The sequence below is a fragment of the Paracraurococcus lichenis genome (genome assembly GCF_030657435.1).
In the GTDB taxonomy this organism is placed as follows: domain Bacteria; phylum Pseudomonadota; class Alphaproteobacteria; order Acetobacterales; family Acetobacteraceae; genus Paracraurococcus; species Paracraurococcus lichenis.
In genome coordinates, this window is the sequence record NZ_JAUTWS010000022.1 from 1 (window position 1) to 55675 (window position 55675).

48 protein-coding genes and 1 pseudogene (1 of these 49 cut by a window edge) are annotated in these 55675 nt (G+C 73.7%); 21 read left to right on the forward strand and 28 right to left on the reverse strand.

Annotated elements, in window-relative coordinates; genetic code table 11:
• Positions 1 to 3: 3 nt before the first annotated feature.
• From dnaJ to Q7A36_RS21150, 6 genes are all read right to left on the reverse strand, one after another.
• Positions 4 to 1173, reverse strand: a complete 1170-nt coding sequence (dnaJ, locus tag Q7A36_RS21125) for a molecular chaperone DnaJ (protein WP_305105727.1) — start codon at positions 1171 to 1173, stop codon at positions 4 to 6.
• Positions 1174 to 1410: 237 nt separating this feature from the next.
• A complete protein-coding gene (gene dnaK / locus Q7A36_RS21130) occupies positions 1411 to 3348 on the reverse strand; it encodes a molecular chaperone DnaK (protein ID WP_305105728.1) in 1938 nt (645 codons plus the stop codon).
• Between the two features lie 231 nt (positions 3349 to 3579).
• On the reverse strand, positions 3580 to 4161 hold the full coding sequence (gene grpE / locus Q7A36_RS21135; RefSeq protein ID WP_305105729.1) for a nucleotide exchange factor GrpE: 582 nt from the start codon (positions 4159 to 4161) through the stop codon (positions 3580 to 3582).
• A gap of 103 nt (positions 4162 to 4264) precedes the next feature.
• On the reverse strand, positions 4265 to 5344 hold the full coding sequence (locus Q7A36_RS21140) for a serine hydrolase domain-containing protein (protein WP_305105730.1): 1080 nt from the start codon (positions 5342 to 5344) through the stop codon (positions 4265 to 4267).
• 147 nt (positions 5345 to 5491) lie between these two features.
• A complete protein-coding gene (locus Q7A36_RS21145; protein ID WP_305105731.1) occupies positions 5492 to 6088 on the reverse strand; it encodes a helix-turn-helix transcriptional regulator in 597 nt (198 codons plus the stop codon).
• 1 nt (position 6089) lies between these two features.
• A complete protein-coding gene (locus Q7A36_RS21150) occupies positions 6090 to 6977 on the reverse strand; it encodes a S1C family serine protease (protein ID WP_305105732.1) in 888 nt (295 codons plus the stop codon).
• A 123-nt stretch (positions 6978 to 7100) separates the two neighbouring features.
• On the opposite strand from Q7A36_RS21150, the gene Q7A36_RS21155 reads away from it, so the two are divergent.
• Complete coding sequence (locus tag Q7A36_RS21155) at positions 7101 to 7412, forward strand: WYL domain-containing protein (RefSeq protein ID WP_305105733.1); 312 nt, start codon at positions 7101 to 7103, stop codon at positions 7410 to 7412.
• A gap of 66 nt (positions 7413 to 7478) precedes the next feature.
• On the opposite strand, the gene Q7A36_RS21160 is transcribed toward Q7A36_RS21155, so the two are convergent.
• Positions 7479 to 8900 (reverse strand): ATP-binding protein, encoded by a 1422-nt coding sequence (locus Q7A36_RS21160; RefSeq protein ID WP_305105734.1) that lies wholly within the window; start codon positions 8898 to 8900, stop codon positions 7479 to 7481.
• 6 nt (positions 8901 to 8906) lie between these two features.
• Positions 8907 to 10076, reverse strand: a complete 1170-nt coding sequence (locus tag Q7A36_RS21165; protein WP_305105735.1) for a penicillin-binding protein activator — start codon at positions 10074 to 10076, stop codon at positions 8907 to 8909.
• Between the two features lie 32 nt (positions 10077 to 10108).
• Between Q7A36_RS21165 and rsmI the strand changes: the two genes are divergently transcribed.
• From rsmI to Q7A36_RS21180, 3 genes are all read left to right on the forward strand, one after another.
• Positions 10109 to 10978 carry a 16S rRNA (cytidine(1402)-2'-O)-methyltransferase gene (rsmI, locus tag Q7A36_RS21170; protein WP_305105736.1) on the forward strand — a complete coding sequence of 290 codons (870 nt, stop codon included), beginning with the start codon at positions 10109 to 10111 and terminating at the stop codon, positions 10976 to 10978.
• Positions 10975 to 11307, forward strand: a complete 333-nt coding sequence (locus Q7A36_RS21175) for a hypothetical protein (RefSeq protein ID WP_305105737.1) — start codon at positions 10975 to 10977, stop codon at positions 11305 to 11307. The genes rsmI and Q7A36_RS21175 overlap by 4 nt, the downstream gene beginning before the upstream one ends.
• 370 nt (positions 11308 to 11677) lie before the next feature.
• Positions 11678 to 14746, forward strand: coding sequence for a hybrid sensor histidine kinase/response regulator (locus Q7A36_RS21180; protein WP_305105738.1), 3069 nt, complete (start codon positions 11678 to 11680; stop codon positions 14744 to 14746).
• Positions 14747 to 15058: 312 nt separating this feature from the next.
• On the opposite strand, the gene Q7A36_RS21185 is transcribed toward Q7A36_RS21180, so the two are convergent.
• A complete protein-coding gene (locus tag Q7A36_RS21185; protein ID WP_305105739.1) occupies positions 15059 to 17047 on the reverse strand; it encodes a methyl-accepting chemotaxis protein in 1989 nt (662 codons plus the stop codon).
• A 374-nt stretch (positions 17048 to 17421) separates the two neighbouring features.
• Entirely contained in the window at positions 17422 to 17979 is a 558-nt protein-coding gene (locus Q7A36_RS21190; protein WP_305105740.1) for a RecX family transcriptional regulator, read from the reverse strand.
• 148 nt (positions 17980 to 18127) lie between these two features.
• On the opposite strand from Q7A36_RS21190, the gene Q7A36_RS21195 reads away from it, so the two are divergent.
• Positions 18128 to 18583 (forward strand): GlcG/HbpS family heme-binding protein, encoded by a 456-nt coding sequence (locus tag Q7A36_RS21195; protein ID WP_305105741.1) that lies wholly within the window; start codon positions 18128 to 18130, stop codon positions 18581 to 18583.
• Between the two features lie 186 nt (positions 18584 to 18769).
• Here Q7A36_RS21195 and Q7A36_RS21200 read toward each other — a convergent pair whose 3' ends face one another.
• Genes Q7A36_RS21200 through Q7A36_RS21210 form a run of 3 tightly spaced genes read right to left on the reverse strand, consistent with a single transcriptional unit; the run spans position 18770 to position 21826 of the window.
• Positions 18770 to 20404 carry a methyl-accepting chemotaxis protein gene (locus Q7A36_RS21200; protein ID WP_305105742.1) on the reverse strand — a complete coding sequence of 545 codons (1635 nt, stop codon included), beginning with the start codon at positions 20402 to 20404 and terminating at the stop codon, positions 18770 to 18772.
• A gap of 17 nt (positions 20405 to 20421) precedes the next feature.
• Positions 20422 to 20781 (reverse strand): cupredoxin domain-containing protein, encoded by a 360-nt coding sequence (locus tag Q7A36_RS21205; protein ID WP_305105743.1) that lies wholly within the window; start codon positions 20779 to 20781, stop codon positions 20422 to 20424.
• A gap of 19 nt (positions 20782 to 20800) precedes the next feature.
• A complete protein-coding gene (locus Q7A36_RS21210) occupies positions 20801 to 21826 on the reverse strand; it encodes a cytochrome-c peroxidase (RefSeq protein WP_305105744.1) in 1026 nt (341 codons plus the stop codon).
• A gap of 289 nt (positions 21827 to 22115) precedes the next feature.
• Here Q7A36_RS21210 and Q7A36_RS21215 point away from each other — a divergent pair, with 289 nt between their 5' ends.
• Positions 22116 to 22676, forward strand: coding sequence for a NifU family protein (locus tag Q7A36_RS21215; RefSeq protein WP_305105745.1), 561 nt, complete (start codon positions 22116 to 22118; stop codon positions 22674 to 22676).
• Here the strand turns inward: Q7A36_RS21215 and Q7A36_RS21220 are convergent.
• Positions 22634 to 23914 (reverse strand): acyltransferase family protein, encoded by a 1281-nt coding sequence (locus Q7A36_RS21220; RefSeq protein ID WP_305105746.1) that lies wholly within the window; start codon positions 23912 to 23914, stop codon positions 22634 to 22636. The genes Q7A36_RS21215 and Q7A36_RS21220 overlap by 43 nt on opposite strands.
• On the opposite strand from Q7A36_RS21220, the gene Q7A36_RS21225 reads away from it, so the two are divergent.
• Together Q7A36_RS21225 and Q7A36_RS21230 are read left to right on the forward strand one after the other, a co-directional pair.
• The gene (locus Q7A36_RS21225; protein WP_305105747.1) at positions 23913 to 24842 is read left to right on the forward strand and encodes a LytTR family DNA-binding domain-containing protein; all 930 of its coding nucleotides are present in this window, start codon (positions 23913 to 23915) and stop codon (positions 24840 to 24842) included. The genes Q7A36_RS21220 and Q7A36_RS21225 overlap by 2 nt on opposite strands.
• Positions 24843 to 24925: 83 nt before the next feature.
• Entirely contained in the window at positions 24926 to 25522 is a 597-nt protein-coding gene (locus tag Q7A36_RS21230; RefSeq protein WP_305105748.1) for a malonic semialdehyde reductase, read from the forward strand.
• A gap of 12 nt (positions 25523 to 25534) precedes the next feature.
• On the opposite strand, the gene Q7A36_RS21235 is transcribed toward Q7A36_RS21230, so the two are convergent.
• From Q7A36_RS21235 to Q7A36_RS21245, 3 genes are all read right to left on the reverse strand, one after another.
• Positions 25535 to 26497, reverse strand: coding sequence for an SMP-30/gluconolactonase/LRE family protein (locus tag Q7A36_RS21235; RefSeq protein WP_305105749.1), 963 nt, complete (start codon positions 26495 to 26497; stop codon positions 25535 to 25537).
• Positions 26498 to 26513: 16 nt separating this feature from the next.
• Complete coding sequence (locus tag Q7A36_RS21240) at positions 26514 to 27398, reverse strand: sulfurtransferase (protein WP_305105750.1); 885 nt, start codon at positions 27396 to 27398, stop codon at positions 26514 to 26516.
• Between the two features lie 115 nt (positions 27399 to 27513).
• Positions 27514 to 27939, reverse strand: coding sequence for a secondary thiamine-phosphate synthase enzyme YjbQ (locus Q7A36_RS21245; protein WP_305105751.1), 426 nt, complete (start codon positions 27937 to 27939; stop codon positions 27514 to 27516).
• Positions 27940 to 27998: 59 nt separating this feature from the next.
• Between Q7A36_RS21245 and Q7A36_RS21250 the strand changes: the two genes are divergently transcribed.
• Positions 27999 to 28841, forward strand: a complete 843-nt coding sequence (locus Q7A36_RS21250) for an amidohydrolase family protein (protein WP_305105752.1) — start codon at positions 27999 to 28001, stop codon at positions 28839 to 28841.
• 66 nt (positions 28842 to 28907) lie between these two features.
• Here the strand turns inward: Q7A36_RS21250 and Q7A36_RS21255 are convergent, their stop codons facing one another.
• Positions 28908 to 29909 (reverse strand): LacI family DNA-binding transcriptional regulator, encoded by a 1002-nt coding sequence (locus Q7A36_RS21255; RefSeq protein ID WP_305105753.1) that lies wholly within the window; start codon positions 29907 to 29909, stop codon positions 28908 to 28910.
• Between the two features lie 167 nt (positions 29910 to 30076).
• Between Q7A36_RS21255 and ptsP the strand changes: the two genes are divergently transcribed.
• The 5 genes from ptsP (at position 30077) to Q7A36_RS21280 (ending at position 38282) form a co-directional block, all read left to right on the forward strand.
• The gene (gene ptsP, locus Q7A36_RS21260; protein WP_305105754.1) at positions 30077 to 32623 is read left to right on the forward strand and encodes a phosphoenolpyruvate--protein phosphotransferase; all 2547 of its coding nucleotides are present in this window, start codon (positions 30077 to 30079) and stop codon (positions 32621 to 32623) included.
• Positions 32623 to 33570 (forward strand): 1-phosphofructokinase, encoded by a 948-nt coding sequence (pfkB, locus tag Q7A36_RS21265; protein WP_305105755.1) that lies wholly within the window; start codon positions 32623 to 32625, stop codon positions 33568 to 33570. The genes ptsP and pfkB overlap by 1 nt, the downstream gene beginning before the upstream one ends.
• A gap of 25 nt (positions 33571 to 33595) precedes the next feature.
• Positions 33596 to 35308: a PTS fructose transporter subunit IIC gene (locus Q7A36_RS21270; protein ID WP_305105756.1), complete on the forward strand. Its 1713-nt coding sequence runs from the start codon at positions 33596 to 33598 to the stop codon at positions 35306 to 35308.
• 140 nt (positions 35309 to 35448) lie between these two features.
• Positions 35449 to 37242: a class I SAM-dependent methyltransferase gene (locus tag Q7A36_RS21275; protein WP_305105757.1), complete on the forward strand. Its 1794-nt coding sequence runs from the start codon at positions 35449 to 35451 to the stop codon at positions 37240 to 37242.
• Positions 37242 to 38282, forward strand: coding sequence for a rhamnan synthesis F family protein (locus Q7A36_RS21280; protein ID WP_305105758.1), 1041 nt, complete (start codon positions 37242 to 37244; stop codon positions 38280 to 38282). The genes Q7A36_RS21275 and Q7A36_RS21280 overlap by 1 nt, the downstream gene beginning before the upstream one ends.
• A gap of 51 nt (positions 38283 to 38333) precedes the next feature.
• Here the strand turns inward: Q7A36_RS21280 and Q7A36_RS21285 are convergent, their stop codons facing one another.
• Together Q7A36_RS21285 and Q7A36_RS21290 are read right to left on the reverse strand one after the other, a co-directional pair.
• Positions 38334 to 39329: a calcium-binding protein gene (locus Q7A36_RS21285; RefSeq protein ID WP_305105759.1), complete on the reverse strand. Its 996-nt coding sequence runs from the start codon at positions 39327 to 39329 to the stop codon at positions 38334 to 38336.
• Positions 39330 to 39460: 131 nt separating this feature from the next.
• Entirely contained in the window at positions 39461 to 40351 is an 891-nt protein-coding gene (locus Q7A36_RS21290; RefSeq protein WP_305105760.1) for a LysR family transcriptional regulator, read from the reverse strand.
• Positions 40352 to 40465: 114 nt separating this feature from the next.
• Here Q7A36_RS21290 and Q7A36_RS21295 point away from each other — a divergent pair, with 114 nt between their 5' ends.
• On the forward strand, positions 40466 to 40678 hold the full coding sequence (locus Q7A36_RS21295) for a DUF1127 domain-containing protein (RefSeq protein WP_305105761.1): 213 nt from the start codon (positions 40466 to 40468) through the stop codon (positions 40676 to 40678).
• A 32-nt stretch (positions 40679 to 40710) separates the two neighbouring features.
• Entirely contained in the window at positions 40711 to 41562 is an 852-nt protein-coding gene (locus Q7A36_RS21300) for a CmcJ/NvfI family oxidoreductase (protein WP_305105762.1), read from the forward strand.
• Positions 41563 to 41666: 104 nt separating this feature from the next.
• Here Q7A36_RS21300 and Q7A36_RS21305 read toward each other — a convergent pair whose 3' ends face one another.
• The 4 genes from Q7A36_RS21305 to Q7A36_RS21320 form a co-directional block, all read right to left on the reverse strand.
• Entirely contained in the window at positions 41667 to 42806 is a 1140-nt protein-coding gene (locus tag Q7A36_RS21305) for a polysaccharide pyruvyl transferase family protein (RefSeq protein ID WP_305105763.1), read from the reverse strand.
• Positions 42807 to 43239: 433 nt separating this feature from the next.
• Positions 43240 to 43767 (reverse strand): c-type cytochrome, encoded by a 528-nt coding sequence (locus tag Q7A36_RS21310; protein ID WP_305105764.1) that lies wholly within the window; start codon positions 43765 to 43767, stop codon positions 43240 to 43242.
• Positions 43757 to 44992 (reverse strand): sulfite dehydrogenase, encoded by a 1236-nt coding sequence (gene soxC, locus Q7A36_RS21315; RefSeq protein ID WP_305105765.1) that lies wholly within the window; start codon positions 44990 to 44992, stop codon positions 43757 to 43759. Before soxC ends, Q7A36_RS21310 begins: the two co-directional genes overlap by 11 nt.
• Positions 44993 to 45255: 263 nt before the next feature.
• Entirely contained in the window at positions 45256 to 46047 is a 792-nt protein-coding gene (locus tag Q7A36_RS21320; RefSeq protein WP_305105766.1) for an IclR family transcriptional regulator, read from the reverse strand.
• Positions 46048 to 46138: 91 nt separating this feature from the next.
• Here Q7A36_RS21320 and Q7A36_RS21325 point away from each other — a divergent pair, with 91 nt between their 5' ends.
• The 4 genes and pseudogenes from Q7A36_RS21325 to Q7A36_RS42090 form a co-directional block, all read left to right on the forward strand.
• On the forward strand, positions 46139 to 46966 hold the full coding sequence (locus Q7A36_RS21325) for a phytanoyl-CoA dioxygenase family protein (RefSeq protein ID WP_305105767.1): 828 nt from the start codon (positions 46139 to 46141) through the stop codon (positions 46964 to 46966).
• A gap of 96 nt (positions 46967 to 47062) precedes the next feature.
• Positions 47063 to 48340: an MFS transporter gene (locus Q7A36_RS21330; RefSeq protein ID WP_305105768.1), complete on the forward strand. Its 1278-nt coding sequence runs from the start codon at positions 47063 to 47065 to the stop codon at positions 48338 to 48340.
• Between the two features lie 93 nt (positions 48341 to 48433).
• Positions 48434 to 49864: an acetamidase/formamidase family protein gene (locus Q7A36_RS21335; RefSeq protein ID WP_305105769.1), complete on the forward strand. Its 1431-nt coding sequence runs from the start codon at positions 48434 to 48436 to the stop codon at positions 49862 to 49864.
• A 122-nt stretch (positions 49865 to 49986) separates the two neighbouring features.
• Positions 49987 to 50463: pseudogene (locus Q7A36_RS42090) on the forward strand (hypothetical protein); the annotation flags it as partial.
• Here Q7A36_RS42090 and Q7A36_RS21345 read toward each other — a convergent pair.
• From Q7A36_RS21345 to Q7A36_RS21355, 3 genes are all read right to left on the reverse strand, one after another.
• Positions 50378 to 51130, reverse strand: a complete 753-nt coding sequence (locus tag Q7A36_RS21345) for a class I SAM-dependent methyltransferase (protein ID WP_305105770.1) — start codon at positions 51128 to 51130, stop codon at positions 50378 to 50380. The pseudogene Q7A36_RS42090 and the gene Q7A36_RS21345 overlap by 86 nt on opposite strands.
• Before the next feature lie 445 nt (positions 51131 to 51575).
• Positions 51576 to 51830 (reverse strand): DUF2783 domain-containing protein, encoded by a 255-nt coding sequence (locus Q7A36_RS21350; RefSeq protein ID WP_305105771.1) that lies wholly within the window; start codon positions 51828 to 51830, stop codon positions 51576 to 51578.
• Complete coding sequence (locus Q7A36_RS21355; protein WP_305105772.1) at positions 51827 to 53491, reverse strand: FAD-dependent oxidoreductase; 1665 nt, start codon at positions 53489 to 53491, stop codon at positions 51827 to 51829. The genes Q7A36_RS21350 and Q7A36_RS21355 overlap by 4 nt, the downstream gene beginning before the upstream one ends.
• Before the next feature lie 313 nt (positions 53492 to 53804).
• Between Q7A36_RS21355 and Q7A36_RS21360 the strand changes: the two genes are divergently transcribed.
• Positions 53805 to 54428, forward strand: a complete 624-nt coding sequence (locus Q7A36_RS21360; protein ID WP_305105773.1) for a hypothetical protein — start codon at positions 53805 to 53807, stop codon at positions 54426 to 54428.
• 43 nt (positions 54429 to 54471) lie between these two features.
• Here the strand turns inward: Q7A36_RS21360 and Q7A36_RS21365 are convergent, their stop codons facing one another.
• Positions 54472 to 55675 carry the 3' portion of a xanthine dehydrogenase family protein molybdopterin-binding subunit gene (locus Q7A36_RS21365; RefSeq protein WP_305105774.1) on the reverse strand. Its footprint extends 1151 nt past the window's final position, so 1204 of the gene's 2355 nt are visible here — the last part of the coding sequence; the start codon falls outside the window, past its right edge — the gene reads right to left on this strand; its stop codon occupies positions 54472 to 54474.

A 55675-nucleotide genomic window follows, 5' to 3' on the forward strand; every position in this document is an offset into this window, starting at 1 on the left:
GCTCTAGCGCCCGAGCCCGTCCCAGAACTCCTTGACCTTGGCGAAGAATCCCTCGGCCTCCGGGCTGTGCTTGCCGGCGCTCGCCGCCTCGGATTCGAACTGCTCCAGCAGCTCGCGCTGCTTCGGCGTCAGGTTCTGCGGCGTCTCGACCGAGACCTGCACGAACATGTCGCCGCGCACCGCGCTGCGCAGCACGGAGAAGCCCTTCGCGCGCAGGCGGAACTGGTCGCCCGCCTGGGTGCCGGCCGGGATGGTCACCCGGGCGCGGCCGCCGTCGATGCTCGGCACCTCCACCGTGCCGCCGAGGGCGGCCTGGGTCATCCGCAGCGGCACCCGGACGAAGATATTGGCGCCGTCGCGCTGGAAGATCGGATGCGCCCGGATGGAGACGTCCACATAGAGGTCGCCCGCCGGCGCGCCGCGCAGCCCCGCCTCGCCCTCGCCGGCGAGGCGGATGCGGGTGCCGTCCTCGACACCCGCGGGGATGGAGACGTTCAGCGTCCGGTCGCGCTGCACCCGCCCCGCGCCCTGGCAGACCTTGCAGGGGTTCTTGATCACCCGGCCCTGGCCGCCGCAGGTGGGGCAGGTCCGCTCGATCAGGAAGAAGCCCTGCTGCGCCCGCACCTTGCCGGCGCCCTGGCAGGTGGTGCAGGTGGTCGCGGCGGCGCTGCCGCCCTCCGCGCCGGTGCCGGAGCAGGCCTCGCAGGCGACGGAGGAGGGGACGCGGACGGTCTTCTTGGCGCCGTTGAAGGCCTCCTCGAGCGAGATCTCCACCATGGTGCGGAGATCCGCGCCGCGGCCGGAGGCCTGGCGGCGCCCGCCGCGCCCCCCGCCGCCGCCGCCGCCGAAGCGGCCGAACATCTCCTCGAAGATGTCCTCGAAGCCCGCGCCGAAGGGATTGCCGCCGGCGCCGAAGGGGTTGCCCCCGCCCGGGCCGCCGCCGCCCTGCTCGAAGGCGGCATGGCCGAAGCGGTCATAGGCCGCGCGCTTCTCGCCATCCTTCAGGACGTCATAGGCCTCGTTCAGGTCCTTGAACTTGGCCTCGGCCTCCTTGTCACCCTGGTTGCGGTCAGGGTGATACTTCATCGCCAGCTTGCGATACGCCTTCTTCAGGTCGTCCTCGGTCGCCTCGCGCGAGACGCCGAGTATCTCGTAGTAATCCCGCTTCGCCATGACCGAGCCCTGTATCACGGTCCCGCCTGCCAAGGCCCGTGCTTTTCCGCTGCAGCAGGCCGGCGGCGGTCTCCCCAGGCGGGGAGGCAAGTTTCGTACCCCGGACAGCGCGGCGCCCGGCCCCGCCACCCCGGCCCCTGCTGGGCCGGGGGGCGATCACCGGGCGCCGCCCCTCATCCGGACACCCGTCCCTGGCAGGGGCGGCACGGCGCGCAGGCACCGGACCGCCCCATCGCCTCAGGAAGGCTTCTTCTTGTTGGGGTCGACCTCCTCGAAGTCGGCGTCCACCACCTTGTCGCCGCCCGGCTGCGGCCCGGCGCCGCCAGCGGCGCCCGCGCCGCCCGCGGGACCCGCGGCCTGCTCGCTCGCCTGCTGCTGCTTGTAGAGCGACTCGCCCATCTTCATCGCGGCCTGGGAGAGCTTCTCCCCGGCGCCGCGCAGCCGCTCGGCATCCGCGCTGTCGAGCGCGCCGCGCGCCTCGGTGAGCGCCGCCTCCACCTCGGCCTTCTCGCCGGCGCCGACCTTGTCGCCGTTCTCCTTCAGCGTCTTGTCGGTGCTGTGGATCAGGGCCTCGAGCTGGTTGCGGGCCTCGACCGACTCGCGGCGCTTCCGGTCCGCCTCGGCATTCGCCTCGGCGTCCTTGACCATCCGCTCGATATCGGCGTCCGACAGGCCGGACTTGGCCTGGATGCGGATCTGCTGCTCCTTGCCCGTCGCCTTGTCCTTGGCCGACACGCTGACGATGCCGTTGGCGTCGATGTCGAAGGTCACCTCGACCTGCGGCACGCCGCGCGGCGCGGGCGGGATGCCCTGCAGGTCGAAATTGCCCAGCAGCTTGTTGTCCGCCGCCATCTCGCGCTCACCCTGGTAGACCTTGATGGTGACCGCGGTCTGGTTGTCGTCGGCGGTGCTGAAGACCTGCGACTTCTTGGTCGGGATCGTCGTGTTGCGGTCGATCAGCCGGGTGAAGACGCCGCCCAGCGTCTCGATGCCGAGGGAGAGCGGGGTGACGTCGAGCAGCAGGACGTCCTTCACCTCGCCCTTCAGCACGCCGCCCTGGATCGCGGCGCCGATGGCGACGACCTCGTCCGGGTTGACGTTGCGGGCCGGCTCCTTGCCGAAGAAGGACTTCACCGTGTCGATGACCTTCGGCATGCGGGTCATGCCGCCGACCAGGATCACCTCGTCGATCTCGCCGGCCGAGAGGCCCGCATCCTTCAGCGCCTGCTTGCAGGGCTCGAGCGTCTTCTGGATCAGGTCGTCGACCAGGCTCTCGAGCTTCGCCCGGCTCAGCGTCATCACGAGGTGCTTCGGCCCGGAGGCGTCGGCGGTGATGAAGGGCAGGTTGATCTCGGTCTGCTTGGAGCTCGACAGCTCGATCTTCGCCTTCTCGGCGGCCTCCTTCAGCCGCTGCAGGGCGAGCTTGTCGCCGCGCAGGTCGATGCCCTGCTCGCGCTTGAACTCGTCGGCCAGGTAGTCGATGACGCGGGCGTCGAAGTCCTCGCCACCCAGGAAGGTGTCGCCGTTGGTGGACTTCACCTCGAAGACGCCGTCGCCGATCTCGAGGACCGAGATGTCGAAGGTGCCGCCGCCGAGGTCATAGACCGCGATGGTGCCGCCCTTCTTCTGGTCCATGCCGTAGGCGAGCGCGGCCGCCGTCGGCTCGTTGATGATGCGCAGCACCTCGAGGCCCGCGATGGCGCCGGCTTCCTTGGTGGACTGGCGCTGGGCGTCGTTGAAGTAGGCGGGGACGGTGATGACGGCCTGCGTCACCTTCTCGCCGAGATAGGCCTCGGCCGTCTCCTTCATCTTGGTCAGGATGTTGGCGCTGATCTGCTGCGGCGCGTACTTCTGCCCGTCCACCTCGACCCAGGCATCGCCGTTGTCGGCCCGCACGATGTGGTAGGGGACGAGGCCGATGTCCTTCTTGACCATCGGGTCGTCGAAGCGGCGGCCGATCAGGCGCTTGACGGCATAAAGGGTGTTGTTCGGGTTGGTGACGGCCTGGCGCTTGGCGCTCTGGCCCACCAGCCGCTCGCCGTTCTTGGCGAAGGCGACCATGGAGGGCGTGGTGCGTGCGCCCTCGGCATTCTCGATCACCCGGGTCTCCTTGCCCTCCATGATGGCGACGCAGGAGTTGGTGGTGCCGAGATCGATGCCGATAACTTTGCTCATCCGTACTTCTCCTCTGCGGCGGTCGGGGGCGGCCCGAGACACCCGCACCGGCCGCTCACGCGCCCGGCCCGGGGCCCGTCTGAGGCACCGCGCCCTTCCCCATGGCTGTTCCCGATGGACAGGATCCTGACGGGTTCGGATGGGATCCGGGCCGCCGGAGTGGCGGCCACGCGCCCGATGTATTGGCAGGGTGCGGCCGGAACAAGGGTCGTCCGGCCGAGTGATGAAAATTTAGGCGGTCCTGGACCCGCCCGCGGCGACGACGACCATGGCCGGCTTCAGCAACCGGCCGTTGAGCGTCCAGGCCGGCGTCCAGGCCTGCAGGACGGTGCCGGGAGCGACGCCCTGCGGCGCCGGCTGCTCGGCCATGGCCTGGTGCAGTTCGGGGTCGAAGGGCTGGCCCTGGGCCTCCGTGCGGGCGATGCCGTGGCGCTCGAGGATGCCGAGGAAGCTGCGCTCCACGCCCTCGAAGCCCTCGCGCAGCTTGGTCAGCAGCTCGGGCTCGCCCTCCGCCTTCACCGGCAGGGCGTCGAGGCCGCGGCGCAGGTTCTGCGCCGCCTCCACCACGTCGCCGGCGAATTTCTGGATGGCGTATTGCCGCGCATCCGTGACCTCCCGCTGGGTGCGGCTGCGGAGGTTCTGCATCTCCGCCTCGGCCCGCAGCCAGCGGTCGCGGAACTGCGTCACCTCGGCCTCGAGCGCGGCGATGCGCGCCTCCGGCGTGTGCTCGGTGGCGGGGGCGGCGCCGTCCTGGGCCGCGTTCGTCTGCTCCGCCGCGGTGGTCTCCGGCGGTGTCTCGGCTGGGTCGCTCATAATCCGATCGGGTCTGGCAATGGGGGGCCCCGGGGGGTGGGGCCGTCAGCCGTCAGGTAGTCGCTGGACGGGCCCGGGGCAACCATTTGCAATGCCCTCGCCGCTAGGCGGGCAGGGCCGGCAGGATCGCCTCCCGCAGAACGGCCAGCGGCGGGCGCCACTGTTCGGGATGGTTGTAGTTGCCGGCGGTGACGGCCACGACTAGGGCCCGGTCCGGCAGCAGGAAGAGCCGCTGGCCGCCATTGCCGATGGCGCCGCTCCAGCGGTCGAACCCGTCGCCCTCGCGCGGCAGCCGGCCCATATACCAGTGGTAGCCGTAGCGGCGGCCGTCCTCCATGACGATGGCCGGGGCGAAGCTCTCGGCCAGCCAGGCGGCGGGGACGACCTGCCGCCCCTCCCAGGCGCCGCCGGCCAGGACCATCAGCCCGATCCGCGCCAGGTCGCGCGGCGTCATCCGCAGGCCGGAGGCGGCGGAGTGCACCCCCTCCCGCATCAGCGCCCAGTCCGTCGGGCCGAGGCCGAGCGGGTCGAAGAGCCGCGCCCGGGCATAGTCCGGCAGCGGCCGCCCGGCGCCGCGGACGATCAGTTGCCCGAGCAGCGCCGTCGCCCCGCCGCAATAGATCCAGCGCGTGCCGGGCTCGGCCACCAGCGGCCGGTCGAGGACGAAGCGCCAGGGATCGGGCGCCGCATCCATGGCGATCTCGCTGTTCGCCGTGCTGGTATAGGGCGCGCTCTCGTCCCAGGCGGTCCCGAGCGTCATGGAGAGCGCGTGCCGGACGGTCCAGCGGGCGCGGAGGGGATCGGCGGCGAGGTCCGCGCAGTCCGGGAATTGCGCCAGCAGCGGCGCCTCGGGCGGCGGGACGAGCCCCTCGGCCAGCGCGATGCCGTAGAGCAGGCCGAGGACCGACTTGGTGACGGAGCGGAGGTCGTGCGGCGTCTCCGGCCCGAAGGCGACCTCGCCCAGCGAGCGGCCGCGGGCTTCGTCGGCGCCGCTCAGGTAGCGCTCGAAGACCGGGGCGCCACGGTGGAAGGCGACCACGCCGTGCAGCCCGGGGAGCCGGCCGGCGGCGCGGAGCGCCTCGAAGCGCCCGGCGATGCCCTCCTCCGCGGCCCGGACGGCCGGGGTCGCCAGCGCGCCCGCCGCGACCAGCGTGGCGCGGCGATCGAGGTCGGGTCCTGCCATCACCCTGGCTCCTGCCGTCGGGCCGGAGCCTGGATCATTCCCGGGCCGGCCGTCCAGCGCGGGCATGCTCCAGGTCGTCACGTGCCGAGCCGATCACCGCCTCCGGGCGCTTCCGCCCCGCAGCGTTCCCCTGGCAGGGCCGGGCCGCTACAGCAGCACCAGCCCGGCCCGCGCCCCGCGCGCCACCGCATCCGCCCGGCTGCTCGCCCCGAGCTTCTGCAGGACCGAGGCGACATGCGCCTTGGCGGTGTGGAAGGAGAGGCCGAGCCGGCGCGCGATCACCTTGTTGGAGGCGCCGGCCGCCAGCAGGTCCAGCACCTCCCGCTCCCGCCGGGTCAGGCCGGTCTCGGGCGGCGCGGCCTCCCGCCCGGCCAGCGCGGTCACCGTCGCGGGGGCGAGGACGGAGAGGCCGCGGGCGGTCGCCGCCAGCGCCGCCTCGAGCTGCGCCGCCGGCGCCTCGGGCGGCAGGACCGACCGCGCCCCGGCGCGGAGCGCCGCGACCGCCGCCGCGCCCTCGGCCAGCACCAGGACCGGCGGGCCCTCGCGCTCCGGCGCCTCCGCCACGATCACGTCGGCGGCGCCGGGATCGGCGACCAGCCGCACGCCGGCGAGGTCGCCGAGCCGCGCCGCGAGCTCCGCATCCGGGCGGCGCAGCGCCACCGCCACCGGCGCGCGCGCCGGCGCCCCGCGCGGCGCGGCGGCCGCCGGGGCTGGCTTCAGGGGAATGTCCGCGAGTGCCGCCATGTCATGCCGCCGCCCGTTCGCCGATCCGCACCTGCACCCGCCGGGGAATGCCGCCGCGAACCAGCTCCAGTGTCACCGTGGTGCCGACGCTGTCGGGGTCAAGCCGCGCCAGCATCTCCCGCACGGAAACAAGCGGCGTGCCATCCCAGGTCGCCAGCACATCGCCGAGAAGGATGCCCGCCTGGCCCGCCGGGCCGCGCGGATCGACGCCGACCACGATCAGCCCCCGCTCCTCGCCCATCTGCACCGGCTGCATGGCGATGCCGAGATAGCCGCGCGCCACCCGCCCGCGGGTGCGCAGGTGCTCGACGGAGCGGGCGATGGTCTCGGCCGGGATCACCAGGGCGCGGCGCTTCGGGCCGGAGACCGCCATGCCGACCAGGCGCCCGGCATGGTCCAGCACCACCCCGCCCTCGCAGGCCGGGTCGAGCCTCAGGCCGAGCTGGATGCGCCGGTCGAGCCGGCCGCCGCGCATGGAGCGCCAGGGGCCGCCGACCAGGGCGGCGATGCCATGGGCGGCAACCGGCCCGTACTCCCCGCGGCCGACCGCCAGCACCAGATGGCCAGCGGCGAGCGCGCCGGCCGGGGCGGCGGCAAGCGGCGTGAAGCCGCCGGTCTCGGCCTTTAGCAGCGCCACGTCGGTGCCCGGGTCGCGGCCGGCCAGCGTTGCCGCCACCACGCGCCCGTCGGACAGGGTGAGGGAGAGCTCGTCGTCGCGTTCCAGCGCTTCCTCGGCGGTGACGACCAGGCCTTCGGACCAGAGCAGGCCGGAGCGGGCGCGGCCGTCCCGGCCATGGACGGCGGCGACCCGGGCCGCGGCCTCCGCCGTGAGCGCCGCGAGCCGGTCGGAGACGAGGGCGAGGGGATCCTGGGAGGGCAGGTCGGTCATGGCTGGCTCCGCTGATGCCCTGAGACTGGGTACGCCGCCGCCGCCGGACCATTGCCCGGATGGGGAGGGCCGCATGGCCCGCCGCGGGTCGATATCCGCTGCGTGAAATCCCATATGTCCTGCATGGCGGAGTCCAACGCGGCAGCCCTGCTGGCCGATGCGGTGCACCGGCGGCGGGCCGTGCAATTGCTGTATGACGGCGCCTGGCGCGTGGTGCACCCGCATGCGCTGGGCCGGACCGGGCGGGGCAAGCTGTCGCTCCTGGCCTGGCAGACCGCCGGGCTCGGCCGCTCGGCCGAGCCGGAGGGCTGGCGGATGTTCGACCTCGCCCGGGTCGGGGCGGTGGAGCTGCTGCAGGCGCAGTTCAGCCCGCGACCGCAGCCGGCGAACGGGCGCTGGACGGCGGGCATCGCGGAACCGCTCGCGGCGGTATAGGCGCGTCGGATCCCCGACAGAAGCGCCACGGCGGATTGGGGCATGTCGGACAGGCGACGCCCGGCGCTACGCCGCGACCTGCGGCGCCGCCTCCGCGATCCGCCCCGGCAGCCAGACCCGGAAGCTGGCGCCCGCCCCTTCCTCGCTCTCGATCGCCAATTGCCCGCGGTGGCGGTTCACGATGTGCTTGACGATGGCGAGGCCGAGCCCCGTGCCGCCGGCGCTGCGCGACCGGCCCTTGTCCACCCGGTAGAAGCGCTCGGTCAGGCGGGGGATGTGCTCGCGGGGGATCCCGGGGCCGTCATCCACCACCTCGAGGACGACGCCGCCGCGCCGCCCGGCGCCCTCGGCGAAGCCGACCGCGACCCGCACCTCGCCGCCCTCGCGGCCATGGCGCACGGCATTCTCCAGCAGGTTCCGCACGACCTGGCCGAGCTGCTCGGCATCCGCCGGCGTCGCCAGCACCGCCTCCTCGAGCGCGGGGAGGACGGTCACCTGGCGCGCCCGCAGCAGCGGCTCCAGCGCCTCGAGCTCCGCCCGCACCACCGCCGCCAGCCGCGCCCGGCCGGTCGGCGGCTGATGCTCCGTCAGCTCGATGCGCGAGAGGCCCAGCAGGTCGTCGATCAGCCGCCGCATGCGCTCGGACTGCTCGGCCATGATGCCGAGGAAGCGGGCGCGCGCCGCCGGGTCGTCCTCCGCCGGGCCGCGCAGCGTCTCGATGAAGCCGATCAGGCTGGCCAGCGGCGTGCGCAGCTCATGGCTGGCATTGGCGACGAAATCGGCCCGCATGCGCTCGATCGCGCGCTCGCGCGTCCGGTCGCCCAGCACGATCACGATCCGCCCGCCATCGGCCAGCGCCGGCTCCATCGGGATCACCTGCGCCGCGATCTCGCGGGCCACCGGCACCGGCAGGACCAGGTCGCAGGTCTGCGGCCGGTGCTCGGCCAGGGCGCGGTCCACCGCCGTCGCCAGCGCCGGGTGGCGCAGCAGGGCCGCGACATCCCCGCCCCGCGGGCCGCCGCGGGCGGCCTCGCCCTCCGCCCCGAACAGTGCCCGCGCCGCGGCATTGGCGCGCAGCGGCTGCCGCTCCGGCGAGAGGACCAGCAGCGGGTCGGGCAGGCTCTCGACGATCGCCTCGTCCGCCCGCCGCAGCCGGCCGACCAGCGCGCCCTGCTCGGCCAGCGTGCGGGCGAGGCGCGAGACACCCTCGACGATCTCCTCGACCGCCGGCAGCAGCGGCGTGGCGGAGGGCGGGACCAGCCGCCCGTCCTCGGCCGCGGCCCGCCGCAGCGCCTCCGCCAGCCGCGCCAGGTTGCCGATCCAGAGGCCGGCGACCAGCACCGCGGCGAGCAGGCAGGCGAGGAGGGCGAGCAGCCCCGCCCCCACCGCCAGCGCGCCGGAGAGCATCAGCGCCAGCAGCACCGCCGCCGGCACCGCGCCGATCAGCCCGGCGGCGCCGAGGATCCGTCCCGGCGGCAGGCGGAGCATGGCGCCTCAGGTGCCCGGCAGGCCGGGCACCGGCGCCGGCTCGACCAGCACCGGCTCGCCGGTCGGCTCGACGGAGAAGATCGCCAGGCCGCGCTGCGCCAGGCCGCCCGGCGCCAGCAGGATCGGCCCGTCGGCGCCCAGCATGGGCTGGCCGAGCGGCGGATTGCCGCCCGGCTCCCGCACCGCCCGGGCGGCCAGCGCGGCGGCATCGTAGGCGACGCCGGCCAGGCGCGGCGGCCGCTCGCCGAAAGCAGCCTGGTAGCGGCTGTCGAAAGCGGCGCGCGCCTGCGGATCCGGCCCGGGGAAGAGCGCGCCCTGCAGCGCCGGCTCCTGGCTCAGGGTCGCGTCCTGCGCCCAGAGCGTGGTGCCGAGGAAGCGCGGCCGGCTGGGCAGGGCGGTGGCCAGCGCCGCGGCGGCCTGCCGCGCCCGCTCCCCGCCCTGGCCGAGCAGCACGGCATCCAGCCCTTCCGGCCCGGCCTGGGCGGCAAGCTCGCGCGCCGCCTGGGCGACGTCGCCGAGGCGCGGATGCAGCAGCACGACCGGCGCCGGCAGGCCGAGGGCGCTCGCCCGCGCCCGGAAGCCGGCGGCGAGGCGGCGGCCGAACTCGTCGTCCGGCGCCAGCAGCCCGAGCCGGCGGGCGCCGGCGCCCGCGGCGGCGGCGGCCATGCGCTCCGCCTGCTCGCCGGGCGTCACGCCCATGACCCAGACGCCGCCGCCGGCCTGGGAGGCATCGCTGGTGAAGGCGAGGACCGGGGCGCCGGCGCCCTTCGCCACCGCGGCGGCGGCCGAGGTCTCGCCGAGCGTCAGCGGCCCGGCGAAGGCGCGCGCGCCCTCGGCGAGGGCCACGCGCGCCGCCTCGCCGGCGCCGGCGGCGGTGCTGGCGGTATCGCGCGGCAGGAATTCGACGCCCGGGTCGCCCTGCTCGAACAGCGCGAGTTGCGCCGCGTTCAGCATGGCCTGGCCGAGCGGGCGGTTGCTGCCGGAGAGCGGCAGCAGGAGCCCGACGCGGCTGCGCGGCGGCTCCGCCGGCAGGGCGGCGGCCGAGGGCTGGGCCGGCAGGACGACGACCGGCGACGGGGCTTGCGGGGCGCAGGCCGCCATGGGCAAGAGCAGCAGCGCGACGGCCAGCCAGTGGCGCAGGGGCCGGCGCGGCGCGGAGCATGACGGAACTGGCAAGCAATCCTCCCGACGATCGAGGTCCCCAGGCGATGCCCGAGGGGACGCCCGCCGCGGCGCCGCCCGGGCTCACCCTGGTGGCGACCCCGATCGGCAATCTCGGCGACCTGTCCCCACGCGCCCTGGCCACCCTGCGCGGCGCCGATGCCGTGCTCTGCGAGGATACCAGGGTAACCGGCGCCCTGCTGGCGAGGCATGGCGTTTCGGTGACGATGATGCCTCTGCACGAGCACAACGAGGATGAACAGACCCCGAAGGTGCTTGCACGGCTAAGTGCGGGGGCGCGGATCGCCCTCGTCTCCGATGCCGGGACGCCGCTGGTCTCCGATCCCGGCTACCGGCTGGTCCGCGCCGCGATCGCCGCGGGGCTGCCGGTGCATGCCGTGCCGGGCGCGAATGCCGCCGTCATGGCGCTGACGCTGTCCGGCCTGCCGCCGCATCCCTTCCTGTTCCATGGCTTCCTGCCGCCGCGGGCAGGGCCGCGGGCGGCGGAGATCGCCCGGCTGCGGGCGGCGGAGCGGGCCGGGCTCTCGGCCACGACCATCTTCTACGAGGCGCCGCACCGCCTGGCCGAGACGCTGGCGGCGCTGGCCGAGGGGCTGGGCGGCGAGCGCCCGGCCGCGGTCGCGCGGGAGATGACCAAGCGATTCGAGGAGGTGCGGCGCGGCAGGCTGGCCGAGCTTGCCGCGCACTACGCCGCGCACGAGGCACGGGGCGAGATCGCGGTGGTGGTCGGCCCGGCGCCGGAGGAGCGCGGGACGGCGGAGGAGCTGGAGCAGCGCCTGCGCGACGCGCTGGCGGCGGGGATGAGCGTGCGCGACGCCGCCGCCTCGGTCGCCGAGGCGACCGGGCTGCCGCGCAAGCAGGTCTATGCCCGGGCGCTGGAGCTCGGGCGCGGGTGAGCGGGGCGGCCGCGCGCGCCCGGCGGCGGGTGCTCTGGATGAACCTGCTCTTCTCGGCGGGGCTGGCGCTGGCGCTGCCCTGGTTCGTGGCGGGGGCGCTGGCGCATGCCTGGGTACCGGCGCGGGGGACGCTCTGGACCACCCATCATGCCTATGCCGTGCGGACCTTCTGGTTCGGGCTCCTCGGGATGCTGGCACCGCTGGTCGCGCCGGGGGTGGGGCTCGGCCTGCTGGCGGTGGTCTGGCTGTGGTGCGCGGCGCGGCTGGCGCGCGCCTGGCTGGCCTGGGAGCGGGAGGAGTGGATCACCGACCCGGGCCGCTTCGTGTAGCGGAACGGCCTCCGGCGGGGCGGGGGCGGCCAGCGTCCCGGGACGGGTGCCGCCGGCGCGCCGAACGAGGCGCCCCTCGCCCGGGACCTCCCGGGTCGCGCCGGCCCGGACGATGCCGGCCGGCGCTTGCGATGGCATCCGGCGGCGCGGGTCATCGGCTGCGCCGAACCGCCCGGGGTGATGCCGCGAGCGGCAACGGATGCCCCGGATCGGAGCAGCCGGGTCCCCCGGCCGGCGCCGGCACCAGGCCCGGCCTTTCTCCTTGTACTCGCCCGCCAATCGAGCGTTATTGCTTCGAAATGCCACCGATCTCCGCAGGGCCGACATGATATCAGCCGGGACGCGTGGCCGGCTCTGGTCGGACTGGCCCATGGCCTGGCACCTGTTCCTGCTCGTGCTCGGTGCCCTGCTGCCGCTCCTCGGCTTCGCGGGGCTCGCCACCTGGCGCTACGCGGAGGCCGAGCGCGGGCGGACCGAGACGGCCGCGGCCAATTCCGCCCGCGAGATCGCCGCCGGACTCGACATCTACCTCGCCGAGATGATCGCCACCGCGCGGGTGCTCGCCGGCTCGGAGGCGCTGATGGCGGGCGACCTCGCCGCCTTCCACCTGCGTGCCGTCGAGGCGGCGCGCCTGTCGCGCGGCGTCGTCTCGGTGCGCGATGCGTCGAGCCGGCAACTCCTCAACAGCGCCATCGCCTGGGGCGCGGCTTTGCCGGACCGGTCGAGCCTCGTGGCGGCCGATGCGGCGGCCGCCCGCACGCGCGGGCCCGTCGTGTCGGACGGTTTCGCCGGCCTCGTCGACCACTCCTTCCAGTTTGCCGTTGTCCTCCCGCTCTCGCCGCGGGAGGGGCCGGCGCGCTTCCTCAGCGTCTCGACCTCCGCCGCGCAGGTTCAGCAGGTGCTCGAGGGCGTGGTCACGCTGCAGCCGGGGGTCGTCAGCGGCGTGATGGACCGGGCCGGGAATTTCCTCGCCCGCAGCCCGGAGCCGGAGCGCTGGATCGGCCGCTCCGCCGGCCTCCTTCGTGGCCCGGCGGCGCGGGGTCCCGGAAGCGCGGCGGAGGGACCGGATGCCGCCGGCGTGCCGGACCGCCTGTTCACGCAGCGCTCGCCGGTCTCGGGCTGGGACGCGGTGGTGTGGGTACCGGGCGCCCTGCTACGCGCGCCCATGCTGGCGGCAGCCCGGCAGACGGCGCTCCTCGGGGCCGGGGCGCTCGCGCTCGCACTCCTCGTGGCGTGGCTCGGCGCAAGGCGGATCGGCGGCGCCGTCGCGGCCCTCACCACCGCCGCGGCGGCGCTGGAGCGCGACGGAACGGTCCCGCCCCTGGCCACGCCGGTGCGCGAGGCCAATCGGGTGGGGAAGGCGCTCGCCGCGGCGGCGCTGGAGCGCCAGGGCCGCGAGGCGGACCTGCGCCGGAGCGAGGCGCGGCTGCGCGAGATGGCCGAGCGCGTGGACCTCGCCCTCGCCGCGGGCGCCATCATCGGCACCTGGAACTGGGAATTGCCGGCCGACCACTTCACGGCCGACGAGCGTTTCGCGCGCTCCTTCGGCCTGGACCCGGAGCGTTGCCGCGCCGGCCTCGGCATCGAGGAGGTGGTGGCGGGCGTGCATCCCGACGATATCGGCCGCCTGCGCGAGGCCATCGCGGAGGCGATCGCGCGCGGCGGCTCCTATTCCTGCCAGTACCGCGTGCGTCAATGGGACGGCGCCTATCGCTGGCTCGAGGCGAATGGCCGGGTCTATCTCGCGGCGGACGGCACGCCGCGCCGCTTCCCCGGCGTCCTGCTGGACATCGAGGAGCGGCGCGCGCTGGCGGCCGAGCGCGACCGGGCGGCGGCGCTGCTGCGCGCCTTCGCCGATGCCGTGCCGGGCGTGGTCTATGCCAAGGACCGCGAGGGCCGGATGCTGGTGGCCAATCGCGGCACGACCGCGCTGATCGGCAAGCCGCCGGAGTTCTACCTCGGCCGGACGGACCTGGAATTCCTCGACGACAAGGCCCAGGCCGAGGTGGTCATGGCGAACGACCGGCGCGTCATGGAGAGCGGGACGGCGGAGGTGATCGAGGAGGCGGTCAGCCGTCCCGACGGGACGCCCGCCATATGGCTCTCCACCAAGGCACCCTTCCGCGACGCCGAGGGACGGGTCATCGGCATCATCGGCGCCTCGCTCGACATCACCCTGCGCAAGGAGGCCGAGGCCGTGCTCGCGCGCGGCAAGGAGGAGCTGGAGCGCCTGGTCGAGGACCGCACGCGCGACCTGCGGGAGGCGCAGACGCGCCTCGCGCATGCGCAGCGCATGGAAGCCCTCGGACAGCTCGCCGGCGGGATCGCGCATGACTTCAACAACGTGCTGCAGGCGGTCAGCGGCGCCGCGCGGCTGATCGAGGCGCGGCCGGAGGATGTCGGGCGCGTGCAGCGCCTCGCGGCGATGGCGGCCGAGGCCGCCGCGCGCGGCTCCTCCATCACCCGCCGGCTGCTCGCCTTCTCGCGCCGGGCCGACCTGCGGGCGGAGCCGATCGAGGCGAGCGAGCTGCTGCGCGGCACGGCGGAGGTGCTGTCGCACACGCTCGGCGCGGGCATCGCGGTGCGCGTCGGGGCGCCGCCGGGCCTGCCGCTGCTCTTCGCGGACAAGGGGCAGTTGGAGACGGTGCTCATCAACCTCGCCACCAATGCGCGCGACGCCATGGCGGGGCGGGGGAGGATCGACCTCGCCGTCGAGGCCGCCGCGGTCGGCGCCGGCGACCCCGCCGGTCCGCCCGGGCTGCTGTCCGGGGATTATCTCCGCCTGTCGGTCACGGACACCGGCACCGGCATGCCGCCCGAGGTGCTGGCGCGGGCGACGGAACCCTTCTTCACCACCAAGGAGAGCGGCAAGGGAACCGGCCTCGGGCTCGCCATGGCGCGCGGCTTCGCCGAGCAGTCGGGCGGCGCGCTCGAGATCCGGAGTGCGGCCGGGCAGGGCACGACCGTATCGGTCTGGCTGCCGGTGCTGACCGAGGCGCCTGCCCTGCCCCCTCCGCTGCCGGCCCGGGAGAGGTCCGGGGGCCGGGCGCATGTGCTGCTCGTGGACGACGAGGCGGCCGTGCGGGAGGTCACCGCCGAGAGCCTGCGGGATGCGGGCTTCACCGTCACCGCCGTGGCGGGCGCGGCGGAGGCCCTGGCGCTGCTCGACGACGGCGAGCCCCTGGACCTCCTCGTCTCCGATCTCTCCATGCCCGGCATGGACGGCCTGGCCCTGATCCGCGAGGCGCAGCGCCGCAGGCCGCGCCTGCCGGCGATCCTGCTGACGGGCTTCGCGACCGACGCGGCGGAGATCGCGGTGGGTGGCGCCCTCAGCGGCGCCTTCTCGCTGCTGCGCAAGCCGATCGAGGGGCAGGCCCTTGCCGAGCGCCTGGATGCGTTGCTGGAAGGCGCGCGCGCCGAGGCGCCCCGCTTCGGCTGACCGTGCCGGCGGCCGGCATGGATGGACCTGGCGGCGGCGAGCGCATTCCCATGGCGCGGCCGGACCTCGCCGGGTGGGCGGCAAGCGACGCCTTCCGGGCGCGCGCCGGACCTGGTTGGCCGGCACGCGCGTCGTGGCGACCGCATACCAACGCACCTCGCCGTTCCCGAGGTGTTGGCCCTCCCCGCTCGTGCCAACGAATGACGTGCATTCCGGCCCCGGGTCGGCAGCCCGGGCTTCCCGTTGCGCCCTGCCCTCGACCGCGTGCTCAGGCGGCGGGAGGAGAGCCCCGCTCCATTCGCCCGCGTTGGATCATGCCGCGACGGGCACTGCGTGTCCCAGCCTGTCGAGCACCCCATCCACCTGGGCAATCGTCTCGGCATCCTGGCGGAACGCGATGGCGAGGACGCCGCCGCTCGCCCGAACCGCGCGCGCCGGAACCGCTCCACGCCGGTCCGAAAATTCCACCTGCAAGTCGGCGCCCGACGCAAGGTTCCAATCGGTCTGCAGGGCGGCACCGCCGCGCGAGATGTCCCTCACCACGGCCCCGACCTCGCCCTGGCCTGCGGAACGCAGCGTCACGCGCATGCCCTGGCCGGAGATGCGCTCGTAGCGGCGACGGTCATCCTCCCCGTCCTTCGCCATTGCCGCCAGGAAGTGGTCGACCTCGGAGCGCAAGGTGCAGGCCACCTGGCCCACGCCATCCGCCGCCTCCTGCACCTGCTGGCTGGTTTCGCCGGCCGATTTCGCGATGGCTGAAACTTCGTTCATGGCCCGCATCGCGCGGCTGGAGGCGCCGGCCACGTCCTGCACGCGGGCGGAGATGTCGCGCGTCGCAGCGCCCTGCTCCTCGACGGCAGCGGCGATGGCGGCGGCCACGTCGTCGACGCGGGCAATCGCCTCGACGGCGCCGCGCACCGCCAGGACGGCACCGTCGGTGGCGCTGCGGATGGAATGGATCTGCTGCCCGATTTCCTCGGTCGCCTTTGCCGTCTGCTCCGCCAGCGCCTTGACCTCGCCGGCCACCACCGCGAAGCCCTTGCCGGCCTCCCCGGCGCGGGCCGCCTCGATCGTCGCGTTCAGCGCCAGCAGGTTGGTCTGCCCGGCGATGTCGGTGATCAGCCGCACGACCTCGCCGATCCGCTGCGATGCCTCGGCCAGGCCGCCCACGGTCTCGTCGGTGACCTTCGCCCGCCCGACCGCCTCCCGCGCGGAACTCGCCACCTGCGTCACCCGCCGCGAAATCTCGTCGACACTCACCGAGAGTTCCTCCGTCGCGGCCGCGACCGCCGACAGGTTGCGCGAGGATTGCTCGCCTTCATGCGCCGTCGTCGACGCGCTCTGCTCGGTGCGCTGCGACGAGGCGGTCATCTCGGCTGCCGCGTCCCGCATGGTGGCCGCGGTCTGAGTCAGCCGCTGCATCACGCCCGAGATGCTGGTGCCGAAATCCGTCGTGTTGCGGTCCATGGCCGCCTGCCGGCGATCCTTGGCGGCACGCTCTGCGAGTTGGGCTGCCGCCATGCCGTCGGCCGCGTGCAATCCGGTGCGGCACTCCTCGAGCGCCCGCGCCATGTCGCCGATCTCGTCGCCCCGGGACTTCCAGGGCAGGTCGAAGCCGTAGTCGCGCGCGGCAAGGCGACGCATGGCCGCGGCCAGCCCGGTCACCGAACGTCCGACATGGCCGCCCAGCCAGAGCGCCGCCGCCACGCCGAGGGCGACCGCGCCCGCCAGGAGCAGGCCGATGAACCAGATGGCCTTCCGGTAGGCCGCCTCGCCCCGGTTGGCCGCCGCCTTCCCGGAGTCGGCGTTGAAGTCCCGGTCGCGCGACGCGGCGTCGCGGAACGCCGTGAACCCGCGCCGCCCCTCACCGAAATAGAAGGCGATGGCGGCATCCCTGTCGCCGCCGCGGACATAGGCCATGTTGCGGTCGGTGAGCGCGAGGTATTCGCGGAGGGTACGGTCGACCGTGTCGGCCAGCCGCTGCTCCTCGCCGGGCGAGATCAGTCCCTTGTAGTCGCGCCACGACGTCTCCAGGGCGTCCTGGGCGGCGACGAGCCGCTTCTCCTCCGCCGCCCTGACCTCCGCATTGGGCGCCAGCATGACCGTCGCCTGCAACTGGCGGTGCCTCGTCGCGATCTCGGTCATCCGTCCGAGCGCTGCGACGCTCGGCAGCCAGTTGTCGCGAATCTCGGCCGCTTCGCTGTTCAGGCCACGGAGCTCGATGACGGAGAAGCCGCCGACCGCGAGGATGAGGGCTATGAGCGTTCCGAAGGCCGCGAGCAGCTTGCTTCGGATGGACATGTGGTCGAACATCGGACCCCCGGGGGCGCAGGCGCTGTCACGCAGGCAGCGTCCGACGCGACGGATCGCCATCCTGCCCGGTTCTCGCGCAAGTTGCTTGCCCGAAACTTGCCCGAGGGCGCGCTCCGCTGGTCCTTCGGGCATTCGCCTGGGAACCAGGGATCTCCTCCGGCCGGGCGCCGCCGGCAGGAGCACGGCCGCCCTTGCTGGCTCATTCTTCTGTGATTTCGCGGTGCGGATTGCGTCCGTCCTGGCCGCGGTGCAACGCGCCCCTGCCCTGTCACGCGCGCGCCGCACCGCGACGGCCGCATGGGCCCCCGATGGCGCGCGCGGCAGGCCATCGCCTCCGGTCGCTACATGCCAGGGACGCAGACCTACCCCTGCCGGAGCGCGAGCAGCCGGTCCTCGGCCTCCGCCGGGTCCATCGAGAGCGCCTGCTCGGCAATCTCCCGCCCGAACCCGGCGCGCGCCAGCGCCGCCAGTGCCTTGAGACGCGCGGCGCGCGCGGCCTGCGGATCCTGGGGCGGCGGCTCCGGGGCGAAGGGCCCGATCCGCCGCCGGCGGCATTGCGCCAGCGCGGCGTCCAACTCGGCCTCCGCCGCCGGCAGCGCCGCGGCAGCCGTCCCGGCCGCCACGCCCTTCGCGCCGAGATGCGCCGCGATCGCCCGCCGGGAGCGGCCGGCGCGGGCCAGCCGCCGCGCCCGGCTTTCGGCGAAGGCGGCGTCGTCCACCGCCCCGGCCGCGACCATCGCCTTCGCCACCATGACCGCTGCCGCACGCGCCGCCGCGGCCTGCGGCGCAATCGCTTCGGGCGCGGCGCCCTCCATCTCCGCGCGGCGCGCCCAGCGGTCCACCCGGCGCTGCAACACGCGGCGCAGCCCTGCCTCGGTCGCCGCGAAGCGCGCGAGATGCGCCAGCGCCGCTTCGCGCAACGCGGCCTCTCCCGGCGCCGGACCGGCGGGGCGGGGCGGGCGGCGGGGCTTGCGGCTCGGTCTCGACTCCTCGGCCATGGCCGCAGATTGCCACGCCCGGCCCCGCGGGGCACAAGCCCGCGCTCGCACCACCAGCCGGAGACCCGCCATGGCCAGCTACCCGATCAACGGCCTCACCCTCGACCAGGCCAACACGATCATCGCCGCCGCCCGCGCCAGGGGGCGGGAGCTGGGCCTCCTGCCGCTGACGGTCGTGGTGCTCGACGCCGGCGGGCAGGTGAAGGCGATGCAGCGGGAGGATGGGTCCTCGCTGCTGCGTGAGGACGTGGCGCGGGGCAAGGCCTTCGGCGCCCTGGCGCTGGGCCTCGGCGGGCGGGAGCTGGCGCGCCGCGCGCAGGCCATGCCGGGCTTCATGAACGCGCTGTCGGACCTTGCCGGCGGCCGGGCCGTGCCGGTGCCGGGCGGCGTGCTGGCCTGCGATGCCAAGGGGGTGATCCTGGGTGCGGTCGGGATCAGTGGCGATGTCTCGGCGCAGGACGAGGTCTGCGCGGTTGCCGGCATCGAGGCGGCCGGTCTCAGGCCCGATACCGGCGACGCGGCCTGATCTTACCTGTCTGGACCTCCCCGCAGATGGTGGGCACCGCTGCTGAGGTGTTCGCCTTCGGGGAGGTCCGGCACGACCCTCGGCGCCTCCATCCGGCGCCCGGCTGCATCACCCCGGAGCAGATGGAGATCGCCGCAGCCTGACCATCCCCGACCCGGTGTCCGCACAAGCCGGGGATGTCCAGTCCTATGCGGCCCGCACCTCCGCGAGGAAGCCGTCCACCTGCGTCCGCAGCGCGGCCGAGCGGCGGGCGAGCGCGCCCGAGGCCTCCCGCACCTCCGCCGCGACCGCGCCCGTGCGGCCCGCGCCCTCGGCCATGCCCGCGGCGCGCCGCGCCGCCTCATCGCTGTTGGAGGCCGCGCCCGACACCGCCCGGCCGATCTCCCGCGTCGTCGCCGCCTGTTCCTCGGCCGCCGCGGCGACCGCCGCCGTCACGCCGGCAAGCTGCTCGACCGAGCTGCCGATGCCGCGGATCGCCTCCACGGCCTGCTCGGTCGCGCGCTGCATCTCGGTGATCTGCTGGCCGATCTCCTCGGTGGCGCGGGAGGTCTGGGCAGCGAGCTGCTTGACCTCGCTCGCCACCACCGCGAAGCCCTTGCCGTGCTCGCCGGCCCGCGCCGCCTCGATGGTCGCGTTCAGCGCCAGCAGGTTGGTCTGCGCCGCGACATCGGCGATCATCTGCACCACGTCGCCGATGCGCCTTGCCCCTTCGGACAGCGCGCCCATCGCCTCGTTCGTCGCATGGGAAGCAGCAGAGGCGTCGTTCGCCCGCCCGGCCGCCTCGGTGACGCGGGCGGCAACCCCCGCGACGCTGGCGGCGAGCTGCTCGGCCGCCGCGGCGAGCGCCTGCACCTCGGTCGAGGCAGTGCCGGCGGCGCCCGCCGTGGCCGTTGCCTGGGTGGTGCCGTCCGCGGCGAGGCCGGTCATCCGTTCCGCCGTGCTGTCGAGCTCGGCGGCTGCCGCCGCGACGGCCTGCAGCGCCTCCGTCACGGCGCCCTCGAAGTCGCGGGCCAGCGCATCCAGCCGCGCCGCCCGCGCCTCGAGCAGTCGGCGCTGCTCGACCTCGGCGTCGCGCCGGGTGGCCAGCTCGTCCCGCATGCGCGCCAGCGCCCGCATCAGCGTCGCGCGCTCGTCCACGCCCTCGACCGGGATGGCGGCGGCGAGGTCGCCGCCGGCGACGCGGTCGGCCGCGGTCACGGCGTCCCGGAAGCCTTCCGCCACCCGCCGTCCGACCCGGCGCGCGACCAGGGTGCCGCCGGCCAGCGCCGCCAGCAGCACCGCCAGCAGCAGGGCCTGCACCAGCGTGCCGGTGCTGCTCGACAGCGCGCTCTGCCGCTCCGCCGCGGCGCGGCGGGCGGCGACCGCGTCCTCCACGTCGCGCCGGATGGCGTCGCGCTGGTCGGCCAGCAGCTCGTCCCGCAGCAGCGCCTCCCGCGCGCGGGTGCCGAGGCCTGGGATGCGCGCCGCCGTCTGCTCCGCCCAGCCGGAGACGCGCTGCGCCAGCGCGGCGAATTCCGGCGCATGCGCCGCGGCGGCGGCCAGCGACGCCTGCAGCGCCGCGAGCTCGGCCCGGAAGGCCTGGCCCTGGCGGGCGGCGGCCGCGGGCTCGGCGGTGCGCTGCGCCGCCTGCGCCGCGCGGTCGGCGCGCTCGAAGGCCAGCAGCGCGGTCTGCGCCGCCTGCACCGTGGCGAATTCCAGGTCGTGCATGTCCCGCGCGGCTGAGGCCATGACGCGCACCCCGATCGTGGCGACGCCCCCCTCCAGGGCGCAGAGCGCGACGAGCAGGCCGAAGCCGATGGTCAGCCGGCGGCCGAAGGTCATGGCGGCGCTCCGGCGGTTCAGGGTTCGACGGTCAGGGTCAGGCGCATGCGCGGATGCACCGCGCAGCGGATATCGACGGTGCCGGGCGTGGCGAAGGCGCGCTCCACGCTCTCCCCGGGCTTCGCCATGCCGAGGTTGAAGGCCTGGCCTTCCGTCCGGCTGTAGACGTTGTGGGCGAGCTGGTCGTCGTTGCGGAAGACCACCTGCGTGCCGGCGCGCAGCGTCAGCGTGCCGGGGGCGAAGCTGCTGTTGGCCTGCCGCACCTCGACCCGCGCCGGGGCGGCGGTGGCGAGGCTCCAGGCCGAGAGGCCGGCGAGGGCCAGCGCCGCCGCATGCAGGGCGGGCCAGGCGAGGCGGCGGGAGAGGGTGCGGATCATGCGCGTCATCCTGTGCGGGTCACCGGGGCAGGGCGGGCGCCGCGAAATCCTGCGGCGGGGAGGTGAGCGTCTGCAGGAAGGCGACGAGGTCGGCGCGCTCGTCCGCGGTCAGCGAGAAGGGCTTCATCTCGTTGGAGAGGCTCGGGCGCTGGAGGCGGCGGTGCTCGTAATGCTCCGTCACGGCCTCGAGCGTCGGGAGCGAGCCGTCATGCATGTAGGGGGCGCGGCGGGCGATGTCGCGCAGGCCGGGCGTCTTGAAGGCGTGGCGCAGCGCCTCGAAGCCCTCGAGGAAGCCCTCCCGCCCGCGGTCCTCGCCCGGCAGGCCGATGTCGTGGAAACTGTCGTCGGTGAAGTTCCAGCCCTTGTGGCAACGGGCGCAATGGGCGCGGTCGTTGAACACCATCAGGCCGCGCTTCGCGGCATCCGGGATCGCCGCGTCATCGCCCTCCACCCAGCGGTCGAAGGGCGAGCGGCCGGAGACCACGGCGCGCTCGAAGGTGGCGATCGCCGCGGCGATGCCGTCGAGGGCGATGCCGCGGCCGGGGAAGGCGGCCTCGAAGAGCGGGCGGTAGCCCGGGATGGCGGCGAGCTTGGCCGGGAGCCGGTCGAGCGGCTGGTTCATCTCGCCGGCCGCGGCGATGGGGCCGAGCGCCTGCTGCTCCAGCGTGTCCGCCCTGCCGTCCCAGAAGAAGGAGGCGCCCCAGGCGGCGTTCAGCACCGAGGGAGTCCGCCGCCCGAGCTGCAGCATGCCATGGCCATGCGCCAGCGCCTGGCCGTCCCCCCAGCCGAAGGAGGGATTGTGGCAGGAGGCGCAGGAGAGGAGGTTGGAGCCCGACAGCCGCGGGTCGAAGAACAGGATGCGCCCGAGCAGCGCCTTCTCCGGCGTGAAGGGGTTGGCGGCGGGATAGGGGATCTCGGCCGGGCGGCGATAGCTCTGGCGCAGTTCCTCGATCCGGGAGGCAGGAGCGGCCGGGCCGCCGGCACGCTGCGATTGCGCGCTGCCGCCCTGGGCGAGCAGCAGGGCGGCGAGGCCTGCGACGAGCATCCGTCTCATGGCAGTTTGGGGGTCGTCTTGGGCATCCGCGTCAGGCTAGCGGTAGCGCCTTGCCGGTAGATTAAACCGCCACCCTGCCGCTCCGGCGAGCGCGGCGGCCTGCCGCAAGCGGGATCGCCCGACGCGTGCCGATGACCGAAGGGCCGGAGGTCTGAATCGGCTCGCCCAACATAGAAGGCGTGCCCCGGCGCCGCAGGCGCCATGCGCGTCTCGCGGGTTGCATGGGACGTGATAACCGACCAATTTGGTCCGGAAAGACGAACGCCAGGATATCGCAGCCATGTTCATCGAGACCGAAGGCACGCCCAATCCCGCGACGCTGAAATTCCTCCCCGGCCGGGAGGTCCTGGGCGAGCGCGGCACCGCCGACTTCGCCAGCGCCGAGAGCGCCGCGCGCAGCCCGCTCGCCGCCCGCCTCTTCGCCCTGCCGGGTGTGGCCCGCGTCTTCCTCGGCAGCGACTTCGTGACGGTGACCGAGGACGGCTCGCAGGGCTGGCAGTCGCTGCGCGCCCAGGTGCTCGGCGCCATCATGGACCATTTCGTCGCCGGCCTGCCGGTGCTGGAAGGCGCGGGCGAGGATGGCGAGGGCGACTACGACCCGGCCGATGCCGAGGTGGTGGAGCAGATCAAGGACCTGCTCGATACCCGCGTCCGCCCGGCGGTCGCCGGCGATGGCGGCGACATCGTCTTCCGCGGCTACCGCGACGGCATCGTGCGGCTGCACCTGCAGGGCGCCTGCTCGGGCTGCCCTTCCTCCCGCGCCACGCTGAAGCACGGGGTCGAGAACATGCTGCGCCACTACGTGCCGGAGGTGGTGGCGGTGGAGCAGGTCGAGGCCTGAGCCGCCACGGCCGGCCTGCCGGGCGCCGTGCCCCGCCGGGGCGCGAGCCCCAGCAGCGGCCGCAGCGGCGGGATGCGCCGGCCGGCCTCGAAGCCGAGGCCGCAGGCGGCGAGGGTCGCCAGCAGCACCAGGCCGGCCTCCGCCACGGCCGGCAGGCCGAGCGGCTTCAGCGCATGCGCGGCCAGGATGATCGCCGTCTGGTGCAGGATGTACCAGGGGAAGACCGCCTCCGTCAGGTAGCGCCGCAGCGGCCCGTCGCCCCGGACGTAACGGTGGGCATAGCCGAGCAGCGCCGCCACCGCGCACCACTGGTCGATCCCCTGCGCGAGGTGGCGGAGGACCAGCCAGTCCGGCCCGGGCGGCACCCCCGGTTCGCGCAGCGCCTGCAGGACGAGGATCGCCGCATAGGCCGCCAGCGCCAGGGCCAGCGCCAGATGGCGCCAGCGGACCAGCGCCGCCCAGACCGGCGCCGAGCGGGCCAGCACGAAGCCGAAGAGATAGACCTCGCCATAGGCCGCATGCGCCCAGCCGTCGTCGAGCAGGGCATGGGTCTCGCCGAAGCGGGGGAAGAGCAGGAGGCGGGCCGCGGCCAGCAGCAGGGCGGGCCATAGCAGCACGCCGATGCCGCCGCAGGCCGCCGTGCCCGCCGCCTCCAGCCGCCGCAGCAGGCCGGGCGCCGCGGCGAGCGGCACCGCCAGCAGCAGCGAATAGGCCAGCACATAGGCGACGAACCAGAGGTGGTTCCAGGTCGGCAGGATCAGGCAGCGGCCGGTGCCGCAGAACTCCAGGCCGAAGGCCAGGTAGTGGTCGTGGTAGAAGGCCGCGAAGCTCCCGGCATAGCCGGCGCGCTCCACCGCCTCGAGATAGCTCTGCGGCGGGACCACGACGAAGATACCGAAGAGCAGCGGCGGCAGCAGCCGGCGGAGGCGGCCCGCCGCCAGGCCAGAGGCGGTCATCCGCTCCGCCATCAGCCGCGTCACCGCGCCCGAGACCAGGAAGAGCAGCGAGAGCCGCCAGGGATTGGTGGCCAGCATCACGGGCTCGAGCGCGACGAGCCGATGGGCGCTCTTCACATGGAAGTCCCAGGGCACGTAGAGCATGCCGATGTGGTAGAGGATGAGCAGCCCGAAGGCGCCGATCCGCAGCCAGTCGAGATCGATCCGCCGTCCGGCCGCCCTGCCGCCCCCGATTATGCCGATCCCTGCCATGCCGCCCCATTCCTTGTCGCCGCTCACCATGCCCGCGATCCCCCGTCCGGAGGCCCGCATCGGAGCCGCCCCGCCGCGGGGCGTCGAGCCGGCGGGGGATGCCCGGCCGCCCGGCGGGGATGGCGGGACGGCGGCCGGGACGGATGGCGGGCCGGGCGGGACGAGCGGCGGCGCGCCGGCCTGGCTCCTCGCCGCCACCGGGGCGCTCGTGCTCGCCACCTGCCTGGTCAATGCCCTCTCGCTCGCGCAGGACGCGGCGCGGCGGGGGGAGGCGGCGGGGCTGGCGAAGCCGCTGCTCTGCGAGGCGACGAGCGGGCTCGTCATCCTGCTGCTGCTGCCGGTCCTCGCGCGCGGCATCGCCCTGGCGCGGCGGGAGGTGGGGCGGCCGCTCCGGCTCGGCCTGGCGCTGGCGAGCCTCGGCCTCGGCTTCTTCGGCCTGCATGTGCTGGGCATGGCCGGGCTGCGCGGCGCCGCCTTCGCCGCGCTCGGCGAGCCCTACCGGTTCGACGCCTCGGCCGCCGGCCTGGTCTATGAGCTGCGCAAGGACCTGCTGTCCTTCGCCATGCTGGGCGCGGCCTTCTGGATCGGCGCGCGGCCGGCGCGTCCGCCCGCCCTGCCGCCGCCGCCGGCGCCGCCCGCGACGCTCTGGCTGCGGGACGGCGCCTCCAGCATCCGGATCCGGCCGGCGGAGATCCTCTGGGTCGGCTCGGCCGGCAATTACGTGGAGTACCGGCTGCGCGACGGCCGGCAGCACCTGATCCGCGGCACGCTGCAGGCGGAGGAGGCGCGGCTCGCCCCGCATGGCATCCGGCGCGTCCACCGCACCCGGCTGGTCAACCCGGCCGCCATCGCGGCGATGGAGCCGCGTGCCTCGGGCGAGGTGCTGCTGCGGCTGGAGGGCGGGGAGACCCTGCTGGCCAGCCGGCGCTACCGGGCCGGGCTGGCCGGGCTCGGCTGACGCGGTACTGCCGGAGCCGGGCGCGGCCCGATTCCGCCCCGCGGCGATCTGCTCTAAAGCCGCCGCCACAAGGAGACCCGCCGATGCCCCAGGATGGCCAGCTCGACGATGCCGCGCGCGACCTGCTCTTCCGCAATGCCCGCACCCATTACAAGTGGCAGGACCGGCCGGTCCCGGACACCGTGCTGCAGGAGTTCTACGACCTGCTGAAATGGGGCCCGACCAGCGCCAATTGCTCCCCGGCCCGCTTCGTCTTCATCCGCACCAGGGAGGGGAAGGAGAAGCTCCGCCCCACCCTCTCGCCCGGCAATGTCGAGACGACCATGGCCGCGCCGGTCACGGCCATCGTGGCCACCGACAGCAAGTTCTACGAGCAGCTTCCCACCCTCTGGCCGCAGGCCGACATCAGGGGCTGGTTCGCCGACAACTGGTCGCTGGCCGACCAGACCGGCACGCGCAACGGCACGCTGCAGGGCGCCTACCTGATCCTGGCGGCGCGGGCGGTCGGCCTCGATTGCGGCCCGATGAGCGGCTTCGACAATTGGAAGGTGGACGAGGCCTTCCTCACCGGCACCAACTGGCGGTCGAACTTCCTGGTCAATCTCGGCTATGGCGAGCCGGAGGGGCTGCCGCCGCGCAACCCGCGCCTCGCCTTCGACGAGGCCTGCCGGCTGGAATAGCCGGCGCCCGGGCTACCCGCCCGGGCAGCCCTGCGCCTCGACATAGAGCGCATAGACCGACTGGCTCGCCGTCATGAAGAGCCGGTTGCGCTTGCGGCCGCCGAAGCAGAGGTTGGCGCAGCGTTCCGGCAGCAGGATGCGGCCGATCAGCGTGCCGTCGGGCGCGAAGACGGCGACGCCGTCGCGGCCCGGCCCGCCGGTCATGCCGGCCCAGACATTGCCCTCCGTGTCGCAGCGGATGCCATCCGCCCAGCCCGGCTGGTCGTCGAAGAAGAGGCGGCCGTTCACCGCGCGGCCGTCCTCGATGTCGTAGACCCGCGTGATGCGCGGGCCGCCGGGCGTGTCCACCACATAGAGCCGGCGCTCGTCCGGGGAGAAGCAGAGGCCGTTCGGCCGCGCCATGTCGTCGATGGCGATGGAGAGGCCGCCGCTTGCCGGATCGTACCTGTAGACGCGGAAGGGCAGTTCCTGCGGCGCCTTGTCGCCGAGGTAATTGCCGCGGATGCCGGCGCCGTTGTCGCTGAACCAGATGGTCCCGTCCGACTTCACAACCACGTCGTTCGGCCCGGTCAGGCGCGTGCCGCCGAAGGCCTCCGCCAGCACGGTGACCGTGCCGTCATGCTCAGTGCGGGTCAGGCGGCGCGTGCCGAGCTCGCAGGTGACCAGCCGTCCCTGCCGGTCGCGGGTATTGCCGTCCGGATAGCCCGCGGGCTGGCGCAGGGTGGCGACGGCGCCGGTGATCTCGTCCCAGCGCAGCAGCGCGTCGTTCGGGATGTCGGAGAAGAGCAGGTAGCGCCCGTCACCGTAATAGATGGGCCCCTCGGTGAAGCGGAAGCCGGTGGCGATGCGCTCGATCGCGGCATGGCCGAGCTTGATCGCCTCGAAGCGCGGGTCGAGCACGAGCACGTCCGGATCGGGGTAGCGGATCGGCGCGCCCGAATCCCAGCGCGCCGCCTGCCTGCTGTCCTGCTGCATGCCGGGTCCCCCTCCCTCAGCCCTGCTCGATCGGCAGGCTCTCGTCCTTCGCCCATTCGCTCATGGAGGCGTCGTAGACCGCGAGGTCGCGGTAGCCGAGCTGGTGCAGCAGGAAGGCATCCAGCGTCGCCGCGATGCCGCCGCCGCAATACAGCAGGATGCGCCGGGACGGGTCGGCGCCGACCACCTGGAAGGCCTGCGCCACCGCCTCCGGCGGCCGGAAGGTGAGGCTGGCGGGGTCGAGCAGCGCGGCGGCGGGCACGTTCACGCTGCCGGGGATGCGGCCCGGGCGGCCGTAGCGCGGGATCTCGCCCCGGTGCAGCTCGGGCGAGAGGGCATTGATGCTGCAGGCGCCGGCATCGCCTATCGCGGCCTGCATCGTCTCCTTGCCGACGAAGAGGCCGGGGCGCGGCCGGGCCTCGAGTTGCGCCGGCGGGTAGCGCGTCTCCGCCGCCTCCAGCGGGCGTCCCTCGACGCTCCACTTGTCGAAGCCGCCATCCAGCACCGCCGCATCGTCGAAGCCGATGGCGCGCAGCATCCACCAGACCCGCGTCGCCCATTGCGGGTTCTTGCGGGAATAGAGGACCACGCGGCTGTCCTGCCCGATCCCCTTGGCCGCGAAACGTGCCGCCAGGTCCTCCGGCGCCGGCATGGTGACATTGAAGCGGCTGGAGGTGTCCGACAGCTCCCCCTGCAGGTCGAGGAAGCCGGAGCCGGGGATGTGGCCCTTGTCGTAGTCGGCGCGGCCGCTCTCGACGCGGTAGGGCCGGCCGGTGCCGGTCTCGTAGATCAGGTAGGTCGTGCAGTCGAAGACGCGCAGCCCGGGCGCGGCGAGGTTGGCCGCCAGCCACTCCGTCGTGACGATGGCCTCGGGATGGGCGTAGCGCGGCGTCTCGGGCATCGGCGTCTCCTCCGGGCCGTTCTTGCGGCCCAAGCAAACCGCTTGAGGTTTGCGCTCTGACATGGACCACACCGAGGGTGCACCCGCCGCGCGGCCGGCGGCAAGCGAGCGCCGGTCAGGCCTCGCCGAGCAGGTGCAGCACCAACTCGCGGCGATGCGGGCTGGTCCGGTGCTCGTAGAGGTAGATCCCCTGCCAGGTGCCGAGCACCGGCCTCCCCTCCGCCACGGGGATGGAAAGCTGGGTCTGGGTCAGCGCGGCGCGGATATGCGCCGGCATGTCGTCCGGCCCCTCCTCCTCGTGCCGGTAGCGGCCGTCGCCGCCATCCGGCACCAGGCGGCGCAGGAAGGTCTCCAGGTCCGTCCGGACATCCGGCGAGGCATTCTCCTGCACCAGCAGGGAGGCCGAGGTGTGCCGGCACCAGAGGGTCAGCAGCCCGGTGCCGAGGCCCGTGCCGGCGACCCAGCCGCGGACCTCGCGCGTGATCTCGGTCAGGCCGCGGCCGCGCGTCGCGACCTCGATGCGGTGCAGCCGCTGTTCCATGCCTCGGCTCCTTGCCAGGCGCGCCCGCGCGGGCGCCATATTCCGGTGGGGAGGATGCCATGCCAGTCATCGACGCACAGGTGCATGCCTATGAGCGCAACCATCCGGGCCGCCCCTGGGTGGAGGCGCTGCACGGCCCGCCGGAGGTTACCGGCGACGACATGGTCGCCGCCATGGATGCGGTGGGCGTGGACGGCGCGCTTCTCGTCTCCGTCCACACCATGTACCGCTACGACGCCAGCTACGCGATCGAGGTGCAGCGGCAGCATCCCGGCCGCTTCGCGCTGATCAAGCCGGTGGACCCCGCCGATCCGGGCGTCGGGGAGACCATCGCCGACTGGGTGGCGACGCCGGGGACGGTCGCGATCCGCATCATGCTGCGCGGCGCCGTGCCGAGCGACCCGGCAGATCCCGGCATCAACCGCGTGCTGGCCGCTGCGGCGCGGCATGGCATGCCCGTCAACCTGCTGGCCTGGGGGCGGCTGGACCAGGTCGCCGAACTGGCCGCGCGGAATCCGGACACGCTGCTGGTCGTCGATCATCTCGGGCTGCAGCAGCCCTTCGAGCCGCCCGTGCCGGCGCAGCCCTGGGCCGACCTGCCGAAGCTCCTGGCCCTGGCGCCGCACCCGAATGTCGCGGTGAAGGTCACCGGCGCCTGCACCCTCTCGCACCGGCCCTTCCCCTATGACGACATCTGGGACCCGCTCGGCCGCATCTTCGACGCCTTCGGGCTGGAGCGGTGCCTCTGGGGCACCGACTGGACCCGGGCGGTCGCCTTGCTGAGCTATGCCGATGCGGTGGAGGCCTTCCGCCGGACCGACCGGCTCTCCGACAGCGACCGTGCCATGCTGATGGGCGGGGCGGTGCAGCGGGTCTATGGCTGGGCGCCCGCGGCGGGCTGACCGCGCGCCCCGGCATGGGCGGCCGCGGCGCCGTCCAGCGGGCATCGCCGCATCGCGTCCAACCCTCTAGGGCAGCGCCGCCATCGCCCGGCGCGCCGTGGAGCCCCGCACCACGCAGCGGCCGCCGAGCATCACCTTGCGCACCGGCGCCTCCGGCGTCCGCAGCCGGTCGAAGAGCAGGCTCATCGCCACGCGGCCGATCTCCTGCAGGGGCTGCTCGATCACCGTCAGCCCGGGTTCGACCAGCCCGGTCCAGGACTCGTTGTCGAAGCCGGCGAGCGCCAGGTCCTCCGGGATGCGCAGGCCCGCGGCGCGGATGGCCTGCAGCAGGCCCATCAGCAGCAAGGAGTTGCTGGCGATCACCGCCTCCGGCCGCGCCGGCCCCGCGAGCAGCGCGGCCAGCGCCGCCTCCGCCGCCGCGACCTGCGGCAGGGCGAATTCCTCCCGCGCATCCAGCCCATGCCGCGCCATGGCGGCGCGGTAGCCGGCCGCGCGCTCCACGCCGGTGCCGCTGGTCCGGCCGAAGACGCCGGCAATGCGCCGGCAGCCCTGCGCCACCAGGTGGTCCACCAGCGCCGCGCTGGCCGCGGCATTGTCCAGCAGCACGCTGTCATACCGCCCGGGCGGGCCGGGGCGGTCGATGAGGACCACCGGCATCGCCAGGGGCTGGCGGGCCAGGCGCTCCGCCGTCACCAGGGTCGGCGCCAGGATCAGGCCGGTGACCCGCTCCTCCTGCATCAGCCGGAGATAGATCGCTTCCCGCTCGGGATCCTCGTCCGTGTTGCAGAGGATGACGCGCAGCCCGGCCTGGTAGGCGGCCTCCTCCACCGCCCGGGCGACGCCGGTGAAGAAGGGGTTGCCGATATCGGCGACGACCAGCCCGACGGTGCCCGTCTCCTGCGAGCGCAGCCGCCGCGCCGCGAGGTTCGGCCGGTAGCCGGTCGCCCGCACGGCCTCCAGCACCTGGGCGCGCAGCGCCTCGCTCACTGGCCCCTTGCCGAGGGCGCGGGAGACGGTGGCCGGGGAAACCCCGGCGGCCTTGGCAACGTCCTTGATGCTGGCGGTCATGCCCGCGGGCTCCGCGGGACTGGGATCGGTTTCACCATGACCGCCCAAGACTGCCGGTCCGAGACGGCGGCTTCAATCGGGAAACCGCGCCCATCCTCAGATTCCCTTTGACAGAGTGACTGAAAACGATTTCATTCACGCCCAATAACCCAGGCAGGAACGTCCCCATGGCCCAGCCCGCCGCCTCCCCCATGCCGATCGCCCGCGAGCTGGTGCGGCTCGATGCCCGACCCGCCGGCAAGGCGGCCGCCATCGCGGAGGCCGGGCAGCTCCTCGCCGCCGCGGGCTGCGTCGATGCCGGCTATGCCGAGAGCATGGGCAGGCGGGAGCAGGCGGCGAACACCTTCCTCGGCCATGGCGTCGCCATCCCGCACGGCATGGGGGAGGACCGCGGCCTCGTCCGCCGCAACGGCCTCGCCATCCTGCAGGTGCGCGACGGCATCGAATGGAATCCCGGCCAGATCGCGCATCTCGTCATCGGCATCGCCGCGGCCTCCGACGAGCACATCGCCATCCTCCGCCGCCTCACCCGCCTGCTGAACGACCCCGCGACGCTGCAGCGGCTCTTCACCACCGAGGATCCGGAGGCGATCATCGCCGCCCTCGGCGCCGAGCCCGCCGCCGCCCCGCCCGGCGTCCCGGCCAACGACCTCGCCGAGCGCTTCGACTGGGTGGTGGACTACCCCACCGGCCTGCATGCCCGGCCCGCCACCCGCTGGGTGGAGGCGGCGCGCGCCACCGGCTGCCGCATCCAGGTCCGCCATGGCGAGCAGGCGGCGGATGCGGCCGCGCTGGTCGGCCTGCTGCAGCTCGGCCTCCGCGCCGGGGACCGCGTCACCGTCTCGGCCGAGGGGCGCGATGCCGCCGCGGCGCTGGCGCGGATGCGCGCCGCCATCACCGGCCTGAGCGCGCAGGAGAAGGCCGATGCGGCGCTCGCCGCGCAGCGCGCCGCCGCCCCCGTCCGCGGCTGGGAACCCGCGGGACGCCTGGTCTCGCTCCCGGGCATCGCCGCCAGCCCCGGCCTCGCCATCGGGCGCGTGCATGTGCTGGCGGATGCCGAGGCCGCCATCCCCGACACCCCCCTGCCGCTCGCCGAGGGCGGCGCCCGGCTGGAGGCGGCGATCCGGGCCACCCGCGCCCAGCTCACGGCGCTGGAGGACGACACCGCCCGCCGCCTGGGCCCGGGCGAGGCTGCGATCTTCCGCGCCCATGCCGGGCTCCTGGACGACCCGGACCTGATCACCCTGACCTGCCAGTTGATGGTGGAGGGGCACGGCCTCGCCTGGTCCTGGCACCAGGCGGTGGAGCGCGTGGCGGGCGGCCTCGCCGCCCTCGGCAACCCGGTGCTGGCCGGCCGCGCCGCCGACCTGCGCGACGTCGGCCGGCGGGTGCTCGGGCAGATCGACCCGGCGCTCGCCGGCGGCACGCTCTCGGACCTGCCGGAGGGGCCGGTGATCCTGGTCGCCGAGGACCTCGCGCCCTCCGATACCGCCGGGCTCGACCCCGCCAAGGTGGTGGGGCTGGCGACCGCGGCGGGCGGCCCGACTTCCCACACCGCCATCCTCGCCCGCACTCTCGGCCTGCCGGCCCTGGTCGCCGGCGGGCGCGCCCTGCTCGACCTCAGGCCGGGGACGCAGGCGGTGCTGGATGGCAGCGCCGGCCTCCTGCATCTCGACCCCGGGGAGGCCGACCTCGCCGCCGCCCGCGCCTGGATGGAAGCGCAGCAGGAGCAGCGGGCGCGCGAGGCGGCGCGGCGGGCCGAGCCGGCGGTGACGCGCGACGGGCACCGGGTCGAGGTCGCCGCCAACATCAACCTGCCGGACCAGGCGGATTTCGCCCTGGCCCAGGGCGCCGAGGGCGTCGGGCTGATGCGCACCGAATTCCTCTTCCTCGAGCGCGGCGAGACGCCGGACGAGGAGGACCAGCACCGCATCTACCGGGCCATGCTGGAGGCGCTGCAGGGCCGGCCGCTGATCGTCCGTGCCCTCGACATCGGCGGCGACAAGCAGGTGCCGCATCTCCGCCTGCCGGTGGAGGCCAACCCCTTCCTCGGCGTCCGCGGCGCCCGGCTGCTGCTGCGCCGGCCGGACCTGCTGGAGCCGCAGCTCCGCGCCCTCTACCGCGCCGCCGCCGGCGGCGGGCCGCTCTCCATCATGTTCCCCATGGTGACCTCGGTGCCCGAGGTCATCGCCCTGCGCGCCGCCTGCGAGCGGATCCGCGCCGAGCTCGGCGCGCCCGAAGTGCCGGTCGGCATCATGGTCGAGGTCCCGGCGGCCGCCGTGCAGGCCGATGCCCTGGCGAAGCACGTCGACTTCTTCTCGGTCGGCACCAACGACCTGACGCAATACGTCCTCGCCATCGACCGGCAGAACCCGGAGCTCGCGCCGGAAGCCGACAGCCTGCACCCCGCGGTGCTGCGCCTGATCGCTCAGACGGTGGAGGCGGCGACGCGCCACGGCCGCTGGGTCGGCGTCTGCGGCGGCCTCGCGGGCGAGCCCTTCGGCGCGGCGCTGCTCGCCGGCCTCGGCGTCGCCGAGCTCTCCATGACCCCGCGCGACATCCCGGCGGTGAAGTCGGTGCTGCGCGGCGCGACGCTCGCCGGGCTGCGCGACCTCGCCGCGCGGGCCACCGCCTGCGGCACGGCGGCGGAGGTGAAGGCGCTGGAGCCCGAGCTGCTGGCCATGACCCGGCCCGCGGCGCAGGAGGCCGCCTGATGGCCGCGCCCTTCGTCACCCTCTCCCTCAACCCGGCGATCGACCAGACGGTGGAGCTGGAGGCGCTGCTGCCGGGCGCGGTGAACCTGGCGCGCGGCGCGGTGCGGCATGCCGCGGGGAAGGGGATCAACGTCGCGGCCTGCCTGGCCGACTGGGGTGCCAAGGTGACCGCGACCGGGCTGCTGGGCGAGGCGAACGACGCGCCCTTCCGCGCCCTCTTCGCCGGGCGCGGGATCACCGATTGCTGCCTCCGCATCCCCGGCGAGACGCGGACCAACATCAAGCTGCTGGACCGCGCGGCGGGCGCGACGACCGACATCAACCTGCCGGGCACCGCGCCCCCGGCCGAGGCGCTGGATGCGGCGCTCGCCCCGCTGCATGCGGCGACCGGGCCGGGGACCGTCGCGGTGCTCGCCGGCAGCCTGCCGCCCGGCCTCCCGGCCGAGACCTATGCCGAGCTGGTCGCCCTGCTGACCGAGCAGGGCGCGCGCGTCGTGGTCGATGCCAGCCGCGCGCCGCTCGCGGCCGTCCTCGGCGCCCCGGTGCTGCCGCAGGCGGTCAAGCCGAACCGGCATGAGCTGGAGGGTTGGGCCGGCCAGCCCCTGGCGGAGCGGGAGGCGCTGCTGGCCACCGCCCAGGCGCTGGCGGCGCGCGGCATCGCGCTGGTCGCGGTCTCGCTCGGGGCCGAGGGGGCGCTCTTCGTGACGAAGGACGGCGCCGTGCAGGTCCGCCCGCCGGCGATCGCGGTCACCAGCAGCGTCGGCGCCGGCGATGCCATGGTGGCCGGGATCGCCGCCGGCCTGGCGGAGAACCTGCCGCTGGAGGCGCTGGCCCGCCGCGCCGCCGCCTTCTCCGCCGCCAAGCTGCAGCGCACCGGCGCCGGCCTGCCCGGCCGCGCCGCGGTCGAGGAGATCGCCGCCGGCCTCACCGCCGAACCCCTGGCCTGACCGCCACAACGAGGAGGAAACCCGAATGTCCGGAGTGATCGCCGTCGTCGAGGCGGGCGACAGCCCCGTCCAGGCCATGCTGGCGGCCGAGGCGCTGCGCCAGGCGGCGCGGCGGGAGGGGCGCGACCTGCCGGTGGAGGTGCGGACGGAGCGCGGCGTGCTCTCCCCGCTGCCCGCGGCGCCCGAGGCCGAGGCGCTGCTGCTGGTCGGCGAGGCCGCCCACCCGCCCGAGGGGCTGGACCGGCTGCATGCCGTGCGGGCGCGGATCGAGGAGGTGCTGGCCGATGCCGCCGGCGTGCTGGCCCGCGCGCTGTCCGCCTCCCCCGCGGCCGGCGCGTCGGCGCCCGCGGCCGGCAGGCGCATCGTCGCCATCACCTCCTGCCCCACCGGCATCGCCCATACCTTCATGGCGGCCGAGGGGCTGGAGCAGGCGGCGAAGGCGCTGGGCCACAGCATCAGGGTCGAGACCCAGGGCTCGGTCGGCGCGCAGAATGCGCTGACGCCCGAGGAGATCGCCGCGGCCGACCTGGTGCTGATCGCCGCCGACACCCAGGTCGACCTCTCCCGCTTCGGCGGCAAGCCCGTCTTCCTCAGCGGCACCAAGCCGGCGATCAACGGCGGCCAGGCGCTGGTCGCGCGCGCCTTCGCCGAGGCCAGGCCGCATGGCGAGGCGCATGCCGCCGCCGCGCCGGCGCCGGCGCCGGGCAAGAAGCCGCTCACCGGCCCCTACAGGCACCTGATGACCGGCGTCTCCTTCATGCTGCCCTTCACCGTGGCGGGCGGCCTGCTGATCGCCATCGCCTTCGCCCTCGGCGGCATCTACGCCTATGACGACGCGCATCGCGGCACGCTCGCCGGCGCGCTGTTCCAGATCGGCGGCAAGGCGGCCTTCACCCTGATGGTGCCGGCGCTGGCGGGCTACATCGCCTATTCCATCGCCGACCGGCCCGGCATCGCGCCCGGCATGATCGGCGGCATGATCGCCGCCCAGCTCAATGCCGGCTTCCTCGGCGGCATCGTCGCGGGCTTCGTCGCCGGCTATTCCGTCGCCTGGCTGAACCGCGTCCTCCGGCTGCCGCGCACGCTGGAGGGGCTGAAGCCGGTGCTGATCCTGCCGGTGCTCGGGGCGCTGATCACCGGCCTCTCGCTGATCTATGTCGCCGGCGGGCCGGTGGCGGCGGCGCTCGCGGCGCTCACCGAGTTCCTCCGCGGCATGCAGGGCAGCGCCGCCCTGGTGCTCGGCCTGATCATCGGCGCCATGATGGCCTTCGACATGGGCGGGCCAGTGAACAAGGCGGCCTATGCCTTCTCGACCGGCCTGCTCGCCAGCCAGGTCTACAGCCCGATGGCCGCCGCCATGGTCGCCGGCATGACCCCGCCGCTCGGCCTGGCGCTCGCCGCCTTCCTCTTCTGCGACCGCTTCACGGAGGAGGAGCGGGAGGCGGCGCCGGCCGCGGGGGTGCTCGGCCTCGCCTTCATCTCGGAGGGCGCGATCCCCTTCGCCGCCAAGGACCCGCTGCGGGTGATCCCCTCGCTCGTGCTCGGCTCGGCGGTCGCGGGCGCCATCTCCATGGCGGTGGGCGCGGAGTTGCGGGTGCCGCATGGCGGCGCCTTCGTCCTGCCCATCCCGAACGCGGTCTCGCATCTCGGCGGCTATGTCGTGGCGCTGGCCCTCGGCACGGTGGTCACGGCGGTCGCGCTGCGGGTCCTGAAGCGGCCCGCCGCCGCGGTTGCGTGAGGAACCCCGCACGCCGCATGCGGGCTTCGGTGCCCTGACAGGGCGTGGAGCCCCGCCCGGGCCCGGCCTCACCCGGATATGAGCGGCAGGGCGCGCCGGTTCCGTCACAAGGGGAGGCCTCAGGAGGCGGACCCTATCCATTGGCGTTGCAGTGGCTCTCTGGGACAGGTCCGCGCCGGACCTGTCCGGTATGCGATGCGACCGGCGAGAGCCGGCTGATCCTGCGCTGCTCCGGCCTGCCGACCCGGTTCGCGCCGCGGCGGACGCTGCTCGGCTGTCCCACCTGCGGCGCCGCCGCCTTCGATCCCCTGCCCGGCACCGACTATGCGGAGGAGCCAGCCGGCGGCGAGGCGGCGCTGGCCTTCTACCTGCAGCAGGGCGCCGGGCTCTGGAGCATCGCCTCCGGCCTGCTGGCCGCGGCGGGGCCCGCGCCGGCCGAAGGCCCGGCGCGGCGGCTGCTGGAGATCGGCTGCGGCTTCGGCTTCGGGCTCGACTTCGCGCGGCGGGCCCTCGGGCTCGAGGTCCGGGGCCATGATCCTTCCCCCCAGGCCGCCGCGGGCCGGCGGCTGCTCGGGCTCCCCATCGAGAGCGGCAGGTTCGACCCGGCCACCACCCTCGCCGGGCAGTGGGACATCCTCCTCGCCTCGGAGGTGCTGGAGCACCTGGCCGACCCGGTCGGCGCGCTGCGCGGCCTGCGGGCGGCGCTGGCGCCCGGGGGCGTCCTGGTCCTGACCACGCCCGACATCGCCGCCGCCCGGCCCGGCCTGCCCGAGGGGCTGCTGCTGCCGCTGCTCTCCTGCGGCTACCACACCATCCTGCACAGCGCGGCGAGCCTGGACCTCGCGCTGCGGCGGGCGGGCTTCGCCGCCGTGGAGGTGGTGGCGCAGGGGGCGCAGTTGCGCGCCCGGGCCGGCGCGGCGGCCGCCCTCCCCTCCCGGCCGGAGGCCGCCGACCGGCGCCTCTACCGGACCTGGCTGGAGACCGGCGCCGCGGCCCAGCCAGCCGGCTCCGACCTGCATCTCGGCTTCCTGGTCCGCGCCTATCGGGAGGCGGTGAATGCCGGCGACCTCGCTGCCGCCGACCACCTGCTGCCCGGGCTCGACGCCGCGCTCCGCCGGCGCTTCGGCCGCGGCCTCGCGGCGGGCGCGGCCTGGGGCGCGCGGCCCTGGTCGCGCAGCCTGCGGGCGCTGGCGGCGCGCGGCCCGCTCTGCCTCGGGCCGCTGCTGCTGGCGCGCGGGCTGCACTGGCTGCTCGCCGGGGAGCTGCGCCCGCCGCTGGTCCCGCTCTTCGAGGCGGCGGCGGCCGAGGCGACGGCGCTGCGGCGCGCCCTCCGTTCCATCGGCGGCGACGATGCGGATGCCGAGGAGGTCGCCTGGACCGCGGGTGCCGAGGCCGCCCTCTGCGCTGCCGCGGCGGGCGCGGCCGATGTCGCGGCACGCCTCGACCGGCTCGGCCCGGCCCCCGACAGCGATCCGGCGGCGGCGCAGGCCCGGGCCGCGGCGCTGCGGCGGCGCGCCTATGTCGGGCTGGTCAATGCCGGCGCCTATGCCGCGGCGCGCCGCCTGGCAGCGGTCGTCGCCCCGGCGCTCGCCCGCGCCGCCGAGGCCGGCGCGCTGCCGGAGGACAGCGAGCTCGACACCCTCTACTGCGCCGCTGTGGTCGAGGCGAATGGCGGGACGGGCGCCGACCTCGAGGCCGCGCTCGGCTGGCTGCGCGCCCTGCGGGACGCCGCGCTGCGCCGCCTGGCGGCGGGGGCGGGCGGCGGCTCCGCGGCCGGGCTGGTCTGGCCTGCCCTGGCGCTCGAGCACGATCTGCTGGCCCGGCTCGGCCGGGATGCGGAGTGCGCGGCGCTCGCGGCGCAGGGCCCGCGCTCGCTCGCCGCGAGCCTCGGCGTGCCGCCGATGCCCGCGGGCCTCGGGCTCGGCGGCGGCTGATGCTGGGCACGCTCCTGGCCGGGGGAAACCTGCTGGCGGCGCAGGCCCGCCTGCTCGGCCGCGAGGCGACCGTGCGGGGCGCCATCCTGTTGGCCGAGGTCGAGCCGCGGCGGCGGGCGGTGGTCGAGGACCTGGGCGGGTCGCCGCCCGGACCGCGCGTCGTCGTCTTCTGCCACTACGATCCCGCCGGGCGCCTCGCCGAGCATGCCCGCCGCTACCTCGAGGCGCTGCTGGCCGCCGGGCTGTCGGTGGTCTTCGTCAGCAATGCCGGCCGGCTGGAAGCGGCGGCGATCGACTGGCTGCGGCCGCGCTGCGCGCGGGTGATCATCCGCCGCAACATCGGCTTCGATTTCGGCGCCTGGCGCGACGCCATCGCGCTGGCCGAGCTGCCGGCCGCCGGGACGCGGCTGCTGGTGCTGGCCAATGACAGCGTCTACGGCCCGCTGCGCCCGCTGGCGCCGCTGCTGGAGCGGATGGATTTCGAGGCGGCCGATGTCTGGGCGATGACGGACAGTTGGCAGCTCCGCTTCCACCTGCAGTCCTACCTCGTCGCCTTCGGCCCGGCGGCGCTGCGCCATCCCGTCTTCGGGCAGTTCTGGGCGGGCGTGCGCGACCTCCGCTCGAAGGCGGCGGTGGTCCGCCGCTACGAGGTCGGCATGACGCAGACGCTGCTGGCCGCCGGCCTGCGGTGCGGCGCGCTCTGGCCCTATGTGGAGACGCTCGCGGCCTTCCATGCCGGCGCGGAGGAGGCCGCGGCGCCGCTCTCCGATTCGCCCCTGCTGGGCGCGGTGCGGCAGGCGGCCCGGCAGCGCATCCTGGGCGCGGCGACGCAGCGGGTGCCGATGAACCCGACCGCCGAGCTCTGGCGGCCGCTGCTGCAGGCCGGCTTCCCCTTCCTCAAGCGCGAGCTGCTGCGCCGGAACCCGTCGCGCATCCCGGACCTCGCCGCCTGGATCGAGCTGGCGCGCGCGGTCTCGCCCGGCGATACCGAGGTCATCCTGCGCGACCTGCGCAGCAGCCTCCGCCAGACCGCGCCCTGAAGGCCGCAGCCTCGGGACCGCGCCGCCGGACGGCGACGCGGTCCTGGCGCGTCAGGCGAACCAGACCGTGCCGTCGGGCTGCACCGTCTCGGTCGGCGCCTGCGCGAGGGTCAGGCCGGTCCAGGTGATGCTGGTGTCGATGGTGCCGTCGCCGTCGAGGTCGGCATGCAGCGTCAGGCCCTCGAAGCCCGCGGTCCCGGCATTCTCCACCCAGGTCGCGGTGCTGGTGCCGGCCTGCCAGCCCGTGAGCACGAGCTGGTCGCCCGTGTTCCAGTCCGTGATGGTGCTCCAGGTCACCGCGCTGCCGTCGGCATGGATCAGGAACTGGTCGTTGCCGCCGCCGCCGGTCAGGAAGCTGGACCCCGTCCCGCCATCGATGATGTCGTCGCCGCCGAGGCCCTTGGCCGCGTCGTCGCCGGCGCCGAGATCCATGTAGAACTTCGTCGCGGTGCCGTCATAGTGGTAGTCGAGCGTGGTCGCGTTGGCGGAGGCGAAGGTCGCGTCGCCCGCGGCGGCCGCGCCGGCGGTGTCGAAGACCGCGGCGCTGACCACGTCCTTGCCGTCGCCGCTGGCGATGCGGAACTCGTTCGACCAGGCGGCGCCGTTGCTGGCGACGTTGATGTCGAGGTGGTCGTCGCCCGCGCCGGTCACGAGGTTGCCGCGCTTGACGCCGTCGAGCTCGAGCGTCGAGCCCTGGTCGCTCCCGGTCCCGACGACCGCATCCACATGCACGAAGCCGCTGAAGGTGACATTCGCGGCGGCGTCGTTGTGCAGCGCAGCGTTCTTGACGAAATTCCAGGGGCCGAGGACGTCGTAGGTGGTGTGCTCCGCGGCCGTGCCGAAGCCGGTCGTCGTGGCCGCGACGCGGTTCATGTAGTCCGTCTCGGTCCCGTCCTGCGAGACCGTGTAGGGCGTCGACGACAGGGAAAAGGATGCGGACGAGGCCACCGGCAGGTCCGTCGCATTGGGCAGCAGCGTCGGATCGGTGCCGGGCAGGAGCTTCAGGTCGTCGCTGCCGATGATGCCGAAGGTGATGGACTGCGTCATGAAAACTGGCCGCTCCGTGAAATTGCCGTTCGGCAGCCGCGACTCGGCCGCCGGAATCACGGAGATGTGTATACGAAAGGCTTTCCGTCCCGTTAACGGATCGCCCGGCCTCCAAGCCGAGGCCGGCGCCCCTACCAGGCCGCGGCGTGCCGCACCAGGAATTCGACGAAGGCCTGCACCCGGGGCAGCCGGTGCCGGCCGGGCGCCGTCACCGCCCAGACCGGCACCTCCTCCGAGACATGCGCGTCCTCGAGCAGCGGCACCAGCCGCCCCTCCGCGATGTCGCGCGCGACGATGAAGCCGCTGACCCGGATGATGCCGAGCCCGACCAGCGCCATGTCGCGGAGCGCCTCCGCGCTGTCGGTGGTGGCGGTGCCGTGGACGGTCAGAGTCTGCAGCCCGGCCGCGGTGCGGAAGGGCCAGGCGGTCAGCCGGGCCTGCCCGCGCAGCACCAGGCAGTCATGCGCGGCCAGGGCCTCCGGCGCCGCCGGCCGGCCGCGGCGCGCCAGATAGGCCGGCGCGGCGCAGATCACCCGCCGCCCTTCCGCGATCTTGCGCGCGAGCAGCGAGGAATCGCCGAGCGGGCCGGTGCGCAGCAGGATGTCGAGCTGTTCCGAGACGAGATCGACGCGCCGGTCCGTGACGCTGAGGTCGAGCGTGACGTCGGGATGGCGGACGAAGAATTCCGGCAGCAGCGGGATCAGCCGGTGCCGCGCGAAGGCCGTGCCGGTATTGACGCGCAGCAGGCCGCGCGGCCGGCCGCGGCCCGCGGTCACGTCCTGCTCCGCCGCCTCGATCAGGGCGAGGATGTCGCGGGCGCGGGCGAGATAGGTCTCGCCTTCCGGCGTCAGGGCGATCCGCCGCGTCGTCCGCGTCAGCAGCCGCACGCCGAGCCGCGCCTCGAGCCGCGCGAGCTGCTTCGACATGGCCGAGGGCGTGAGGCCGAGGTCGCGCGCCGCGGGGGCGAGGCCGCCCGTCTCCACGATGCGGACGAAGGCGGCCATGTCGGTGGGCTGGCTCATTGCTGACCTGGGAGCATCGGTCTCGGTCCAGTATGGCGGATTATCGCCTTGGGGGACCAGATCCACTTATCGGGCATCCCGGGTCGCCATCGGCCCCGGGCAGGAGGTGAGACCATGCCGGTCGCCCGCATGACCATGCCCCTTGCCGTGGGCCTCGCGCCGCCGCGCGCCGCCCACGGCCTCTGGCCCGCCTGGCTGGGCCTCGTCCTGGCGCGGCTGGCCGAGCGCCGGGAACTCCTGGCCCTCGGCGAGCGCGACCTGCGCGACATCGGCCTGACCGAGGCCGAGGCGCTGGCGCTCGCGCGCAGGCCGCTCTGGCGGCCTTGACCCGACCAACCAACCAACCGAGGAGACGACGGATGAGCCTGAGCCTTGCCGAGCGCCCCGCCGCGACGCGTGCCGCCGCCATCGAGGCGGAACTGAACTACCTGGGCCCGGTCGAGGGCCGGCCCTTCACCTATACCTATGGCCCGCCGCCCGGCCGGCCGCGCACCAATATCGGCATCGAGGCGCACCGCGTGGCGATCCGCGACCTGCGGCCGGTCGCCGACCGGGTGACGCTGGACCGCGAGGGCTTCGCCGTGGCGCGCGGCGCCAGCGCGCTGCGCGACTTCGACGACGAGGCGGCGATCCGCGCCGTCTACTACCCCGAGAGCGCGCGCATCCTGCAGGCGGCGACCGGCGCGAGCCGGGTGCATGTCTTCGACCATACCATCCGCCGCCGCATCCCCGGCGCCGAGGACCGCGGCGCGGTGCCGCGCCAGCCGGTGGCGCGGGTGCATGTGGACCATACCGAGCAGTCCGGCCCGCAGCGCGTGCGCGACCTGCTGCCGGACGAGGCGGAGCGGCTGCTGCGCGGCCGGGTGCAGATCGTGAACCTCTGGCGGCCGCTGGCCGGGCCGGTGCGCGACATGCCGCTCGCGGTCTGCGACGTGGCGAGCACGGCGCCGGAGGACTTGGTGGCGAGCGACCTGATCTACCCGGACCGCACCGGCGAGACCTACCAGGTGCGTTTCAATGCGGCGCATCGCTGGTACTGGCTGCCGGAGATGATGCCGGAGGAGGCGCTGCTGCTGAAATGCTACGACAGCCAGCGCGACGGCGTGGCGCGGTTCATGCCGCACACCGCCTTCGCTGATCCGACCGCGCCGGCGGATGCGCCGCCGCGGCAGAGCATCGAGATCCGCGCCCTGCTCTTCCACGAGGCCTGACGACCGGGCGGCAGGGGTCCCGACCTCTGCCGCGCGATATCATGCCAACGGACCGGTCTGCTGACCGGTCCGAGCGCCCGAACGAAGGTTCAGGGGCGGTGATATCAGGCGGCCAGCCGGCGCAGCGCCGGCGCCACCGCGAGCCCGGCCGCATCCAGGATGCCGAGGTAGCGCGCCGCCAGGCTGCGGCGCGCCTGCCGGAACCGGTCCGGGTCGAAGCTGAAGGCCGCGCGCAGGCTCTCCGGGGTGATCGGCCCCGCGAGTTGCGTGGCCTCGACCACCGGGACGCCCATGGTGACGCACATCTCCTGCGTGCGGCTGTCATGCGCGATGCAGCCGGCGGGCACGCCCGCCTGCAGCGCCAGCATGACGCCATGGAAGCGCGTGCCGGTGACGAAGTCGAACCGGCGGAGGCAGGACATCCAGGCCTCGATGCCGGCCAGCACCCGGGCATGGCGCCGCGCCCAGGCCTGGAACTCCGCCGCCGTCGCGCCGGGCAGGACATAGTCCGTGATGCGCCGCACCTGCTCCGGAGCGAGCGCGTCGAACTCGCCGCGCGCGACCTGGACCATCTCGAGGTCGTGCTGGACGATGTAGGCCCCCTCGGTCCGGGTGACGAGGCGGGCGAGCGCCTGCTCGATCCCCCTCAGCGCCGGGACATGGGCGATGCCCGCCGTGACCGCGATGCGGGCGAAGGGCCGCCGGAAGCCCTCCGCCACCGCCGCCGCGATGTCGGTGTCGAGGGCGATGAGGTTGGAGGGGCAACCAATGACCGCGATGCCCGGGACGGCGGCGAAGCGGCGGACCTGCGCCTCGGTGAAGGCGCCCCGCAGGCCGAGATTGGGCGCGGCGGCGGGCGGGCGGTCGAGGATCGCCCGCAGCCAGCGCCGGGTGCCCGGCGTCAGGACGACCGGCGTCCGGGTATCCGGGGCCTGCGCGCCGAGGCCGAGGCCGATCACCGGCAGGCCGGTGGCCAGGATCTTGTCGGCCTGCTCGCCGAGGTCGGTATGCGGGCCGAGCTGGTTGGCGAGCGGCAGGACGAGGACGTCGCCGGCCGCCCGGATCCGCTCGACCGGCGCGCTCCAGGGCAGGTGCACGTGCTCCGGGAGATGGGCGGAGACGGCGAAGCGGAAGGCCAGGTTGCCGGTATTGCCGCCGCAGGCGGCGAGCAAGGCCCGGCCGTCCGCCGTCGCGCCGGGCGGGACCTGCGGATTGCCGTCGAGGATGACCGCCCTGCGCGTCACGCAGCAGTCGCCGGAGGACGGCGCGTCACGGGTCGCAGGGACGGCATCGCATGGCCGGACCCTAGAGCAGATCGCCGCAGGGTGGAATCGCCCGGCGGCGTGGCTCCGCTTCTGCAACGGGCCTTGGGCGGTCAAGGATGACGTCGGCGGCCCCATGGAGGGCGCAACACGGGCCGGCGTCGGCGATCCCGGAGATCCGCCCGGTCACGCCGGCCCCCCCCGGACCGGGACTTCTTCGGGGTCAGGCCGGAATGCGCCCCGACGCCTGGGAGGAGCGGGACCGCGCGGGCCTGGAGCATTCTCGCGCTGCACGGTCGGCGCGAGAATGCCCTCAGCGGACCTTCGCGGGTTGGGCCACGGTTCGTGCGGCCCAACCCTTTGAAGCGAAAGCCTGCTCAGGGTTCTGTTGCAGCGCAAACCCCGAGAGGTTTGCTCAGCGCTGACCTGCCACGGGGCGGAACCCGTCCCGGTTGGGCATGCGCACCCGCCGCAGGCTGTCCGCGTCCAGCGTCGCATCCGCCGGCAGCAGCCCGTTCAGGTGCAGCACGAAGGCGGTCACCGCATAGACCTGGTCCGATGACAGGCTCTGCGGCGCGTTGAAGGGCATGGCGCGCCGCGTGTAGTCGAACAGCGTCGTCGCATAGGGCCAGTAGCTGCCGACGGTCTGCACCGGCCGGGAGGAGGCCAGCGAGCCCTCGCCGCCGGCGAGGCGCAGCGCCGGCAGCAAGGCGCCCTCCTGCCCGCGTGGCCCATGGCAGGAGGCGCAGCGCTCGGCGAAGAGCGCGGCGCCCTCGGCGACGCTGCCGCGGCCCTCCGGCAGGCCGGTGCCATCCGGCGCGACGTCGATGTCCCAGCCGGCGATCGCCTCCGGCGAGGCCGGCGTGCCGATCCCGAGGCGCTGCTGCGCCGGCGCCGGTCCGGCTGCTAGGGCGCAGGCCAGGGCCAGCCAGCTATACCGCAAGCTGCACCGTCCCGTTCTCCGTGACCTTCCAGGCGAGGATCGCGTTGTAGTGGTAGGTGAACCATTCGCCCACCTCCGCCAGCAGCGCCTCCCGGCTCGGCTGCACGGCGCCGGTCTCGTCGGTGGCGCGGCTCGCCAGCAGCGCCGGCTGGCCGTCCCATTGCCACGGCAGGCGGAAGCGCGTCAGGCATTTCGGCAGCACCGGGTCCTGCAGCGCGGCGTCGCGCCAGGTGGCGCCGCCATCGACCGAGACCTCGACCCGGCGGATGGCGCCGAAGCCTGACCAGGCGATGCCGCTGATCTCGCGAAAGCCCGGCGCGCCCATGGACTGGCCGCCCGAAGGCCGCGTGATCACCGACTTCACATGCATGGTGAAGTTGAACTGCCGCGCCGTGCCGTCCGGCAGCAGCCCGGTATATCTCGACGTCTCCTCCCGCGTCATGAAGGGTTCGGCGGCGAGCTTCAGGCGGCGCAGCCACTTGACGTTGGTATTGCCCTCGTAGCCCGGCAGGAAGAGCCGCAGCGGATAGCCCTGCTCGGGCCGCAGCGCCTCGCCGTTCTGCGCCCAGCAGAGCATGGCGTCGTCGAGCGCCTTGGCGACCGGAATGCTGCGCGTCATGCCGGCGGCATCGGCGCCCTCCGCCAGCATCCACCGCGCCTCCGGCCGGACGCCCACCTCGGCCAGCAGGTCGGCGAGCCGCAGGCCGGTCCATTCGGCGCAGGAGAGCAGGCCATGCGTGTCCTGCGCGGTCCAGTCCGGCCGGATGCGCGCGGTCCGGTAGAGCGGCGAATTGCCCGAGCACTCCAGGAAATGCAGGCGGGACACGGTGGGGAAGCGGCGGAGCTGGTCCATGCTGAAGACCAGCGGCCGCTCGACCAGGCCATGCACCAGCAGGCGGTGCTGCTCCGGCGCGATCGCGGGGATGCCGGCATGGCAGCGGATGAAGTGCAGGCCGTTCGGCGTGACGATGCCGTCGAGATCGCCGAGCGGGGTGACGATCGAGCCGGCGGTGCCGAGGATCGGCTGGTACTCGCGCCCGGGTCGTGACCGGCGCCGCACGCCCTGCTCGGTCGGCGCGGGCAGCCCATAGGACGTGGCGTCCAGGGGGGCGCCCTGCTCGCGCATGCCCGGCGGCACCTCCAGCCGCTCGGCGGCCGCTGCGCCCGGTGCCAGCAGGGCGGAGGCGGCGAGGCGCCGCCGTGTCAGGCGACCTGGCCGCGTCATTGCGCAACCTCCTCACGCGGATTGCATCGCAGCAGCGGCATGGGATGAGCTTCCCCGTTCCGGACGAGCCAAACACGGTCTTCCGCGGCTGAGAAGCCGGATCACGCCTGCGCAATCTCCCGTTGCCCGATGCCCGCGCCGCGAATCATTGCAGCGACCGGGGAGGCTGGGCGCCGAAGCGCCGGCCTCGCTCTTCCAGGCCGCCGAACCGCAGGGCCGCCGGCCCGGCGCCTCGCAGCATCCGGCTCAGGAAGATCGCCGCATCACGGGTCCGGCTGGCCGCCGATCGTCCGGGAGATCTCGGCTGCGGCGCGCCGCAGCGCCGAGAGCGGCTCTGTCAGGTCGGCCGGCCGGTTGCGGATCGCGAGATAGGGCAGGGTGAGCGCCGCGACCGCCTGTCCCGCATGGTCCAGCACGGGGGCGCTCATGTCGGTGAGGCCGACGACGAACTCGCTCGGCGCCATGTCGTAGCCGGCCGCGGCGATGCGCCCGAGCCGCGCCGCGACCTCCTCCGGCGCCGTGCCGGCCTCGCGGGCGAGCAGCGCCGCGAATTCGCCGCGCCGCCTCTCGCCCTGGAAGGCGGCGAGGACGCGCGCCGAGACATAGCCCAGGGAGAAGGGGAAGACCGCGCCGAGCCTGACCACCCAGCCCATCGGCGCGCCGGCCTCGGCCTGCGCCACGATGATGAAATGCTCGCCATGCGCCATGCCGAGATGGCAGCTCTGGCCGAGCGAGGCGGCCAGCGCATCCATCACCGGCAGCGCCGCCTGCTGCAGCCGCCGCGCCGGCGGGTGCTGGGTGGCGAGCTGGAAGAGCCGCAGGCTCAGCCCGTACTCGCCGCTGCGGGCATCGCGGCCGACATAGCCGCGGCGCTCCAGCACCGCGAGCATGCGAAATATCTCGCCGACCGAACGGCCGATCTGCCGGGCGAGCTGGCTCTGGGTCAGGCCGGCCGGGGCCGCGGCCAGGGCCTCCAGCAGGTCGAGCCCCTTCTCGAGGGCCGGCGCCCCCGGACGGGGGGCGGCCGGCACGAGGTCATTGACTTCCGCGTCCATCGGCTTTCACATCTGAAAACGCCACGACATAGATGAAAATCGTCCTGGCCAACAGGATCCCGGATCGGGTCCCAACCACGAGGAAACTTCCATGGGCAAGCTCTCCCCGGATGCGGTCGCCTTCTACAAGGAGCAGGGCTACTACGCACCGGTGCCGGTTCTTTCCGCTGCCGAGGCCGGCGAACTCCGCCGCCAACTCGAGGCGCACGAGGCGCAGCACGGCCGGCTGCAGGGACCGCTGCGGCACAAGAGCCACCTGCTCTTCACCTGGCTCGACGGCTTGATCCGCCACCCCGCCATCCTCGATGCGGTCGAGGGCATCATCGGCCCGAACATCCTGGCCTGGGGCTCCTCCTTTTTCACCAAGGAGGCGCACGACCCGGGCTTCGTCTCCTGGCACCAGGATTCCACCTACTGGGGGCTCGACCCCGCCGACATCGTCACTGCCTGGGTGGCGATTTCCGAGAGCACGGCCGAGAACGGCGCCATGCGCGTCATCCCCGGCACGCACAAGCTCGACCAGATCCGCCACCGCGACACCTTCGCCGCGGGCAACCTGCTCTCCCGCGGCCAGGAGATCGAGGTCGAGGTGGACCAGTCCCAGGCCAGGATGCTGGAACTGCGGCCGGGCGAGATGTCGCTGCACCATGTCCGGCTGATCCACGGCTCCGACCCCAATCCCTCGGGCAAGCGCCGCATCGGCTTCGCCATCCGCTACCTGCCGACCTATGTGCGCCAGGTCGTCGGCATGCACGACAGCGCGACGCTGGTGCGCGGCGTGGACGAGTTCCGCAACTTCCTGCCGGAACAGCGCCCGGATGCCGACTTCTCTCCGGCGGCGCGGGAATTCCATGCCCGGATCACCGGCGACCACCAGCAGATCCTGATGCGCGACACCGGGCGCACCGCCGCCGCCTGAGCCTCCCGCGCGGGCCGCGCCGGCCCGCATCGCCTGCCCTGCCCGCAACGCGACCGCCGGCCGGCCCCATGCCGGCCGCGACGGGAGGACTCATCCATGTACGCCAGGCTTCGCTGGTTCATCATCGCGCTGCTCTTCCTCGGCGGCGCCATCAGCTATCTCGACCGCGCCGCGCTCTCCATCGCCGCGCCGCTGGTCGCCCGGGACCTCGGGCTCGATCCCGCCCGGCTCGGCATCGTCTTCAGCAGCTTCTTCTTCGGCTATGCGCTGTTCTGCTTCGTCGGCGGCTGGGCCGCCGACCGGATCGGGCCGAAGAACGTCTTCACCCTGGCGATGACGGTCTGGTCCGTGTTCTGCGGCCTGACCGCGGCGGCGACGGGCCTCGTCTCGCTGCTGCTGATCCGCGTCGTCTTCGGGATGGGCGAGGGCCCCTTCTCCTCCACCGCGAACAAGCTGGTCAGCAACTGGTTCCCGCGCGAGGAACAGGCGAGCGCGGTCGGCATGGCGAATGCCGGCCAGCCGCTCGGCGCCGCGCTGGCCGGCCCGGTGGTGGGCTTCATCGCCGTCTCCTTCGGCTGGCGGATCTCCTTCGTCGTCATCGCCGCCGTCGGGCTGCTCTGGGTCGTGGCCTGGATGCTGCTCGCCACCGACCGGCCGGACCAGCACCGCTGGCTCGACATGGCCGCGCGGGCGCGGGCGGTGCAGGAGCGGACGCGGCGCGCCGCCGCGCCGGCCCTGCCGCTCGGCACCTATCTCCGGCGCCCGGCGATCCTGGCGACCGGCTTCGCCTTCTTCGGCTATGCCTATATCCTCTACTTCTTCCTCTCCTGGTTCCCCACCTACCTCACCATGTCGCAGGGCCTGTCGGTGCAGCGCATGGGCGCGGTGAACGCCATCCCCTGGCTGGTGGGCTTCGTCGGCCTCGCCTCCAGCGGCTTCGTCTGCGACGCCATCTTCCGCCGCCGCGGCGACGCGCTCTTCGCCCGCAAGCTCGTGCTGGTGGGCAGCCTGCTGGTCGCGGCGGTCTGCGTGGCGCTGGCCGGGATCGTGCGGGGCGTGGTGCCGGTCGTCGCGCTGATGGCGGTCTCGGTCTTCTTCATGTACCTGACCGCGAGCACCTACTGGGCGATCATCCTCGACACCGTGCCGGAGGCGCGGGTCGGCGGCGTGTCCGGCTTCGTGCACCTGATCGCCAATCTCGCGGGCATCGTGGCGCCCTCGGTCACCGGCTTCCTGGTGGAGTGGTCGGGCAGCTTCGGCAGCGCCTTCGTCGTGACGGGCGGCATCGCCGTCGCCGGCGCCCTGGCGGTCGCCGTCTTCGTGCGGGAACCGGCGCCGGCCGCGGGCGCTGCGATGGCCCGGGCGCCGGTCTGACCGGCGGCCTCCGTGCCGGTTGGCCCCATCCTTGCAACGCTGCCCCGCGCGCGGCCCCGTGGCGGGGCGGCGGCACGAAGGGGGGGCAGCAGGATGTGCCAGGGGGATGATCCGACCTGCAGCGAGTTCGAGCGGCACCGGCTCGACTTCCGGACCGGCATGGCGAAGGAGCGGCGGGCCTTCCTGAAATCGGGCTTCGCCGCCTCGGGTGGGGCGGCGGCACTGGCGACCACGGGCATCTCGCTGGTCTCGCCGGCGCTGGCGCAGGTCTCGGCAGCCCGCGCTCCGGGCGAGCCCAGGATGCACGTCCTGCCGGCCAATGCCGAGACGGTGCACTGGGGCTATTTCAGCCGGACGCTGCAGCCGCGCGTCGAGGTGGAATCGGGCGACTACGTCACCATCGAGACCCTGACCCACCACGCCAACGACGACGCGGACCGGATGGTCAAGGGCGACCCGGGGGCGGAGAGCGTCTTCCTCTGGACCCGGGAGAAGAAGGGCGTCATGCGCCGCGGCGCCGGGCCGGGCGATGGCGGCGGCCTCGGCGTGCATATCTGCACCGGCCCGGTGGCGGTGCGCGGCGCCGAGCCGGGCGACGTGCTGGAGGTGCGCATCCTCGACGTGATGCCGCGGCCCTGCGCCAATCCGGAGTACAAGGGCCTCGCCTTCGGCAGCAATGCCGCGGCGAACTGGGGCTTCCACTACAAGGACCTGCTGACCGGCGACAAGCCGCGCGAGGTGGTGACGATCTACGAGGTGGATGCCCGCGGCGACCGCAATTGGGCCCGGGCGGTCTACAACTTCAAATGGGTGCCGGTGACCGACCCGACGGGCAAGGTGCACCCGACCATCGACTATCCCGGCCTGCCGGTGGACCACACGAAGACGCAGCGCAACCACGGCGTGCTGAAGAACATCCGCGTGCCGATCCGGCCGCATTTCGGCACCATGGGCCTGGCGCCGAAGGAGGCCGACTTCGTCAACTCCATCCCGCCGAGCTATACCGGCGGGAACATCGACAACTGGCGCATCGGCAAGGGCGCGACGATGTACTACCCCGTCGCGGTGCCGGGCGCGCTGCTCTCGGTCGGCGACCCGCATGCGAGCCAGGGCGATTCCGAGCTCTGCGGCACGGCCATCGAGTGCTCGCTGACCGGCACCTTCCAGCTCATCCTGCACAAGCGCGCGGACCTCGGGGGCACGCCGCTCGAGTCGCTCGATTTCCCGATGATCGAGACGGCCGAGGACTGGGTGATGTCCGGCTTCAGCTATCCCAACTACCTCGCGGATCTCGGCCCCGACGCGCAGAACGAGATCTTCGCCAAGTCCTCCATCGACCTCGCGATGCGCGACGCCTTCCGCAAGATGCGCGGCTTCCTGATGCACGCGAAGGGTCTGACGGAGGACGAGGCGATCTCGCTGATGTCGATCGCGGTGGATTTCGGCATCACCCAGGTGGTCGACGGCAATTGGGGCGTGCACGCCATCATCAAGAAGAACATCTTCGCGGGCGCTGCGTCCTGAGCAAACCCATCGAGGTTTGCGCTGCAACAAGACCCTGAAGCAGCCTGTCCCTTCAAGGGGTTGGACCGCACGAAGTGTGGCCCAACCCGCGACGTCTGCATGGCGCGACCTGGGCGCACAACCGCCACCTGCCGGGTGATGAGGTCTGGCTGGTAGGCGAGCGGCGCTCGAGCGGCGAGCGCAAGGACTACCTGAGCAACCTGCCGCCGCGGACCTCGCTGCGGGCGCTGGCCACCGCGATCAAGGCGCGCCGGGTGTGCGAGCAGGGGCACCAGCAGCTCGAGCAGGAACTCGGCCTCGGCCATTTCGAGGGCCGGTCCTGGACTGGCCTGCACCGGCACGCGCTGATGACCTGCATGGCCTTCGCTGACCTGCAACACCATCGCCGAGCCTGCCGGCCGTGCCGCGCGCCATCATGGTGCAACTCTTCGCTGAGCTTGTCCCACCAACCTGCTGTCCGCATTGCCGACGCAGGTTCCGACCGCCGCCAGATCGAATACTGCCCAGGTCGTGTCAGGGATTTCGAAATACGAATTGCCAGGCCCAAGGTAGCACGCCGAGGCGGCTATGAAGGGCGGCGAGGCCCCGGACGGCTTTAGGAATGGCCGAAACCGGATAATTGAAATTCTGCACCAAAACAATCTCGAAGCCAAGTTCCTCCGCAATCCGGCGCATATGATTTATGGTGACAATAAAGAAATGGGCCTTCTTGAAATCCCAGCCCGTTGGCGTCAGGCGCCAGTAAAGCGGCTGCAGCTTGGTCGGAACATAGCCAAACAAAGGTAGCCGGCTGTGCGATTCTATAGGGAAATAAGGATTCGGCAACTGTCCGACCAAGATGCCGCCCGGACGAAGAACGCGCTTGATTTCCTTCATGGTTGGAACCCGCCATTCCGGGCTCACATGCTCGAAGACATTGATGAAGGTCACGCAGTCGAACGACTGATCCTCGAAGGGCATGTCGTGGCCAAAGGACGGGAAGAGCTCAACACCTTGGTCTGAGACGGCATGCTCTGAAATATCGGGATCGATGGCTCGCCATGTCATGTCAGTCAGGACCGCGAACCGGTCGGTCAGGCCGCCAAGCTCGGCACCTACGTCCAGCGCCGCCTGCGCATTGGCTGGCTTATAAGTCTCAATCAGATCACAAATGGTATGTACAAGAGTAGTGTTCCGCGCCTCCCATTCTTCGGGCGACTGCAACAGACCGCGGCCCGCAAGGGCGTCTGTAGATTGCTGCGTACCTTTCATATCAATCGTGTTCATCGAGTCCTCTCATTGATTCCCGGCCCGAACGCGAGGTCACCCGGAACAGGTCATAGTCACCAGCCGGTTATTATCAATAGTATGCAAACAACTGACGAGTCATGGGAGCGATCACTGCGAACGCAGACCGCGGCAGCGTCACCGTGAAAAATGCACGGCTGATAATCGTTAGCGGCATAAGCTCTGAATGCCTAGCGGTTGCCACCCGTCTCCGTTTGTCACTGCCGCTTCTCCTTAGAAATTTTGCGTGATCAATCGTCAGTGGTTTGGTTCTGCATGGGGTATTTGCGCATCACGATATGCAGCCCCGGCGGCAGCATCGCTGAGAGGACGGTGGATGGCCCATTCATCGGGGCATCGAACTCATTCTCGGCTTGCTTTCCGGGCGACGAATTCAAGTCAGGGCGAGTTCGTCAACGGGCTGCCATGGCCTTTGCGAGGGCACTCAATCGCCCGGAGCATTCTCGCGGCACGCGCTCGGCGCCTGGATGCTCTCGCCGGGACTCGCGGCCACCGCCTCCCGCGCCAGCCGGATCGCCTCGGCCAGCACCGCCGCATCGCCGATATGATTGGCCAGCAGCAGCACCAGCGCGGCGTCGAGTTGCCGCGACCTCGCCTCGTCCAGGTCGCGATGCGCCTCCATCAGCGCGGCATAGAAGCCGTCGGGATCGGCGAGGCGGGGCTCGGTGGCGAGGCTCATGCGGTCTTCCCCATGGCGCGGTCGCGGGCGGCGGCGATGGCGGCGGGATCGGGTGCGGCGAACCGCGCCGCCACATGCTGGTCCGGCCGCAGCAGCACCGCCTGCCCGGGCGAGAGGCCCCAGCGGCGGGCGACGAGGCCGGCATGGTCCTGCAGCGCGCCGGTCGTCTCCGTCTCCCCCACCACCACCCGCGCCATGCCCGCGGGCGGCACGGGCGGCGGCGCGCCCTGCCCGGCGAGCGCCAGCAGGGTGAAGCCATCGCCCACTCCCGGGCTACCGAGATGCCGCAGCAGCCAGTCCGGCCGGCCGCGGTCGAGCACCGGCGCGTCGACCGCCGGGGCGCCCGGCGGCAGCGGGCTCTCCTCCCCGCCCGGGGTGTTCAGCGGGCTGCCGCGCAGCACCGCGGGGCGCGACAGCCGCCCGGAATTGACCAGCGGCCGCGCCAGGGCGTGCCGCGCCGAGAGGGCGAGCACGGCATCCCGCCAGGCCCGCGCCGCCGCGTTCTTCGGGGTGATGAAGTCGGTGCTGCGCGTCGAGTTCAGGATGTTCTCGTCCGCGGCTGGGATGCGCTCGGCATCGTAGCTGTCGAGCAGCGCCTCCGGTCCCTCCCCCGCCAGCACCGCGGCGAGCTTCCAGGCCAGGTTGTCGGCATCCTGCACGCCGCCATTGCCGCCGCGCGCGCCGAAGGGGCTGACCTGGTGCGCGGCATCGCCCGCGAAGAGGATGCGCCCGTGCCGGAAACGCTCCAGCCGGCGGCAGCGGAAGGTGTAGACGCTGACCCAGTCGAGCTTGAAGGGCACCTCCGGCCCCAGCATCTGCGCGACGCGGGCGCGGACGCGCTCGGGGCGCTTCTCCTCCTCCGGGTCGGCGTCCCAGCCGAGCTGGAAGTCGATCCGCCAGACATCGTCGGGCTGCTTGTGCAGCAGCACGGATTGGCCGGGATGGAAGGGCGGGTCGAACCAGAAGCGCCGCTCCGCGGGGAAGGGCACCCGCATGACGATGTCGGCGATCAGGAAGCGGTCGCGGAAGACCTGGCCGAGGAAGGGCAGGCCGAGCTGCTCCCGCACCAGGCTGCGGGCGCCGTCGCAGGCGAGCAGCCATTGCGCGTGCAGACGATAGGGACCATCCGGCGTCTCGACCGAGAGCAGGGCGCCGTCCGCCCGGTTCTCCACCGCCGCCACCCTGTTGCGCCAGCGCAGGTCGACAAGGCCCGTCGCGGCGCAGGCCGCGACCAGCCATTCCTCGGCGTAGTATTGCTGCAGGTTCACGAAGGCCGGGTATTCATGCCCCTGCTCGGGCAGCAGGTCGAAGGCATAGGCCTCCCGGTCCTGGACATAGACGCGGCCGGTGTTCCAGGTGATTCCCTTGGCGAGGAAGCGGTCGCCGAGGCCGAGCCGGCCATAGATCTCGAGCGTGCGCTTGGCGAAGCAGATGGCGCGGCTGCCGATGGAGACGGTGTCGTCCTCGTCCAGCAGGACGGAGGGCGTGCCGCGGCGGGCGAGGTCGAGGGCGAGGGTCAGCCCGACCAGGCCGCCGCCGGCGATGACGACGGACGCCTCCTCCGGCGCGGTGCGCCCGACCGCCGCCGGGCGGCGATAGGGGAAGCGCGGGTTGTCGTAGGTCCGCGGCATGGCGTCAGGCCCGCCCTGCCGTCGCGCCATGCGGGATGCCGGCCGAGCGCGGCATGATCGATTCCTCCTCCCCAGCCTCCTCCCGCCAGGCTCCGGCGGGTGCCGGGCAGTCTAACCCGGACGGGGCGGGTTGCGGCATCCTGCACGGCGCCGCCCGAGATGGGGCGCGGCGCGGGGCGCACTGTCAGGTTGCGAAATGGCTTGTTAAGCAAATCTGCCGAGGTTTGCGCCCGGACATGAACCTCAGCAGGCTTTCGTCCGAATGGCCCGGCCCACACATGCTTGCTGCGGGCCGGGCCTCGAAAGCCTGCCGAGGCTGCGGCCCCGCCGAAGGAGGTTCCCCATGCTGCGTCGCGCGCTGACGGCCGGGCTGCCCGGCCTGCTGGTCCTGGCGGCCCTCGCCCCCGCCGCCCCGGCCCAGAGCAACGACCCGTCCTTCAGGATCGTCAACAACACGTCGAACGTCATCAACGAGGTCTATGCCTCCCCCAGCGCGCAGCAGAGCTGGGGTCATGACCGGCTGGGCTCGGAGGTGGTGCCGCCCGGCGGCCGGCAGGTCGTCCGCCTGCCGCAGGACGGCACCTGCCTCTACGATGTCCGCGTCGTCTACCAGGGCACGGCCCCGGCGGAGGAGCGACGGAACGTCAATACCTGCGCCCTCACGGACCTCGTCTTCGGTGGCGGCGGCGCAGCGCCGCGGGAGGCGCGGCAGGGCAACCCGTCCTTCAACCTGGTGAACCAGAGCGGACGGGTGATCGAGCAGTTCTACGCTTCGCCCAGCAGCCAGCGGAACTGGGGCCCGGACCGGCTGGGAGACAACACGATGGTGCCGTCCGGGCAATACTACGCCATCCGCCTGCCGCAGGGCGAATGCAGCTACGACATCCGGGTGGTCTGGCAGGGCGGCCAGGAGCAGGAGCGGCGGAACGTCAATACCTGCACGCTGACCAACTACGTGGTGCGGTGACGGCCCCGCCCGCGGCGCCGGCCGCGGGCGGAACCCGTCGCCTCTACGCCGCCTTGGCCCCGGCGATCGCCTTCCACACCGCTTCCGGCGTCGCCGGCATGTCGATGTGCTGCACGCCGACCGTGGACAGCGCATCCACCAGCGCATTCATCATCGCCGGCGGGGAACCGACGGCACCCGCCTCGCCCGCGCCCTTGACGCCGAGCGGATTGGTCTCGCAGGGCACCTCGATCAGGTCCACCTCGATATCCGGCAGGTCCTCCGCCCGCGGCAGGGCGTAGTCCATGAAGGAGGCCGAGAGGAGCTGGCCGCTCTCCGGGTCGTAGGCCGTGCGCTCATGCACCGCCTGGCCGATGCCCTGCGCCACGCCGCCATGCACCTGGCCGCGCACGATCAGCGGGTTGATGGCATGGCCCACGTCATCGACCACGATGTAGCGCGGCACGGTGATCAGGCCGGTATCGGGATCGACCTCCACCTCGGCGATGTGGCAGCCGTTCGGGAAGGTGTGCGACTTGATCTCCGCCACCTCGGCGGCGTCGAGCAGCGTCGCCGGCTCGCCCCGCGCCGCCCGCTCCTTCTGGATGCGGGCGAGGTCGAGGATGCCGACGCCGCGGTCGGTGCCGACCACGCTGAACCTGCCGCCCGCGCCACCGCCGAAGCCGCCAGGGGCGAACTCGATATCGGCGACCGCCGCTTCCAGATGCTCGGAGGCCGCCTGCTTGCCCTTCTCGATCACCGTCGCGGTGGTCAGCAGGATCGCCTGCCCCTCGGAATAGAGGCTGCGCGCGCCGCCGGTGCCGCCGCCATCGGGGATCTCGTCGGAATCGCCCTGGATGATCCGGATGCGGTCCATCGGGATGCCGAGCTCATTGGAGGTGAGCATGGCATAGGCCGTCTCATGCCCCTGGCCGGTGCTCTGCGTGCCGACCAGGACCTCGGCGAAGCCGTCGGCGGCGAAGCGCACCTCGGCGCGCTCCGTCGGGCCGCCGCCGGTCGCCTCGAGGTAATAGGCGAGGCCGATGCCGCGCTTCTTGCCCTTCGCCTCGGAGGCCGCCCGCCGCGCCGCAAAGCCGGCCCAATCGGCCTTGGTCAGCGCCGCGTCCAGCACCGTCGGGAACTCGCCGCTGTCGTAGCGCTGCCCCATCGCCGTGACATAGGGCATGGCGCTCTGCGGCACCATGTTGCGCCGGCGCAGCTCCACGCGGTCGATGCCCAGCTCGCGCGCCGCGGCGTCGATCAGGCGC

Coding starts and splice junctions, on each gene's coding strand:
- dnaJ (WP_305105727.1), bottom strand. CDS start 1,173: ATGGCGAAGCGGGATTACTACGAGATACTCGGCGTCTCGCGCGAGGCG.
- dnaK (WP_305105728.1), bottom strand. CDS start 3,348: ATGAGCAAAGTTATCGGCATCGATCTCGGCACCACCAACTCCTGCGTC.
- grpE (WP_305105729.1), bottom strand. CDS start 4,161: ATGAGCGACCCAGCCGAGACACCGCCGGAGACCACCGCGGCGGAGCAG.
- Q7A36_RS21140 (WP_305105730.1), bottom strand. CDS start 5,344: ATGGCAGGACCCGACCTCGATCGCCGCGCCACGCTGGTCGCGGCGGGC.
- Q7A36_RS21145 (WP_305105731.1), bottom strand. CDS start 6,088: ATGGCGGCACTCGCGGACATTCCCCTGAAGCCAGCCCCGGCGGCCGCC.
- Q7A36_RS21150 (WP_305105732.1), bottom strand. CDS start 6,977: ATGACCGACCTGCCCTCCCAGGATCCCCTCGCCCTCGTCTCCGACCGG.
- Q7A36_RS21155 (WP_305105733.1), top strand. CDS start 7,101: ATGGCGGAGTCCAACGCGGCAGCCCTGCTGGCCGATGCGGTGCACCGG.
- Q7A36_RS21160 (WP_305105734.1), bottom strand. CDS start 8,900: ATGCTCCGCCTGCCGCCGGGACGGATCCTCGGCGCCGCCGGGCTGATC.
- rsmI (WP_305105736.1), top strand. CDS start 10,109: ATGCCCGAGGGGACGCCCGCCGCGGCGCCGCCCGGGCTCACCCTGGTG.
- Q7A36_RS21180 (WP_305105738.1), top strand. CDS start 11,678: ATGGCCTGGCACCTGTTCCTGCTCGTGCTCGGTGCCCTGCTGCCGCTC.
- Q7A36_RS21185 (WP_305105739.1), bottom strand. CDS start 17,047: ATGTCCATCCGAAGCAAGCTGCTCGCGGCCTTCGGAACGCTCATAGCC.
- Q7A36_RS21195 (WP_305105741.1), top strand. CDS start 18,128: ATGGCCAGCTACCCGATCAACGGCCTCACCCTCGACCAGGCCAACACG.
- Q7A36_RS21200 (WP_305105742.1), bottom strand. CDS start 20,404: ATGACCTTCGGCCGCCGGCTGACCATCGGCTTCGGCCTGCTCGTCGCG.
- Q7A36_RS21205 (WP_305105743.1), bottom strand. CDS start 20,781: ATGATCCGCACCCTCTCCCGCCGCCTCGCCTGGCCCGCCCTGCATGCG.
- Q7A36_RS21210 (WP_305105744.1), bottom strand. CDS start 21,826: ATGCTCGTCGCAGGCCTCGCCGCCCTGCTGCTCGCCCAGGGCGGCAGC.
- Q7A36_RS21215 (WP_305105745.1), top strand. CDS start 22,116: ATGTTCATCGAGACCGAAGGCACGCCCAATCCCGCGACGCTGAAATTC.
- Q7A36_RS21225 (WP_305105747.1), top strand. CDS start 23,913: ATGCCCGCGATCCCCCGTCCGGAGGCCCGCATCGGAGCCGCCCCGCCG.
- Q7A36_RS21220 (WP_305105746.1), bottom strand. CDS start 23,914: ATGGTGAGCGGCGACAAGGAATGGGGCGGCATGGCAGGGATCGGCATA.
- Q7A36_RS21230 (WP_305105748.1), top strand. CDS start 24,926: ATGCCCCAGGATGGCCAGCTCGACGATGCCGCGCGCGACCTGCTCTTC.
- Q7A36_RS21235 (WP_305105749.1), bottom strand. CDS start 26,497: ATGCAGCAGGACAGCAGGCAGGCGGCGCGCTGGGATTCGGGCGCGCCG.
- Q7A36_RS21240 (WP_305105750.1), bottom strand. CDS start 27,398: ATGCCCGAGACGCCGCGCTACGCCCATCCCGAGGCCATCGTCACGACG.
- Q7A36_RS21245 (WP_305105751.1), bottom strand. CDS start 27,939: ATGGAACAGCGGCTGCACCGCATCGAGGTCGCGACGCGCGGCCGCGGC.
- Q7A36_RS21250 (WP_305105752.1), top strand. CDS start 27,999: ATGCCAGTCATCGACGCACAGGTGCATGCCTATGAGCGCAACCATCCG.
- Q7A36_RS21255 (WP_305105753.1), bottom strand. CDS start 29,909: ATGACCGCCAGCATCAAGGACGTTGCCAAGGCCGCCGGGGTTTCCCCG.
- ptsP (WP_305105754.1), top strand. CDS start 30,077: ATGGCCCAGCCCGCCGCCTCCCCCATGCCGATCGCCCGCGAGCTGGTG.
- pfkB (WP_305105755.1), top strand. CDS start 32,623: ATGGCCGCGCCCTTCGTCACCCTCTCCCTCAACCCGGCGATCGACCAG.
- Q7A36_RS21270 (WP_305105756.1), top strand. CDS start 33,596: ATGTCCGGAGTGATCGCCGTCGTCGAGGCGGGCGACAGCCCCGTCCAG.
- Q7A36_RS21280 (WP_305105758.1), top strand. CDS start 37,242: ATGCTGGGCACGCTCCTGGCCGGGGGAAACCTGCTGGCGGCGCAGGCC.
- Q7A36_RS21285 (WP_305105759.1), bottom strand. CDS start 39,329: ATGACGCAGTCCATCACCTTCGGCATCATCGGCAGCGACGACCTGAAG.
- Q7A36_RS21290 (WP_305105760.1), bottom strand. CDS start 40,351: ATGAGCCAGCCCACCGACATGGCCGCCTTCGTCCGCATCGTGGAGACG.
- Q7A36_RS21295 (WP_305105761.1), top strand. CDS start 40,466: ATGCCGGTCGCCCGCATGACCATGCCCCTTGCCGTGGGCCTCGCGCCG.
- Q7A36_RS21300 (WP_305105762.1), top strand. CDS start 40,711: ATGAGCCTGAGCCTTGCCGAGCGCCCCGCCGCGACGCGTGCCGCCGCC.
- soxC (WP_305105765.1), bottom strand. CDS start 44,992: ATGACGCGGCCAGGTCGCCTGACACGGCGGCGCCTCGCCGCCTCCGCC.
- Q7A36_RS21320 (WP_305105766.1), bottom strand. CDS start 46,047: ATGGACGCGGAAGTCAATGACCTCGTGCCGGCCGCCCCCCGTCCGGGG.
- Q7A36_RS21325 (WP_305105767.1), top strand. CDS start 46,139: ATGGGCAAGCTCTCCCCGGATGCGGTCGCCTTCTACAAGGAGCAGGGC.
- Q7A36_RS21330 (WP_305105768.1), top strand. CDS start 47,063: ATGTACGCCAGGCTTCGCTGGTTCATCATCGCGCTGCTCTTCCTCGGC.
- Q7A36_RS21335 (WP_305105769.1), top strand. CDS start 48,434: ATGTGCCAGGGGGATGATCCGACCTGCAGCGAGTTCGAGCGGCACCGG.
- Q7A36_RS21345 (WP_305105770.1), bottom strand. CDS start 51,130: ATGAACACGATTGATATGAAAGGTACGCAGCAATCTACAGACGCCCTT.
- Q7A36_RS21350 (WP_305105771.1), bottom strand. CDS start 51,830: ATGAGCCTCGCCACCGAGCCCCGCCTCGCCGATCCCGACGGCTTCTAT.
- Q7A36_RS21355 (WP_305105772.1), bottom strand. CDS start 53,491: ATGGCGCGACGGCAGGGCGGGCCTGACGCCATGCCGCGGACCTACGAC.
- Q7A36_RS21360 (WP_305105773.1), top strand. CDS start 53,805: ATGCTGCGTCGCGCGCTGACGGCCGGGCTGCCCGGCCTGCTGGTCCTG.